The 55,005-nt window shown below is 66.2% G+C and carries 56 protein-coding genes and 3 pseudogenes (2 of these 59 running past the window's edge); 20 read left to right on the top strand and 39 right to left on the bottom strand.

Annotated features, from left to right (window positions below):
• On the bottom strand, positions 1–34 hold the start of the coding sequence (locus J7J50_RS07345) for a hypothetical protein (protein ID WP_215058028.1). It extends 602 nt beyond the left edge of the window; the window shows 34 of its 636 coding nt (coding positions 1–34); it begins with the start codon at positions 32–34; the stop codon falls past the left edge of the window.
• A complete protein-coding gene (locus J7J50_RS07340) occupies positions 15–398 on the bottom strand; it encodes a hypothetical protein (protein WP_215058027.1) in 384 nt (127 codons plus the stop codon). The genes J7J50_RS07345 and J7J50_RS07340 overlap by 20 nt, the downstream gene beginning before the upstream one ends.
• Before the next feature lie 449 nt (positions 399–847).
• Between J7J50_RS07340 and J7J50_RS07335 the strand changes: the two genes are divergently transcribed.
• Positions 848–1,348, top strand: a complete 501-nt coding sequence (locus J7J50_RS07335) for a hypothetical protein (RefSeq protein WP_215058026.1) — start codon at positions 848–850, stop codon at positions 1,346–1,348.
• 82 nt (positions 1,349–1,430) lie between these two features.
• Here the strand turns inward: J7J50_RS07335 and J7J50_RS07330 are convergent, their stop codons facing one another.
• The 4 genes from J7J50_RS07330 to J7J50_RS07315 form a co-directional block, all read right to left on the bottom strand.
• The gene (locus J7J50_RS07330; protein WP_215058025.1) at positions 1,431–2,231 is read right to left on the bottom strand and encodes a heparin lyase I family protein; all 801 of its coding nucleotides are present in this window, start codon (positions 2,229–2,231) and stop codon (positions 1,431–1,433) included.
• 90 nt (positions 2,232–2,321) lie between these two features.
• Positions 2,322–3,386: a uroporphyrinogen decarboxylase gene (gene hemE / locus J7J50_RS07325; protein WP_215058060.1), complete on the bottom strand. Its 1,065-nt coding sequence runs from the start codon at positions 3,384–3,386 to the stop codon at positions 2,322–2,324.
• Positions 3,387–3,678: 292 nt separating this feature from the next.
• Positions 3,679–3,933 carry a WGR domain-containing protein gene (locus J7J50_RS07320; protein WP_057941906.1) on the bottom strand — a complete coding sequence of 85 codons (255 nt, stop codon included), beginning with the start codon at positions 3,931–3,933 and terminating at the stop codon, positions 3,679–3,681.
• A gap of 150 nt (positions 3,934–4,083) precedes the next feature.
• Entirely contained in the window at positions 4,084–5,049 is a 966-nt protein-coding gene (locus J7J50_RS07315) for a helix-turn-helix domain-containing protein (RefSeq protein WP_215058024.1), read from the bottom strand.
• Positions 5,050–5,149: 100 nt separating this feature from the next.
• Here J7J50_RS07315 and J7J50_RS07310 point away from each other — a divergent pair, with 100 nt between their 5' ends.
• On the top strand, positions 5,150–5,791 hold the full coding sequence (locus J7J50_RS07310; protein ID WP_215058023.1) for a cysteine hydrolase family protein: 642 nt from the start codon (positions 5,150–5,152) through the stop codon (positions 5,789–5,791).
• A 79-nt stretch (positions 5,792–5,870) separates the two neighbouring features.
• Here the strand turns inward: J7J50_RS07310 and J7J50_RS07305 are convergent, their stop codons facing one another.
• The gene (locus J7J50_RS07305; RefSeq protein WP_215058022.1) at positions 5,871–6,326 is read right to left on the bottom strand and encodes a hypothetical protein; all 456 of its coding nucleotides are present in this window, start codon (positions 6,324–6,326) and stop codon (positions 5,871–5,873) included.
• Positions 6,327–6,662: 336 nt separating this feature from the next.
• On the opposite strand from J7J50_RS07305, the gene J7J50_RS07300 reads away from it, so the two are divergent.
• Complete coding sequence (locus tag J7J50_RS07300; protein ID WP_215058021.1) at positions 6,663–7,334, top strand: hypothetical protein; 672 nt, start codon at positions 6,663–6,665, stop codon at positions 7,332–7,334.
• Between the two features lie 74 nt (positions 7,335–7,408).
• Here J7J50_RS07300 and aroB read toward each other — a convergent pair whose 3' ends face one another.
• On the bottom strand, positions 7,409–8,512 hold the full coding sequence (aroB, locus tag J7J50_RS07295; RefSeq protein WP_215058020.1) for a 3-dehydroquinate synthase: 1,104 nt from the start codon (positions 8,510–8,512) through the stop codon (positions 7,409–7,411).
• Positions 8,509–9,075 carry a shikimate kinase gene (locus J7J50_RS07290; RefSeq protein WP_215058019.1) on the bottom strand — a complete coding sequence of 189 codons (567 nt, stop codon included), beginning with the start codon at positions 9,073–9,075 and terminating at the stop codon, positions 8,509–8,511. The genes aroB and J7J50_RS07290 overlap by 4 nt, the downstream gene beginning before the upstream one ends.
• A 154-nt stretch (positions 9,076–9,229) precedes the next feature.
• On the opposite strand from J7J50_RS07290, the gene J7J50_RS07285 reads away from it, so the two are divergent.
• Positions 9,230–9,433, top strand: coding sequence for a dodecin family protein (locus J7J50_RS07285; RefSeq protein ID WP_215058018.1), 204 nt, complete (start codon positions 9,230–9,232; stop codon positions 9,431–9,433).
• Between the two features lie 33 nt (positions 9,434–9,466).
• Here J7J50_RS07285 and J7J50_RS07280 read toward each other — a convergent pair whose 3' ends face one another.
• On the bottom strand, positions 9,467–10,342 hold the full coding sequence (locus tag J7J50_RS07280; RefSeq protein ID WP_251044609.1) for a kinase: 876 nt from the start codon (positions 10,340–10,342) through the stop codon (positions 9,467–9,469).
• Between the two features lie 17 nt (positions 10,343–10,359).
• On the opposite strand from J7J50_RS07280, the gene pdxH reads away from it, so the two are divergent.
• Positions 10,360–10,965 (top strand): pyridoxamine 5'-phosphate oxidase, encoded by a 606-nt coding sequence (gene pdxH, locus J7J50_RS07275; protein WP_215058017.1) that lies wholly within the window; start codon positions 10,360–10,362, stop codon positions 10,963–10,965.
• Positions 10,962–11,420 (top strand): aminoglycoside 6'-N-acetyltransferase, encoded by a 459-nt coding sequence (gene aac(6') / locus J7J50_RS07270; RefSeq protein WP_343222448.1) that lies wholly within the window; start codon positions 10,962–10,964, stop codon positions 11,418–11,420. Before pdxH ends, aac(6') begins: the two co-directional genes overlap by 4 nt.
• A gap of 682 nt (positions 11,421–12,102) precedes the next feature.
• On the opposite strand, the gene J7J50_RS07265 is transcribed toward aac(6'), so the two are convergent.
• A complete protein-coding gene (locus J7J50_RS07265) occupies positions 12,103–12,915 on the bottom strand; it encodes an ABC transporter substrate-binding protein (protein ID WP_215058015.1) in 813 nt (270 codons plus the stop codon).
• Positions 12,916–13,170: 255 nt separating this feature from the next.
• Between J7J50_RS07265 and J7J50_RS07260 the strand changes: the two genes are divergently transcribed.
• Positions 13,171–14,115: a triacylglycerol lipase gene (locus tag J7J50_RS07260; RefSeq protein ID WP_215058014.1), complete on the top strand. Its 945-nt coding sequence runs from the start codon at positions 13,171–13,173 to the stop codon at positions 14,113–14,115.
• 3 nt (positions 14,116–14,118) lie between these two features.
• Positions 14,119–15,114 carry a lipase secretion chaperone gene (locus J7J50_RS07255; RefSeq protein ID WP_215058013.1) on the top strand — a complete coding sequence of 332 codons (996 nt, stop codon included), beginning with the start codon at positions 14,119–14,121 and terminating at the stop codon, positions 15,112–15,114.
• Positions 15,115–15,145: 31 nt separating this feature from the next.
• Here the strand turns inward: J7J50_RS07255 and J7J50_RS07250 are convergent, their stop codons facing one another.
• The 3 genes from J7J50_RS07250 to J7J50_RS07240 all read right to left on the bottom strand — a co-directional run bounded on the left by J7J50_RS07250 (position 15,146) and on the right by J7J50_RS07240 (position 17,405).
• Positions 15,146–15,622: a DUF4426 domain-containing protein gene (locus J7J50_RS07250; protein ID WP_215058012.1), complete on the bottom strand. Its 477-nt coding sequence runs from the start codon at positions 15,620–15,622 to the stop codon at positions 15,146–15,148.
• Positions 15,619–16,455 carry a pyrroline-5-carboxylate reductase gene (gene proC / locus J7J50_RS07245; protein WP_215058011.1) on the bottom strand — a complete coding sequence of 279 codons (837 nt, stop codon included), beginning with the start codon at positions 16,453–16,455 and terminating at the stop codon, positions 15,619–15,621. Before proC ends, J7J50_RS07250 begins: the two co-directional genes overlap by 4 nt.
• Before the next feature lie 254 nt (positions 16,456–16,709).
• Positions 16,710–17,405 (bottom strand): YggS family pyridoxal phosphate-dependent enzyme, encoded by a 696-nt coding sequence (locus J7J50_RS07240; protein ID WP_215058010.1) that lies wholly within the window; start codon positions 17,403–17,405, stop codon positions 16,710–16,712.
• A gap of 191 nt (positions 17,406–17,596) precedes the next feature.
• Between J7J50_RS07240 and J7J50_RS07235 the strand changes: the two genes are divergently transcribed.
• Together J7J50_RS07235 and J7J50_RS07230 are read left to right on the top strand one after the other, a co-directional pair.
• Entirely contained in the window at positions 17,597–18,634 is a 1,038-nt protein-coding gene (locus J7J50_RS07235) for a type IV pilus twitching motility protein PilT (RefSeq protein ID WP_057941936.1), read from the top strand.
• Positions 18,635–18,753: 119 nt separating this feature from the next.
• Positions 18,754–19,920 carry a PilT/PilU family type 4a pilus ATPase gene (locus J7J50_RS07230; RefSeq protein WP_215058009.1) on the top strand — a complete coding sequence of 389 codons (1,167 nt, stop codon included), beginning with the start codon at positions 18,754–18,756 and terminating at the stop codon, positions 19,918–19,920.
• 1,088 nt (positions 19,921–21,008) lie between these two features.
• Here J7J50_RS07230 and J7J50_RS07225 read toward each other — a convergent pair.
• Complete coding sequence (locus J7J50_RS07225) at positions 21,009–21,938, bottom strand: hypothetical protein (RefSeq protein WP_215058008.1); 930 nt, start codon at positions 21,936–21,938, stop codon at positions 21,009–21,011.
• A gap of 138 nt (positions 21,939–22,076) precedes the next feature.
• On the opposite strand from J7J50_RS07225, the pseudogene J7J50_RS07220 reads away from it, so the two are divergent.
• A pseudogene (locus J7J50_RS07220) lies at positions 22,077–22,461 on the top strand (type IV pili twitching motility protein PilT); the annotation flags it as partial.
• A gap of 271 nt (positions 22,462–22,732) precedes the next feature.
• On the opposite strand, the gene J7J50_RS07215 reads toward J7J50_RS07220, so the two are convergent.
• Positions 22,733–24,211: a hypothetical protein gene (locus J7J50_RS07215; RefSeq protein WP_215058007.1), complete on the bottom strand. Its 1,479-nt coding sequence runs from the start codon at positions 24,209–24,211 to the stop codon at positions 22,733–22,735.
• 14 nt (positions 24,212–24,225) lie between these two features.
• Entirely contained in the window at positions 24,226–26,346 is a 2,121-nt protein-coding gene (locus J7J50_RS07210) for a hypothetical protein (RefSeq protein WP_215058006.1), read from the bottom strand.
• Positions 26,347–26,666: 320 nt separating this feature from the next.
• On the opposite strand from J7J50_RS07210, the gene J7J50_RS07205 reads away from it, so the two are divergent.
• The 3 genes from J7J50_RS07205 (at position 26,667) to J7J50_RS07195 (ending at position 30,020) form a co-directional block, all read left to right on the top strand.
• A complete protein-coding gene (locus J7J50_RS07205; protein ID WP_215058005.1) occupies positions 26,667–27,824 on the top strand; it encodes an ATP-grasp domain-containing protein in 1,158 nt (385 codons plus the stop codon).
• On the top strand, positions 27,821–28,933 hold the full coding sequence (locus tag J7J50_RS07200; RefSeq protein WP_215058004.1) for a GNAT family N-acetyltransferase: 1,113 nt from the start codon (positions 27,821–27,823) through the stop codon (positions 28,931–28,933). The genes J7J50_RS07205 and J7J50_RS07200 overlap by 4 nt, the downstream gene beginning before the upstream one ends.
• A gap of 73 nt (positions 28,934–29,006) precedes the next feature.
• On the top strand, positions 29,007–30,020 hold the full coding sequence (locus tag J7J50_RS07195; protein WP_215058003.1) for an aromatic ring-hydroxylating dioxygenase subunit alpha: 1,014 nt from the start codon (positions 29,007–29,009) through the stop codon (positions 30,018–30,020).
• A gap of 66 nt (positions 30,021–30,086) precedes the next feature.
• Here J7J50_RS07195 and J7J50_RS07190 read toward each other — a convergent pair whose 3' ends face one another.
• Both J7J50_RS07190 and J7J50_RS07185 read right to left on the bottom strand, forming a co-directional pair.
• Positions 30,087–31,892: a DUF4153 domain-containing protein gene (locus J7J50_RS07190; protein WP_215058002.1), complete on the bottom strand. Its 1,806-nt coding sequence runs from the start codon at positions 31,890–31,892 to the stop codon at positions 30,087–30,089.
• A gap of 320 nt (positions 31,893–32,212) precedes the next feature.
• Positions 32,213–32,761, bottom strand: a pseudogene (locus J7J50_RS07185) (DNA-3-methyladenine glycosylase I); the annotation flags it as partial.
• Between the two features lie 435 nt (positions 32,762–33,196).
• Here J7J50_RS07185 and J7J50_RS07180 point away from each other — a divergent pair.
• The 4 genes and pseudogenes from J7J50_RS07180 to J7J50_RS07165 all read left to right on the top strand — a co-directional run.
• Positions 33,197–33,763, top strand: coding sequence for a YqgE/AlgH family protein (locus J7J50_RS07180; RefSeq protein WP_215058000.1), 567 nt, complete (start codon positions 33,197–33,199; stop codon positions 33,761–33,763).
• Positions 33,760–34,248: a Holliday junction resolvase RuvX gene (gene ruvX / locus J7J50_RS07175; RefSeq protein WP_215057999.1), complete on the top strand. Its 489-nt coding sequence runs from the start codon at positions 33,760–33,762 to the stop codon at positions 34,246–34,248. Before J7J50_RS07180 ends, ruvX begins: the two co-directional genes overlap by 4 nt.
• A gap of 13 nt (positions 34,249–34,261) precedes the next feature.
• Complete coding sequence (locus tag J7J50_RS07170; RefSeq protein ID WP_215057998.1) at positions 34,262–35,197, top strand: aspartate carbamoyltransferase catalytic subunit; 936 nt, start codon at positions 34,262–34,264, stop codon at positions 35,195–35,197.
• Between the two features lie 72 nt (positions 35,198–35,269).
• Positions 35,270–35,485: pseudogene (locus J7J50_RS07165) on the top strand (alkylphosphonate utilization protein); the annotation flags it as partial.
• A 193-nt stretch (positions 35,486–35,678) separates the two neighbouring features.
• Here J7J50_RS07165 and J7J50_RS07160 read toward each other — a convergent pair.
• The 17 genes from J7J50_RS07160 to J7J50_RS07080 form a co-directional block, all read right to left on the bottom strand.
• Positions 35,679–36,542, bottom strand: coding sequence for a prolyl oligopeptidase family serine peptidase (locus J7J50_RS07160; RefSeq protein ID WP_215057997.1), 864 nt, complete (start codon positions 36,540–36,542; stop codon positions 35,679–35,681).
• Between the two features lie 205 nt (positions 36,543–36,747).
• Complete coding sequence (gene mgtE / locus J7J50_RS07155; protein WP_215057996.1) at positions 36,748–38,109, bottom strand: magnesium transporter; 1,362 nt, start codon at positions 38,107–38,109, stop codon at positions 36,748–36,750.
• A gap of 296 nt (positions 38,110–38,405) precedes the next feature.
• On the bottom strand, positions 38,406–40,115 hold the full coding sequence (ptsP, locus tag J7J50_RS07150) for a phosphoenolpyruvate--protein phosphotransferase (RefSeq protein WP_215057995.1): 1,710 nt from the start codon (positions 40,113–40,115) through the stop codon (positions 38,406–38,408).
• Between the two features lie 13 nt (positions 40,116–40,128).
• Complete coding sequence (locus J7J50_RS07145) at positions 40,129–40,398, bottom strand: HPr family phosphocarrier protein (protein ID WP_215057994.1); 270 nt, start codon at positions 40,396–40,398, stop codon at positions 40,129–40,131.
• A 139-nt stretch (positions 40,399–40,537) separates the two neighbouring features.
• Entirely contained in the window at positions 40,538–40,930 is a 393-nt protein-coding gene (locus J7J50_RS07140) for a PTS fructose IIA subunit family protein (RefSeq protein ID WP_215057993.1), read from the bottom strand.
• 324 nt (positions 40,931–41,254) lie between these two features.
• Entirely contained in the window at positions 41,255–41,557 is a 303-nt protein-coding gene (locus J7J50_RS07135) for a hypothetical protein (protein ID WP_215057992.1), read from the bottom strand.
• Positions 41,558–41,659: 102 nt separating this feature from the next.
• On the bottom strand, positions 41,660–42,043 hold the full coding sequence (locus J7J50_RS07130; RefSeq protein ID WP_215057991.1) for a hypothetical protein: 384 nt from the start codon (positions 42,041–42,043) through the stop codon (positions 41,660–41,662).
• Positions 42,044–42,291: 248 nt separating this feature from the next.
• Entirely contained in the window at positions 42,292–43,158 is an 867-nt protein-coding gene (gene rapZ, locus J7J50_RS07125) for an RNase adapter RapZ (protein WP_057945302.1), read from the bottom strand.
• Between the two features lie 77 nt (positions 43,159–43,235).
• Positions 43,236–44,186: an HPr(Ser) kinase/phosphatase gene (gene hprK / locus J7J50_RS07120; protein WP_215057990.1), complete on the bottom strand. Its 951-nt coding sequence runs from the start codon at positions 44,184–44,186 to the stop codon at positions 43,236–43,238.
• A gap of 500 nt (positions 44,187–44,686) precedes the next feature.
• Positions 44,687–45,151 (bottom strand): PTS sugar transporter subunit IIA, encoded by a 465-nt coding sequence (locus J7J50_RS07115; protein ID WP_215057989.1) that lies wholly within the window; start codon positions 45,149–45,151, stop codon positions 44,687–44,689.
• A gap of 56 nt (positions 45,152–45,207) precedes the next feature.
• Complete coding sequence (raiA, locus tag J7J50_RS07110) at positions 45,208–45,534, bottom strand: ribosome-associated translation inhibitor RaiA (RefSeq protein ID WP_057941955.1); 327 nt, start codon at positions 45,532–45,534, stop codon at positions 45,208–45,210.
• A gap of 444 nt (positions 45,535–45,978) precedes the next feature.
• A complete protein-coding gene (locus J7J50_RS07105) occupies positions 45,979–47,433 on the bottom strand; it encodes an RNA polymerase factor sigma-54 (RefSeq protein WP_215057988.1) in 1,455 nt (484 codons plus the stop codon).
• A 96-nt stretch (positions 47,434–47,529) separates the two neighbouring features.
• The gene (gene lptB, locus J7J50_RS07100; RefSeq protein WP_057941957.1) at positions 47,530–48,249 is read right to left on the bottom strand and encodes an LPS export ABC transporter ATP-binding protein; all 720 of its coding nucleotides are present in this window, start codon (positions 48,247–48,249) and stop codon (positions 47,530–47,532) included.
• Positions 48,249–48,848 (bottom strand): lipopolysaccharide transport periplasmic protein LptA, encoded by a 600-nt coding sequence (lptA, locus tag J7J50_RS07095; RefSeq protein WP_215057987.1) that lies wholly within the window; start codon positions 48,846–48,848, stop codon positions 48,249–48,251. Before lptA ends, lptB begins: the two co-directional genes overlap by 1 nt.
• Positions 48,829–49,395 carry an LPS export ABC transporter periplasmic protein LptC gene (gene lptC, locus J7J50_RS07090; RefSeq protein WP_215057986.1) on the bottom strand — a complete coding sequence of 189 codons (567 nt, stop codon included), beginning with the start codon at positions 49,393–49,395 and terminating at the stop codon, positions 48,829–48,831. The genes lptA and lptC overlap by 20 nt, the downstream gene beginning before the upstream one ends.
• Positions 49,392–49,940, bottom strand: coding sequence for an HAD hydrolase family protein (locus J7J50_RS07085; protein WP_215057985.1), 549 nt, complete (start codon positions 49,938–49,940; stop codon positions 49,392–49,394). The genes lptC and J7J50_RS07085 overlap by 4 nt, the downstream gene beginning before the upstream one ends.
• 104 nt (positions 49,941–50,044) lie before the next feature.
• Positions 50,045–51,067, bottom strand: coding sequence for a KpsF/GutQ family sugar-phosphate isomerase (locus tag J7J50_RS07080; protein ID WP_215057984.1), 1,023 nt, complete (start codon positions 51,065–51,067; stop codon positions 50,045–50,047).
• 244 nt (positions 51,068–51,311) lie between these two features.
• Here J7J50_RS07080 and J7J50_RS07075 point away from each other — a divergent pair, with 244 nt between their 5' ends.
• Together J7J50_RS07075 and murA are read left to right on the top strand one after the other, a co-directional pair.
• Positions 51,312–51,551 (top strand): BolA/IbaG family iron-sulfur metabolism protein, encoded by a 240-nt coding sequence (locus J7J50_RS07075; RefSeq protein ID WP_215057983.1) that lies wholly within the window; start codon positions 51,312–51,314, stop codon positions 51,549–51,551.
• 117 nt (positions 51,552–51,668) lie between these two features.
• Positions 51,669–52,925, top strand: a complete 1,257-nt coding sequence (gene murA / locus J7J50_RS07070; protein WP_215057982.1) for a UDP-N-acetylglucosamine 1-carboxyvinyltransferase — start codon at positions 51,669–51,671, stop codon at positions 52,923–52,925.
• 286 nt (positions 52,926–53,211) lie between these two features.
• Here murA and J7J50_RS07065 read toward each other — a convergent pair whose 3' ends face one another.
• The 3 genes from J7J50_RS07065 to purN form a co-directional block, all read right to left on the bottom strand.
• Positions 53,212–53,901, bottom strand: a complete 690-nt coding sequence (locus J7J50_RS07065; protein WP_215057981.1) for a DUF3108 domain-containing protein — start codon at positions 53,899–53,901, stop codon at positions 53,212–53,214.
• Complete coding sequence (locus J7J50_RS07060) at positions 53,898–54,617, bottom strand: DUF3108 domain-containing protein (protein WP_215057980.1); 720 nt, start codon at positions 54,615–54,617, stop codon at positions 53,898–53,900. Before J7J50_RS07060 ends, J7J50_RS07065 begins: the two co-directional genes overlap by 4 nt.
• Before the next feature lie 80 nt (positions 54,618–54,697).
• Positions 54,698–55,005, bottom strand: the end of a protein-coding gene (gene purN, locus J7J50_RS07055; RefSeq protein WP_215057979.1) for a phosphoribosylglycinamide formyltransferase. 376 nt of this gene lie beyond the right edge of the window; 308 of the gene's 684 nt are visible here — the last part of the coding sequence; its start codon lies off the right edge, out of view — the gene reads right to left on this strand; it ends in the stop codon at positions 54,698–54,700.

Below are 55,005 nucleotides of genomic sequence, written 5' to 3'. Positions count from 1 at the left end.
CTGCGCGTAACGCTTCAGCGTAGGTCGACGACATAACCCTTCCGATCCGATGTGCCCTTGAAAATATTTATCGATTGCATTTCGCCGTTCTTGAAAAATGCTCTAACCGTTGCGTCATGACCATTCATTTGCGTTATCACGGTATTCATTCCGTCCCGCAGGCGGCCAGCGCCATCCGCCGACATCAGCGCATCGCGACCCTGCATCATTATCGCCTCTTTCGAACTGCCCAAATCCATAATGCCGGTTTTTAAGTGATCCGCCGAGAAGATGTGCTCCATCTTCGCGGCATCCATCTTAGACGTCCGCCAAATCCCTTCCGCACCATTTCCGGCGCCACGGAAGCCGGCGGCGACCACATCATCGATCTTGCTATACCCACCGCCGGGGAACACCATGCCCGCCGCAAAGAGCCCAACCGCCGCCGCTTTGCCGCTCTACTAGCGGAAGCCAGTGTTACCGGCGAGATCCCGTGGAGGGTTAAGAATTACGAGCCTGCGCACTTTTTTTCACAGTCGTGTATCGCAGTCGGGGTGACGTCAGACAGGCCGCCACATGAGGGGCGAACGCCTCGGCCAGACGGCGCGAACCGGGTGTGCTTGCGCAAATGCACATCGGATGCATGCGGATTCTGAGCAGTCGCAGCGATCGCGTAGATGCCGCGCGTGATTTTCATCACGCAAGGCCAATCGCCTGTGTGCCAGAGCTCCCGTTTCCGCGAGTTCGCCATGCATGCGCACTTGCGCATCGCATCGGCGCGACTAGCGTGGCCTCGACATCGAAGCATTGGAGTCCGATGTCCGTGCGCGGTCAGCGCACGTCACCCATCACATCAGGAAGGTGAACTATGGAACGGACCAAATCCGCGCTCGTCGCGTTGCTCGCTGTAGTCGCTGCATCCACCGCGTTATCGGCCGGCGCCGCCGGCGGCAAGGGCCTGACCTGGCGCAAGGTCACGCATCTGAACATCGGCGTCGACCATATCGGCTGCGGCTACAGCAACGGCGCGAACGAATGCGATCCCTACGTCGGCGACACCGTGTGCTCGACCCGCTTGCCGGTGCTGTGCGTGAAAGAAGACGGCTCGCCGGTGCCGGCCGGCGTCACCACCGATTTTTATAATTCGTGGGGACGCGGCAACATCGCTCTGACCCGCGCGGTGCGCGGCGATTCGCTGACCAGTCTGGCCGACGCCAACGCGGTATGCCGCGCCGAACTCGGGCCGGGCTACAAGATCGCCGGCCACGGCCATTTCAGTTGGTACGGCTACGCCTACGGCAATATCGACAGCACTACTCGTTTCTGGGCCTACATCGACAGCCAGCAGGGCAATTGCTGGAATCCCTGAGCCGGGTTGATTCTTTGTAACCACCCTTCTCCCGTTGCCGGGAGAAGGGTGCCGGCGACAGCGCCGGCGTGGCGCGCATCGCTCAGGGCAATTGGGTCACGGTGATGTCGTCGTGATAGACCATCCGCGTCAGCGCCGCGGCCGGGAATTGTTCCGAATCGGGCCGGTACAAACCCCATTGAATGGTTCCGGCGGTGCCGGTGTAGGCGGGATTGAAGGTCGCGAACGCGGTTTCTTCCGCCTTGCGCACGTAGTCGGCCTGATCGTCCAGGCGCACCTCGGCGGTGAAGCGGCCGGCGGCGTCCTTGGCCCAGACGATGTCGAATCTGAAGTCGATCCAGCGATTGTTGTGCAGGCGCACGTCGTCGACCAGCACCACTTGCTTATCCGCGTAGCGCAGCAGCATCTGGTTGCGCCTGACTCCGATCATCAGGTCGGGGCCGCCGCTGAAATGCTTGAACTGCCAGAGGATGTCCAGCGGCGCCGAGCCCGAGGTGGCCAGCCACGGCTCCCAATCCTTGAGCATCAGGCTGAAGGTGTACAGGCGATGCTGGCCGGGCGCGTACTGACCGGGCCGGGTTGCGCCGGCGGCGACCTGTCCGGCCGTGCTTTCGCTGCGCGGCGCGCCGAACGAAACGTAATCCGGGTTGCGCAGCGTGACCTTGTGCGCGATGGCGAAGCGGCCGGAGCGCGGCTGGTCGCTCGCGATCGTCGCGGCATCGGCGGCGGGGGCTTCGGTGCCGATCAATCCAGGGATGCCCGAATCCAGCGTGCCGGTTTCGTAGTCGATATGCAGCAGCGTGGTCTGCGCCGAAACCGCGGGCGCGGCGAGGAGGGCGGCCAGCGCGGCGGCGCCGAGGGCGAGGCTTCGGATCGATGACATGAGGCGGTCCCGGTCGGGTTGACGGCCGCATGGTACGAGAAAAAAAACCGGTGAGAGCACCGGTTTTTTTCAAAGACATAATGGATGTGATCAGCGCGCGCTTAATGTGTGCACTGCATCCACCAACACGGCGACATGCTCGGGCGACATGTCCGGCGACATGCCGTGACCGAGGTTGAACACGTGGCCTTCGCGCGAGCCGCCGTTGCCGTCGCGGTAATCGTCGAGCGCGCGTCCGACTTCGGTGCGGATCGCTTCGGGCGACGCGTACAGCGTGACCGGATCGAGATTGCCCTGCAGCGCCACGTGCGAACCGATTCGGCGCGCGGCTTCGCCCAGGCCGATGGTCCAGTCCACGCCGACCGCTTCCGCGCCGCTGCCGGCGAGTTCTTCCAGGTAGGGATCGTTGCCCTTGCCGAACAGGATCAACGGCGCGCGCGCCTCGCCTTCGCCGCGCGAAAGCTCCGCGGCGATGCGCTGCAGATAGCGCAGCGAGAATTCGCGGTACATGCTCGGCGAGAGCACGCCGCCCCAGGTGTCGAACACCTGCAGCGCTTGCGCGCCGGCGGCGTGCTGGGCCTTGAGGTAGGCGATCACCGCATCGGTGATCACGCTCAGCAGGCGGTGCATCGCCGCCGGGTCGTTGAGCGCGAGCGCCTTGACCTTGGAGTAGTTGTCGCTGCCGCCGCCTTCGACCATGTAACAGGCCAGCGTCCACGGGCTGCCGGAGAAACCGATCAGCGGCACCGAGCCGTTCAACTCGCGGCGGATGGTGCGCACCGCGTCCATCACGTAGCGCAGCTCGGTTTCCATGTCGGGCACGGCCAGCTTGGCGATGTCGGCGGCGCTGCGGATCGGGCGTTCGAACTTGGGGCCTTCGCCGTCGGCGAAATACAGGCCCAGGCCCATCGCATCGGGCACGGTGAGGATGTCCGAGAACAGGATCGCCGCGTCCAGCGGAAAGCGGCGCAGCGGCTGCAGGGTGACTTCGCAGGCCAGTTCGGGATTCTTCGCCAGGTTGAGGAAGCTGCCGGCCTGGGCGCGGGTGGCGCGGTACTCGGGCAGATAGCGGCCGGCCTGGCGCATCAGCCACACGGGGGTGCGGTCGACGGGCTGGCGGCGCAGGGCGCGCAGGAAACGATCGTTGGTCAGGATTGGGCTGGACATGGATAACCGTGGCGGGTGGGCGCCATCAATGGGGAAGGGGATCGGTGTGGGGTGGGCCCGGGGATGCCGGCGAAGAGCGAAGAGCGAATCCCCCCTGGCCCCCCTTTTTCAAAGGGGGGAACCCGGTAGGTGGGTTCGGTGTGGTTTGTGGTTGCGCGGTTCGGACGAAGCGACGTGTTTGCCGTAGTCATGTCTCGACATGACGCGTTCCCCCCTTTGAAAAAGGGGGGCCAGGGGGGATTCGCTCTTCCCGCCCAAACCGGGCGCCCCAGCCGACGCTTCATCGCGGCGCTTCGGCGCCCTGACTGAACATCAGCTGGAACCCGCGCTTGAGCTGCTGGTCGCGCGCATGTTCCAGCGCGGCCAGGGCGCTGTCGTGGTCCATGAACTGCTCGCGCCGGACCGTGCTGCGGCCGCCGATCTGACCGGTCTCGCGCACCAGGGCCCAGCCGCCGAGCAAGTCGGGCTGCAGCATCAGTTGCACGAAGCGCGGGGCTTCGCGGCCGTCGGGCCGTTGTTGGAGAAGTAGGCGCACCGGGCGATTGTAGCGGCTGCCGGGGCGCGGCCGGGTGGGCGCGATGTCGCGGTCCGCACGCCGCTGCGTTGCAGCCACGGGGCTGGCCGCGGCCGGTTCGAACCGATTCGCGGGTTTGCCCGCCAGGCGAGCGGCCCGGCGGCGGCGCCCTCAAGCGCCGCGAAAGCCGCGCCGATACGCCGAAGGCGAGGTGCCCAGCCGCGCCGAAAAGTGCTGGCGCAGCGAGGCCGCGGTGCCGAAGCCGGTGTCGGCCGCGATCGCGTCCAGGCCGTGATCGCTGGTTTCCAGCAGCCGTTGCGCGCGCGCCAGACGCTGCCCGGCCAGCCATTCGCCGACCGTGGTGCCGGTGCTGTCGCGAAAGCGGCGGGTGAAGGTGCGCCGGCTCATCAGGGCGCGCTCGGCCAGCGCGTCCAGGCTGTGCGGCTCATCCAGGTGCGCCAGCGCCCAGGCCAGCACCGCGGCCAGGCGGTCGTCCTGCGCCGAGGCCGGCAGCGGTTGTTCGATGTACTGCGCCTGCCCGCCCTGACGGTGCGGCGCCACCACCAGCCGGCGCGCGACGCGATTGGCGATCTCCGCGCCGTGACGGCGCCGCAACAGGTGCAGGCAGCAGTCCAGCGCCGCGGCGGTGCCGGCCGAGGTGGTGATGCGGCCGTCGTCGACGTACAGCACATCGCGCTGCAGTTGCACCTGCGGATAGCGTGCGGCGAAGTGTTCGCTCCAGCTCCAGTGGGTGGTGGCGCGGCGGCCGTCGAGCAGTCCGGCCTGCGCCAGGACATACGCGCCCAGACACAAGCCGACGATCTGCGCGCCGCGTTCGTGCGCGCGGCGCAGCGCCCTGAGCAAGGGCTCGGGCGCGCGCTCGTCGGCATCGCGCCACGACGGCACGATCACCGTGTCGGCCCAGCTCAGCGTCTTCAGCCCGTGCGCGGCGCCGATGCTGAAACCGGCGCGGGTACGGATCGGCCCGGGCTCGGTCGCGCATACGCGCAGCTCGAACGGCGGCAGGTCGAGCTCGCCGCGGTCCTCGAACACCAGGCAGGGCACGGACAGGTGGAAGGGGCTGATGCGGTCGAAAGCGACCACCGCCAGGCGGGCCAGAGGGGTGTCGGTGCTCATGGCCCGATTCTATCGAATATTGTCGTTCGGGTCACTGTCGCCGGAACCGGGCGAGGCCAACAATGGCCCCACTTTCCAACCCACCGCTACGGAGTCCGCCATGAGCCACATCACCCGCAAACGCGCCCTGGTCGTCATCGACGTGCAGAACGATTACTTCGCCGACGGCCTGCCGATCGAGTACCCGCCGGTCAGCCGCACCCTGCCCAACGTCGGCCGCGCGATGGACGCCGCGCGCGCCGCCGGCATCCCGGTGGTGGTGGTGCAGAACACCGCGCCGGCGGGCACCCCGGTGTTCGACAAGGGCCGCCCGGGTTGGGAACTCAACGAAGTCGTCGCCTCGCGGCCGCGCGATCACTACATCGAGAAGAACCTGCCCAGCGTCTTCGCCGGCACCGACTTCAACGACTGGCTGCAGCGCAACGGCATCGACACGATCAGCGTGATCGGCTACATGACCCACAACTGCGACGCCTCGACCGTGTTCGAGGCCGCGCATCTGGGCTATCACGTCGAATTCCTCAACGATGCCACCGGCTCGCTGTCGTACGAGAACAGCGCCGGCCACGTCAGCGCGGAAGAAATCCATCGCGTCTTCGCCGTGGTGTTCCAAAGCCGCTTCGCCGCGGTCGCCAGCACCGAGGAATGGATCGCCGCGGTGCGCGAAGGCGCCACGCTGCAGATCGACAATCCCTACGCGTCGAACCAGCGCGCGCGGGCGCGGGCTAAGGCCGCGGCCTGAGCCATCGGGCGATCGCCGTCTGCATCGGGCCGATGCGGACGGCTCGCACTGCCGGCGATCATCGCGCCGGCCGCTGCGATCAGAAACTCGCGGAGTTCTTCAGCTTGATCTCCTGGACCCAGGTGCCGAAGCCGGTGTCCAGATGCACTACGTCGCCCAGCAACTGCCCGCCGATCGCTTCGGCTTTGACGAAGATCGAGCCGTTGTTGTACTCGTCGATCTGATACTCCGAACGCCCGCGCACCACGGTGCGCGTGGCGTTCACGAACTGCAGTCCGGTCAGGACGATGTTCCACTGATTGCGATCCATGTCCAAGGTGGCGTAGGCCGAATTGCCGTAGACGCCGCCGTTGACGTAGTTCAGCACCGCGTGCTTGATCGAATCGGTCAGCACGGTCCAGCCGATGCCGAAGATCACCGTGCTGACGCGCGCGTTGGGGTAGTTGCCGAAGCGCTCGTACGCGGTCTGCGCGGCGACCTCGGGAATGTCGGTGGGATCGAAGTGCTTGTCGAGGAATTCGAATTGATTGGCCACGATCGGTTCCTTGCTGGTTGGGGTGGAAGCGGCTGAAGCGGCGGTCGTCGAGGCGGGCGCGGCCGGCGCGCCGGACCCGCGTGCCTGCCGGGTCGCCGCGCCTTGCAAAAGCAGCAGATGAAGCGGGTTCAAGGCCATGCGTCGCGAGTCCCCCGGTGTGGTCGGTGCATGGCGGAAGAACGAGACGGTGCGGCTTGTGTGAAGCGCGTTGTAGTTACGGCCCTCGCCACCGATCGATCGTGGCCGCGCTGGATTCACAGGCACCGTCGGGCCACGTTGGATGCAGTGACGCGCAGGTATCGCTTGCGCCGACTTTCCATCCCAGGAGCCCGACCCATGCCGGTACTGACCAACGCGCAGTTGCGAGGACTCGCCGCAGAAGAACTCGATGCCGGCACTGAAATCGATCAGGACTGGCCCGATCCGTATCCGGAGTCGCCGTGCTGGGGCTTCGCCCTGTTCGGCGGTCCCGGCGGTTTCGCCGCCAACACGCCGCCGACGATCTTCGAGCAGGCCGTCACCCTCAACGACGGCGGCATCATGACCGGCATGAATCCCGGCTTCGTGGCGTGGGTGCACGACACCTTCGACGACGCCGGCGCCGATGCCCAGGCGCAGGTGTTCGCGGATAACTTCCAGGAAGCGTTCATCGATCTCGACGACGCGGCGCAGGAAGCCTGCACCGGCGCGTTGGCGCGCTTGAGCATGATTCTCGCCGGGTTGACGTTGTCAGACCAAAACGGCACCGCGCCCACGCGCTATGCGATCGTGATGGCGTCCGAACATTGGTACACCTGGGAGCATTGGGCCTTGAGCATCGCCGACAACGTCGGCCAGCCGGATTACCCGCAGGTGCAGTACGCCCAGCGCGATGCCGGCGTCAATCCGGTCAATACGCGTTGCGGCCTGGTGTGGGGCGATCATCCGATCCTGACCACGGTGTACATCACCGAGTTGCAGGACGGGCATATCGAGTATCTGCGGCACGCGGCCGGCTGGCCGGGCTGAAACCGGCGCGCGTCGCGCGTCGCGGGGCGGCGATGCGGCGAGCGGTAGTGCGCGCTCGCCGCATCGGTGGCGCCTCAGGCGGCGAGCACCGCCAGCACATCGTCATCCGCCACGCCCGACACAATCCGCGCCGCGCCCGCGCGGTCCCACAGCACGAAGCGCAGGCCGGCGGCGTCGGCCTTCTTGTCCAGGCGCATGCGCGCGAGCAGCGCCTGCGGCGGCAGTCCGGGCGGAATCGCGGTCGGCAGGCCCAGGCGTTGCAGCAGGCGCTGCAGGCGCTCGGCATCGGCGAGGCTCGCGCGGCCCAGCGCGGCGGACAACCGCGCGGCCAGCACCATGCCGACCGCGACCGCTTCGCCGTGGTTGAGGCCGTCGCCGCTGGTGCCGGCGTAGCCTTGTTCGGTTTCGATTGCGTGGCCGAAGGTGTGGCCGAAGTTGAGCATGGCGCGATCGCCGCGTTCGAACGGATCGCGCGCCACCACTTCGGCCTTGTACGCGCAACTGCGCGCGATCGCCTCGGCCAGGGCCTCGTCGTCGCGGGCGAGCAGGGCGTCGGCGTGCGCTTCCAGCCAATCCAGGAACGTGGCGTCGAAGATCGCGCCGTACTTGACCACTTCGGCCAGTCCCGCGCGCAGTTCGCGCTCGGGCAGGCTGCGCAGCGCGGCGGTGTCGGCGATTACCGCGCGCGGCGGATGGAAGGCGCCGACCAGATTCTTGCCGCTCGGCAGGTCGACCGCCGTCTTGCCGCCGACCGAGGAATCGACCATCGCCAGCAACGTGGTCGGCAACTGCACGCAATCGATCCCGCGCATCCAGCAGGCCGCGGCGAAGCCGGCGAGATCGCCGATCACCCCGCCGCCCAGGGCGACCACGGTCGCGTCGCGGGTCGCGCCGAGCGCGGCCAGCGCGTGCAGGCATTCGCCGAAACGGGCCAGGGTTTTTTCGTGCTCGCCCGGCGGCATCACGAACCGCGCCAGGGTCAGGCCCGGCCTGGCCGCGCGCAGCGTCGCCTCGACGCCGTCCAGATACAGCGGCGCGACATTGCCGTCGCTGACGATCAAGGCATGGCGTCCGCGCAGGGGCTTGCTCAGGCGTGCGCCGTCTTCGAGCAGGCCGGGGCCGATCTCGATGCTGTAGCCGTTCTCGCCGGCGACCTCGACCTTACGTACCGCGCTCATGCATTGACTCCGGACACTGAAGAAGACGGCGGCGGCGGACGCCGCCAGTGAAGATCGAGTTCGAGCGCCAGCTTGAGCGCGGCGTCGGCGGCGCTCATGGCGCCGGTGTCGAAGCGCAGATCGGCGACCTGCGCGTACAGCGGCGCGCGCGTAAGCGCCAGTTGCTGCAGCACCTGTTCGCGATCGCCGCGGGCCAGCAGCGGACGGCTGCGATCCAGCGCCAGGCGTTCGAGCTGCTGCTCCACGCTGACCAGCAGTTGCACGACGTAGCCGCGCTCGCGCAGCAGGCGCCGGTTGTCCTCGGCCAGCACCGCGCCGCCGCCGGTCGCCAGCAGCAGGCCGTCGCCGGCCAGCAGTTCGGCCAGCACCGCGCTTTCGCGGGCGCGGAAACCGGCTTCGCCTTCGTGCTCGAAGATCGCCGCGACGCTGGCGCCGGTGCGTTGCTCGATTTCGCGGTCGGCATCGAGCAGGCGCAGGCCGAAGCGTTCGGCCAGGCGCTTGCCGATGCAGGTTTTGCCGGCCCCCATCGGGCCGACCAGGATCAGATTGCTGGCCGGATTCATGCGCCGATTGTAGGGCACGCGGCGCCCGCGCTTGCGTGGCCTTAACGCGGCCGCGCCTAGGCTCGGGGCCACGTCGCCGCGCGTTCGGCGCCGGACCTGCGCGCCGCCGCGACGGCGGCGCCTCACTTATGCCCGTTCCCCAAGGAGAAAGCCCATGTCGGTCGCCAAGGTCATCGAGCTCACCACCTCTTCCAGCACCGGCGTCGAGGACGCGGTCAAGTCCGGCCTGGCCAAGTGCGCCGAGTCGGTCAAGAACATCCAGGGCGCCTGGGTCAACGAGATCAAGGTCGTCACCGACGAGAACGGCAACATCCGCGAATGGCGGGTCAACCTGAAGGTCACCTTCGTGGTGAAGTGAGGGCGGGAGCGCTTATGCCGGACGGGCCGGGCGTTAGACGGCCCGGCCTGCATCAGGCCGCGATGCAAGCACCCGCCGCTGCCGGTCCAGATCCACCGTCCAGTCGGCGATGTCCGGCAGCCGCGCCAAGGCCTGCCGGCTGACCCGCTCGAACACGCGCACGAAGCGCTCGACCTGCGCGCGGCGCATCGCCTGTGCCCGCGGCCGGCGCGCCTGCAGCGCTTGTTCCTGTTGCCAGCGCCATTCCAGCACGATGTCGAAGCCGGGCGGGCGCAGGAACAGCATGCGCTGCAGACGCGACCACAAGGCGGGGTAATCCTGGGCGAGGGCGCGATTGCAGTAGCCGCGCCAGATGCCGTCCGGGTCCTGCTCGCGCTCCAGCGCGTTGACCGGTGCGCGCAGCTCAGCCTCGTCCTGGGCCGGGGTGCCGAGGAACCAGCCTTCGAACACGGTCAGATCGACCGCCTGCGCGAGCGCCCAACGCGCCGGCGGCAAACGCGTGTCGCGCAGCTTGTCGAAGCGCGGCAGGCGCACGGCGTGGCCGTCGCGCAGGCGGTCGAGCACGTCGCAGGCCAGGGCGACCTCGTGGGTGCCGGGCGGGCCGCGTGTGGCCAGCAGCGGATGCACGCGCCGGCCCAGTCGCAGGCGTTCGCGCCGGCCGAGGTAGAAATCGTCGATCGACAGCACCGCCGTGCGCAGCCCGCGTGCGTGCGCCGCCGCGGCGAGCTGCGCGGCCAGCGTCGATTTGCCGCTGCCCTGCAGGCCGCAGATCGCGTAGACGCGGGCCTTGGAGGCGAGCGCGTTGTCGAGCACGCGGGCGACGAAATCCGCATTGAAGCCGCTTGCGCGCGCCGGCTCGGGCGCGGCGGATTTGCCGATTGCGGCGGACGGATGCGGACGCGGCGACATGGGATCACAATAGCGCAATGAACCCGACCGCCCCCCTCCTCGACGAAGCCCTTGCCACCTTCGACGCGCTGTTCGAACAAGCGCGCGCCGCCGGCGAGCCCGATCCGACCGCGATGAGCGTCGCCACCGCCTCGCTCGATGCGCGGCCGTCGCTGCGCACGGTGCTGCTGAAGGCGCACGACGCGCGCGGTTTCGTCTTCTACACCCATCTGGACGGCCGCAAGGGCCGCGAGCTGCAGGCCAATCCGCATGCGGCGCTGCTGTTCCACTGGCCGCGCGTGCGCCACGGCGTGCAGGTGCGCATCGAAGGCGCGGTGGAAATCGTCGGCGACGGCGAGGCCGATGCCTACTTCGCCACCCGCGCGCGCGGCAGCCAGTTGGGCGCGTGGGCGTCGAAGCAGTCGGAGACCTTGCCCGATCACGCCAGCTTCGAGCAGCGTCTGGCCGAAGTCGAAGCGAAATTCGAAGGCCGCGAAGTGCCCCGCCCGCCGCGCTGGACCGGGTTGCGCGTGCGCGCGGACAAGATCGAGTTCTGGTACGGCGCCGACTTCCGCCTGCACGAGCGCTGGTTGTACGAATGCGACCGCGCCGGCGAATGGTCCAAGCGGATGCTGTATCCGTGAGCGAAGCTTGGGTCGTGCGCGCGGCGGCGCGGGCCGATCTGCACGCGTGGGCGCAATTGCGCCAAGCCTTATGGCCGAATGCAGATCCGTCGGTGCACGCCGACGATATCGAAGGCATGCTGGCGCGCGGCGAACGCTTCGCCGCGTTCGTGGCGGTCGATGAGGGCGGCGGGTTGTTCGGTTTCGCCGAAGCCAGCCTGCGCACGGATTATGTCAACGGCACCGACAGTTCGCCGGTGGCGTTTCTTGAAGGCTGGTATGTGCGGCCGCAGCGGCGGCATCGCGGCGTCGGCCGCGCCTTGATCGATGCGGTCGCGGTTTGGGCGCGCGAGCGCGGCTGTAGCGAACTGGCTTCGGACGCCTTGCTCGACAACCCGCGGGCGCATCGGGCGCATGAGCGCTGCGGATTCGAGGAGACCGAACGGGTGGTGTATTTCCGCCGCACGTTGGTCTGAGACGATGCGTTCCAGGTTCGAGGCGAGCTTCTTTTGTGGGAGGGGCTTCAGCCCGATGCTTTTCGATCCGCCGCGGTGATCTGGCCGAAGAGCATCGGGGCTGAAGCCCCTCCTACAAAAGACTTCGTGGCGGCGCTTGGCAGCGGATCGCCAGTGCGCTGGATGCCTGAGCCGTGCGCGGTCGCTTGTCGAATGCTGGAAGTTTGTTGTGGAGGGGCTTCAGCCCCGATGCTTTTCGATCCGTCGCGGTGATCTGGCCGAAGAGCATCGGGGCTGAAGCCCCTCCTACAAAAGACCTCGTGGCAGCGCTTGGCGCGAGTGATCGGTTAGCCGGATGAGGTCATCGCGCGCGGTCGCTTGCCGAATGCTGGAAGTTTGTTGTGGGAGGGGCTTCAGCCCCGATGCTTTTCGATCCGCCGCGGTGATCTGGCCGAAGAGCATCGGGGCTGAAGCCCCTCCTACAAAAGACTTCGTGGCGGCGCTTGGCAGCGGATCGCCAGTGCGCTGGATGCCTGAGCCGTGCGCAGTCGCTCGCCGAATGCTGGAAGTTTGTTGTGGGAGGGGCTTCAGCCCCGATGCCTTTCGATCCGCCGCGACGATCCGGCCGAACAGCATCGGAGTTGAAGCCCCCAAAAAGACCTCGCGGCAACGCCCGCGAGCGGCATGCCAGCCGGATGACGAACTAACGCGCCGCGTTGTCCCCGCGCCGCCGCGCCGCCCAGCCCTGAATCACATCGCCCAACGCATCCAGCCCCGCGGTCAACGCCGCCGGTCCCGGCTGCAGGATGATCGGCGACTTGATCTCATGCAGTTCGCCGTCGCGCACCGCCGGCACGGCGTCCCAGCCCGGACGCGCGAGGACCTGTTCGGGACGGAATTTCTTCCCGCACCAACTGCCCAGGATCAGATCCGGCGCGCGCCGCACGACTTCCAGCGGATCGGCCAGGATGCGGTCGCGCGCCAGCGACATCGCCGCGTGTTCGGGAAATACGTCGTCGCCGCCGGCGATCCCGACCAGCTCCGACACCCAGCGGATGCCGGTGATCTGCGGCGTGTCCCATTCTTCGAAATACACCCGCGGCCGCCGCGGCAGCGTGGCGGCGCGTTCGCGCGCGGCGGCGATGCGGCGTTCCAGACCGGCGGCCAGTTCCGCCGCGCGATCGCCGGCGCCGACCAGCGCGCCGAGCCGGCGCACGTAATCGACGATGCCCTCGACGCTGCGGTGATTGCTGATCCACACCTCGACGCCGTGCTTGATCAGCTCGCTGGCGATCTCAGCCTGGATGTCGGAAAAACCGACGACGAAGTCGGGCCGCAGCTTGAGGATTTCGCCGATCTTGGCGCTGGTGAAGGCGCTGACCTTGGGCTTTTCCTTGCGCGCGATCGCCGGGCGCACGGTGAAGCCGCTGATGCCGACGATCCGGTGCTGCTCGCCGAGCAGGTACAAGGTCTCGGTGGGTTCCTCGGTGAGGCAGACGATGCGTTGCGGGCCCATGAATCCAACGGCTGATGGCGGGAGGGGAATTGTCGGTCACCCAGCGGATCAGCGCGAGGCAGGCGCGGACGCCCGGAGCGCGCAATTTCGCCGCAGCGCAGCAATTTGTGTGCCGAATTCCGCTTCGCCAAGACCTATTCATATCCCGAAGTCACAATTCACGCGGCTATGGTGCAGCGCGGCGTGTGTGTTCCATACCCATTCGTACAGTCGAGCCGTCGGGTTGCCGACGTCCATGCACGATCGGGAGGGATCATGTCGCGACTCCATCTGGGCCGCCTGCTCGGCGCGCCGTTGCTGCTGGCGGTACTGCTGTGCGCCAGCGCGTTCCCCGCGTCGGCCGACGACTACACCAAGACCCGCTACCCGGTGGTGCTGGTGCACGGCCTGTTCGGCTTCGACGCCATCGGCGGCGTCTACGACTACTGGTTCGGTATCCCGCAAGCCTTGCGCTCCGGCGGCGCTGCGGTCTACGTGGCCCAAGTCACCGCGGCCGACTCGAATGAAGTGCGCGGCGAAGAACTGATCGATCAGCTCGAAACCCTGCAGGCCCTGCACGGCTACACCAAGTTCAATCTGATCGGCCACAGCCAGGGCGGCCCGACCGCGCGCTATGTCGCCTCGGTGCGTCCGGATCTGGTCGCGTCGATGACCTCGGTCGGCTCGCCGCACGCCGGCAGCAAGGTCGCCGATTTCGTCGGCACCGCGCTGCCCGAAGGCTCGCCGCTGCGGCCGTTGGTGGCGTCGTTCGTCAACGCCTTCGCCGATCTGATCGGATTGCTTTCGGGCAGCAACAACAGCCAGGATTCGCTGGCGGCGCTCAAGGCGCTCGACAGCGCCGGCGCGGCGCGCTTCAACGCGCGCTATCCGCAAGGCAAGCCGGTGACGGCCTGCGGCGCGGGCGCGGCGAAGGTCAACGCGATCGCCTACTACTCCTTCGGCGGCACTTCGAACTCGACGAACTTCTTCGACGGCTCCGACCTCGCGATGATCGCCGGCGGCCTGTTGTTCGGCGGCGAAGCCAACGACGGCCTGGTCGGTCGCTGTTCCTCGCATTGGGGCCAGGTGATCCGCGACGACTACGACTGGAATCATCTCGACGAGGTCAACCAGATCGCCGGCCTGCGCGGCGTTTTCAGCTCGAACCCGACCAGCGTCTACCGCACGCAGGTCAACCGGCTCAAGAACGCGGGCCTGTAAGCCATGCGCTCGGCCGCATCGATCATCGCGATGGCTTGCGCCGCGGTGCTGGCGATCGCGGGAATCTTCACGGTCGGGTATTGGTTCGAAACGCCGCGGCTGTGGGCGGCGCCGGTGGTCAGCAGCGGGCCGGCGGGACGCATTTCCGATCCCGACCTGAGCGGCGAGCGCAGCCCCAGCGCCGATCCGGTCGTCGTCGCCGCAGGCGACTCGCTGCGCGATACCGACGTGGACGGCGCGGTGCGTCTGGACGCGCAAGGCCAGCCGATTCCGGATCGCGAACTGCGCCGTTTGTTCGATTATTTCCTGAGCCGCAGCGGCGAGCAGTCGCCCGAAGCGATCCGCTCGGCCTTGCTCGAACATCTGCAATCGCGATTGGCGCCGCCGGCGTTGGCGACGGTGCTGGCGTGGTTCGATGCGTATCTGCTGCTGGAACACGATTCGGTGACGCTGGCGCAGGCCGGCGACGACCGCGAGCGCACCTTCGCGCGAGTGCGCTCGCTGCGTCGCGAACGCCTGGGCGAGGCCCTCGCCGATGCCTGGTACGCGGAAGAAGAGCGCGCCTTCGAACTGGCCGACGCGCGCAGCAAACTGTTGGCCGAGCGCGGCTTGAGCGAGGCCGAACGCAACCGGCGCCTGGCCGAGCTCAACGCCATGTCGGGCGATGCGACGCCGCAGGCGGCGCAGTTGGACGCGGCGCTGCGGCAGAACCGCGAATTCGAACTCGCCGGCGTCGATGCCGCCACCCGTTATGCCGAGCGCGAAGCGCAATTCGGCGCGCAGGCCGCGCAGCGCCTGAGCGAACTGGATCAGCGCCGCGCGCAATGGCAACTGCGGCTGCGCAGTTATGCCGCGCAGCGCCAGAGCGTGCTCGCCGACAACGCGCTCAACCAGAGGCAGCGTCAGCAGCGGCTGGACGCGCTGCTCGCGCGCTTCGACGCCAACGAACAACGGCGGGTGGATGCGTTGACGCGTAACGGAAAGCTGCCGGGGGAGTGAGCCCGGGGCGGCGTCGCGTTGCGAACGGCCCTTAGAAGAAATCCCGGTTGAACTGCGCCGGATAGATGCCGTGGCTGTTCGATGCCTTGACCTGGAAACGCAGGGTATCCGGCGGCGATACCGTGGCCGTGCCGACGTAATCGATCGAGTCGCCGTCGCGCACTTCGCGCATCGCGATCTCCTGCTTACGGCCGAGCAGATCGGTGACGACCACCTGCACCTTGTCCAGGGGCACCGACGTGGCGGCGGCATCCTCGCCGAAACGCGTGGCGACGACGATCAGCACGGTGCGCGCGTTACGCTCGGCGCCGTAGCGTTGCACGATCTGCGCCGGCAGTTTGTCGGTCTGGATCGCGCTGATGTTCATGACCACATCGCCGACGCGCACCGCTTCGTTGCTGGCGGTGTGGCCGCCCTGTGGCGACGGCGTCGAGGCTTCGCGTCCGCAGCCGCTCAGCAGCGCGCCTGCGCACAGCATCGATGCCAGCAGGCGGCGGTGCGTCGTCATTCGTTCGCCGCCGACAATTGCCGGCCGCGCTCGGTCGCCGCGGCGATCGCGCGATCGACCAGGGCACGGAAGCCGCCGGCTTCGAAGGTTTCGATCGCGGCCTGGGTGGTGCCGCCGGGCGAAGTCACGCGCGCGCGCAGCACCTCGGCCGGTTCTTCGCTGCGGGTGAGCATGGTCGCCGCGCCGAACAGCGTCTGCTGGACCAACGCGCGCGCCGCTTCCGCGCTCAGGCCCTGCGCCACGCCGGCCTGCTGCATGGCTTCGGCGAGCAGGAACACATAGGCCGGGCCGCTGCCGGACACCGCCGTGACCGCGTCCATCTGCGCCTCATCGTCGATGCGCACGGTCGGGCCGACCGCGGCGAGCAGGCCGGCGGCCTGTTCGAATCGCGACTTTGCGGCGGCGTTGGCGTACAGACCGGTGATGCCGGCGCCGAGCAGCGCCGGCGTATTGGGCATCGCCCGCACCACCGCGACCTCGCCGCCGAGCCAGCGGTCGAGTTGTCCGGCGGTGATGCCGGCGGCGATGGAAATCGCCAGCGGCCGCTGCGCGCGCGCCTGCGCGGCCAGGGCAGCGCAGACCTCGCGCATCACCTGCGGCTTGACCGCCAGCAGCCACAGCGCCGCGCCCTCGGCCGCCGCTTGCGCGTTGTCGAAGCAGGCCACGCCGAAATCGCGCTGCAGGTCAGTGCGCAAGGCCTCGACCGGCTCGGCCACGCGGATCTTGGCGGGCGCGAAACCGCGCGCGACCAGGCCGCCGATCAGGCTGCGCGCCATGTTGCCGCCGCCGATGAAGGCGACCGGGCCGGAAGGAAGTGCGGTGGATTCGGACATGTGCGACCTGGCGGGTTGAAACTCACGCAGGATAACAATCGCTGCGCTGACGTGCGCTTCGACGGGTGGCGGCAATGTGCCTCGCTAGTTCCAGCTCTCGTGGCTGTTCCCCCCTTTGAAAAAGGGGGGTAGGGGGGATTTGCTCTTAGCTTGAGAAGAAGCAAATCCCCCGGCGCAGCCACCACGCAGAGCACCACCCGCCGCAGCCGCCAGCCCCCTTTTTCAAAGGGAGCGAATTCTAAAAGGGGCGAACGTCAGCCCCCAGCCGCTTTACCCCGCGCCCCGAACAACGCCGTCCCGATCCGCACCATCGTCGCCCCCTCGCTAACAGCCACCGGATAGTCGTCGCTCATCCCCATCGACAAGGTATCCACCCCAACCCCGTACCGCGCCGCCAGCGCATCGAACAGCGCCTTGGCATCGCGGAACGCAGGACGCCGCAGCTCCGGGTCGGCATGCGGCGTCGGGATCACCATCACCCCGCGCAGCCGCAACGAAGCCTCGGCCGCGATCGCCGCCGCCAGCGCCGGCACCTCGGCGGGGGCGCAGCCGTGCTTGCTGGCCTCATCGTCGATATTGACCTGGATCAGCACGTTCAACGGCGCCAGCGCCGGCCGCGCCGCGCGATGCCGCGCCAGCGCTGCCGCCAGCTTGGGCCGGTCCACGGTCTGCACCCAGTCGAACAGCGCCGCCGCGTCGGCGGCCTTGTTGGATTGCAGATGACCGATCAGATGCCACTCCAGTGCCCGCCCGGCCGCCGCCGTGGACGCCATCGCCGCGTGCTTGGCCACCGCCTCCTGGACGTAGTTCTCGCCGAACGCCGTCTGACCCTGTAAAGCCAGATTCGCGACCGAGGTCTCATCTTGGGTCTTACTGACCGCAAGCAATCGAGGAACCGGCCTGCCGGCGTCATGCGCCGCGCGCTGCAACTGATGCAAGATGTCGTGCAAGACGTGCTCGTGCACGTGGGGGAATCCTGTGATGAGGGGGCTGGATCGGGCGTGCCGTCCGGGGGCTATACTGCCTCTTGGGGGTGGTTTGGTTCCAGCTTAGAGTTGCATCTGACCACAAAGCGGCTGGGCCCTAGTGGCTGGCTTTTCACGGACCCGGATTACGGGTCCCTGCAGTGCGGGGAGCACGCATGGACATCGCCGAACTTTTGGCGTTCTCGGTTAAGAACAAAGCATCCGACTTGCATCTTTCGGCGGGCCTGCCGCCGATGATCCGCGTCGATGGCGACGTGCGCCGGATCAACATCCCGGCCCTGGACCACAAGCAGGTCCACGCGCTGGTCTACGACATCATGTCGGACAAGCAGCGGCGCGACTTCGAAGAATTCCTCGAGGTCGACTTCTCATTCGAGATCCCCGGCCTGGCGCGTTTCCGCGTCAACGCCTTCAACCAGAACCGCGGCGCCGGCGCCGTGTTCCGTACCATTCCGTCCGAAGTGCTGTCGCTGGAAGACCTGGGCTGCCCGCCGATCTTCCGCCAGCTCATCGAACAGCCGCAGGGCCTGATCCTGGTGACCGGCCCGACCGGCTCGGGCAAATCGACCACGCTCGCGGCGATGATCGATCACATCAACAAGAACGAGTACGCGCACATTCTCTCGGTCGAAGACCCGATCGAATTCGTGCACACCTCGCAGAAGTGCCTGATCAACCAACGCGAAGTGCATCGCGACACGCACGGCTTCAACGAGGCCCTGCGCTCGGCCCTGCGCGAAGACCCCGACTACATCCTGGTCGGCGAGTTGCGCGACCTGGAAACCATCCGCCTGGCGCTGACCGCGGCGGAAACCGGCCACCTGGTGTTCGGCACCCTGCACACCTCCTCGGCGGCCAAGACCGTGGACCGAATCATCGATGTGTTCCCCTCCGGCGAAAAGCCGATGGTGCGCTCGATGCTGTCGGAGTCGTTGCGCGCGGTGATCTCGCAGGCGCTGCTGAAGAAGGTCGGCGGCGGCCGTACCGCGGCCTGGGAAATCATGGTCGGCATCCCGGCCATCCGTAACCTGATCCGCGAAGACAAGGTCGCGCAGATGTATTCGTCGATCCAGACCGGTCAGGCCCACGGCATGATGACCCTGGACCAGCATCTGCAGGACCTGGTCAAGCGCGGCATGATCCTGCGTCCGCAGGCGCGCGAATACGCCAAGGACAAGCGACTGTTCGAATGACCGACCGCCGGCGGCGCGACTGTCCGCGCCGCTGGTCCGTTCCCGCCGCAGCAACGCGTTTGCGCACCACATCCCCCGGCTACTACATCGCCGCTTTAAACCTCCCGAGGAGGTAGCCCATGAACAACCCGGCCCCGACCAACCCGACCACCGCCTCCGGTGCGATCGACTTCACTTCCTTCCTCAAGCTGATGGCGCACCAGCGCGCCTCGGACTTGTTCATCACCTCGGGCATGCCCCCGTCGATGAAGGTCCACGGCAAGATCAGCCCGATCACGCAGAACCCGCTGACGCCGCAACAAAGTCGCGATCTCGTGCTCAACGTGATGAACCCGCAGCAGCGCGAAGAGTTCGAAAAGACCCACGAATGCAACTTCGCCATCGGCGTGACCGGCATCGGCCGCTTCCGCGTGAGCTGCTTCTACCAGCGCAATCAGGTCGGCATGGTGCTGCGCCGGATCGAGACCAAGATCCCGACCGTCGAAGAGCTGAACCTGCCGCCGATCATCAAGACGCTGGCGATGACCAAGCGCGGCATCATCCTGTTCGTCGGCGCCACGGGCACCGGTAAATCGACCTCGCTGGCGGCGATGATCGGCTACCGCAACCTGAATTCGACCGGCCACATCATCACCATCGAAGACCCGATCGAATTCGTCCATCGCCACGAGGGCTGCATCATCACCCAGCGCGAAGTCGGCATCGACACCGACAGCTGGGAAGCCGCGCTCAAGAACACCCTGCGCCAGGCGCCGGACGTGATCATGATCGGCGAAATCCGCACCCGCGAAGGCATGGACCACGCCATCGCCTTCGCCGAAACCGGCCACCTGGTGCTATGCACCCTGCATGCCAACAACGCCAACCAGGCGATGGACCGCATGATCAACTTCTTCCCCGAAGAGCGCCGCAACCAGTTGCTGATGGACTTGTCGCTGAACCTCAAGGGCGTGGTCGCCCAGCAGCTGATCCCGACCCCCGACGGCAAGGGCCGTCGCGTGGCGATGGAAATCCTGCTCGGCACCCCGCTGGCGCAGGACTACATCCGCGACGGCGAGATCCACAAGCTCAAGGAACTGATGAAGGACTCCGTGCAGCTCGGCATGAAGACCTTCGACCAGGCCCTGTTCGAGCTGTACCAGGCCGGCGAGATCAGCTACGAAGACGCGCTGCGATATGCCGACTCGCAGAACGAAGTGCGCTTGCGCATCAAGCTCGCGCAGGGCGGCGATGCGCGGACCTTGTCGCAAGGGTTGGATGGGGTTGAGGTGGCTGAGGTGCGGTAAATCTTCAGCGCGTTCAGACAGAAAAAGCCCGGCATGTCCGGGCTTTTTTGTTGGTGTGGTTTGCGGTGGGGCATTAATGTGGCCAGTCGTCGCCAACGCGCCCATCTGCCGTGTCCGGTAACCCGGCACTAATGTGGTTTTCGCTGTGATTCAGCCTAATCTGCCTGCACACGGAGCTGATTACTATCTGAAGGGATGGAAATGCGATACGTGTGGATTGTAGCGATACCGCTCTCTGTAGCCTCCTTGGCTTGTTGCAATCGGTCGCCGGATTCAATGCTGGAGTCGGCCCGTGCTCTGCCGAATTGCAGGTTGGCGAGTAATGCAGCAGAGAAGATGGCGGCTAAAACTGCCGAGTCCTACTTCATGAAAACGGTAGAGAGTGAGATCGACTCAATAACGGTCGGTACTGTATCCGTATGTCAGGAGAGGATGGTTGTTCCGATCGAGGCAACGACAGCGCGTTCAGAGATGCCCAGACTTTGGTTTGTGGAGATTGACAGAGATCATCTCAATAAAATGCACTTGGTTCGGCCGGAATAAGTCCGCGTGGCACTGCCTTTGCCCGCTAAGTTGAAATCGGTGCGAAGAGTGTCCGAAGTTAAAGTGCTGTTTGTAATGGAACATGTCCCAAGGATTCCCGGCTATGAGTAAACGTAGGCGATGGTGCTATGTATGCGCGTTGCTGCTGCTTGGGGGTGCCACTGGCTGCTCATCGGCAAAGATTGAGTGCGGCGGACAAATCTCTCCACCTGGGTCAGAGCGCGATGCTTTAGCCATTGTTAAGAAGGCAGCGGCTGATTCCAAAACGTTCTGCGCGGGATCTCCAGTGGGGTGTGATTACGTCGTGGCTAAGACTCAGAATGGATGGTCGGTAGCTGCAACGCGGGTTTTCATAGTCGACAAAGGCTGCGCAAGCAGGATGGGAGACGAAAAATTCTATAGCTATGACGAATCGGGCAATCTGAATCGAGTCATCGATGGGTTTTAATAAGCCCTCTGATCAGTGTTTATGGCCATCGCTTACGAAAAAGCCGACGATCCGTCGGCTTTTTCGTGGGGCTTCAGCGGAAATTCGATTCACCGGTTCAGAACTTGATTCCCAGCCGTCCTCCGACATAACCGGTCGTATCCCCGGTTCGCGTGTCGACGCTGCCGCGCCCGGTCAGGCTGAAGCTCGTTCCGTTCTCGTTGTAATTCAGCCCAACCTCCCCGGTCACGCTATTCACTCCTTCCCGATCAAATCCCACAGTGCCGCGCGTGTAGCCGCTGAGGTTCTCGGAGAAGTTGCGCGTCAACCCCAAGCTGACGTTGCCGTTCTGAAAACCCTGCGCGGTGTTGAAGTTCGCGGTGCCGGCGAAGTCGAAGGCGTTGAGGTTGCCGAGGTCCAGGCTGCCTTTGACCGTCGCGCCGTAGTTGGGGGCGGCGGCGGTGCCGAAGGGGCCGGCGGTGGCGCTTAGGTCCAGGGTGTCGAAGCCGTTGTTGAAGCCGATGCTTCCGCTCACGGTCACGCCCGGCGGAGAGGTCAGGCCCATGCGCGCGTTCAAGGTGGCGTTGACGTCGCCGGTGTAGCTCACGCCGAGGTTGACGCCGACATTGGCGATGTCGGTGTTGTCGATGTCGGCGGCGTTGAAGCCGTCGATGCTGAAGGTCGGCGAGAAGGCGTTGAATTCTTCGACGGCGGGCGTCGTGACCGGCGTCGGCGGCGCGGACAGCGCGATGTCGGCGTAGGTGGCGGTCGGAACGCCGCCCAGTGTCGCCGGTAGCGAGAAGTCCAGGGCCGGCGTGCTTACGGTCATGGTGTTGAGCTGCGCGAGCGCGCTGACCGAGACGCTCAGGTCTACGGGGGCGGCTGTGACCGTATCGATCGCGGGCGTGGCGGGGGCGTTGACGGCAGTGGCGCCGGCCAACTGCGCTTCGGTGGTTTCGGCGGCGGCCTGGCTCTGCTGCGCGGAAGCGGCGGAATTCTGCGAGGAGTTCTGCGAAGAGCCCGATACGCCGGAACTTGCGTCTGCCATGAGAGTGCTCCTTGATCCTTGGATGCGGCCTTGGTTAGCGGTCCCCGGATGAAAGCGTTTTCAGCAATCGCACCGTAACAACCCGATCCGGATGAATACACCTGGGGCGGACCCTAGTGCCTCGATGGCTGCCTCGGAGAGCGCCGCAACCCGTTGCTGATGGACTTGTCGCTGGACGGCTAGGGCGTGGTCGCTCAGCAGCTGATCCCGACCTCCGACGGCAAGGGCCGCCGCGTGGCGATGGAGATCCTGCTCGGCACCCCGCTGGCGCAGGACTACATCCGCGACGGCGAGATCCACAAGCTCAAGGAACTGATGAAGGATTCCGTGCAGCTCGGCATGAAGACCTTCGACCAGGCCATGTTCGAGCCGTATCGGGCCGGCGAGATCAGCTACGAAGGACGCGCTAACGTTATGCCACTCGCAGAACGAGGCGCGGTTGCGCATCAAGCTGGCGCAGGACGGCGATGCGCGGACCTTGTCGCAGGGGTTGGATGGGGTTGAGGTGGCTGAGGTTCGGTAAGTCTTCAGTCCGTTCAGACAGAAAAAGCCCGGCATGTCCGGGCTTTTTTGTTGGTGTGTGCGGTGCCGCATTAATTTGACCGGGGCGATCGTGAGAAGGGGATCACTCACCGGGCGCTTTTCGTCGGGACGCGAGGCACGGTCCGCCCGCATCGGCGGTCCCGGTAGCCGCAGCAGCGGCGGAGGATGGGGAAACATCCGATGGCGCCTGCGGGGAAAGAGGAAGCGCCTCTTTCTCCCGCTCTGGCTTGCGTTGGAAGGCGGCCGCAGACCTACCCGAACATGACACTTCCGGGAGCGATCTTGCGGAATAGCTCGGCGATCTGTTGAGGGTGGGTCGCCTCCAGGCTTTCCCACTGCGCCCGGGATAGGGGGAGTAGGCCGAGAGTGTCGCTGCCATTGCTGGCGATCGCCCAGCGCAACTCGTAGTCGGGCTTGATGATCTCGTTGAGCGTGACGATCGTGGTGTCGCGGTCGGCGAAATCGTTGGGGTAGGGCACTGCTGTGATCTTGCCGCGGTACTCGATGTTCAGGCCTGGTTCCGACGTCCAGTCGGCCGAGAGGGTTTTCTCATCAAGGCCCAGATGTTCCGCGGCGGTCAGTACGATATCGGCATCGTCCTCGCGATGATCGACCCACATCAAAGTCGCGCTGTTCTGCAAGGTGTCGTAGAAGTAGTCCACGCCGCCGTCGTCCAGGTAAGCGCGAATGGCCGCGAGCTTCATTTCCGGATCGGGAGCAGCATGGGGCTGCGCAACGGACATCGCCGGCGTCGGCGCGATGGCACGCGCGCGTGCAGCCGCCAAGTCCGGGACGAAACCCGGCATCACCTGCTGGAGTTTCTTTTCGAGCGCGGCGGCGAGAGGGTGTTCGACGAAGGGAAGGTCGCGGACGATCGGCCACACGGAATCGACCAAGGGGTGGCCGGTCGCGAAGCCCGGGAGTCTGTCGCGGCGACGCAGCGACTGGATCGCGAGCAATTCGATCGGAAACACCTGATCGAAATCATCCTCAAACTCGTAGGACTTCTTGTCTGTACCGTACTTGCTTCGGCTTACATGAAACTCCGCGGCGGCAAACATTGCTTGGCGAAAGGCAGGCTCGTCCCTTGTGTTACGGACCATGAGTAATTGCCTGTATTCGGAAATCAGCGGTTCTACTGGACGGAAGGTAGTCGGCAATTGAAATGCTTCTGAAAACAGTGCAGCGAATAAAGCATCAGTCGTGCCGTTACTAATATGGCGTGCGGAGTGGCTGTTGACTCTGGCGTCATGCTCGATGGCCTGGATAAAGAAGTATGCGCCTTGTTCGGCCATCTTCCATTGCGACAAAACAATCGGCCCGGCAGCGCAAATGCCTTCAAAGAACTCCCTGACTAAGATGCTCTGCGTCGGTCGAGACAGAAAATCGGGTCCGTGGACCCGGCACCATAGGCTACGGAACGTTATACCCCAACTGAAATAATCCGCAAGTTGCGAGATGTCTCCGCGCGCGAGAGCATCACAGGCTGCAGCCGAATAGTGCACGGCTACATTTCTTATCCGGATGAGTGGGTTTGTTGTCGTGGAAATGGCGTCCGAATTGATGTAATTGGTCAATATGTCGATGGAGCTACTAATGTACTCTTCCGCCGAAGATCGTGAGAGCCACTCGTGCGTCTCTTTGAACATCTTCTTCTGCTTTGCATGAAACTTAGGCGGCTTCATCATTGATTGCCCTGGAAATGCACTGTGTTCGAATGACGAACCCATGGCGGAGATTGCTTCTATATTCGAGGACCGCGACCCGGATCATCCGGGGGCGTTTGCGCCGCTATCGCAGCTAGTTTCTGCTCGCGCGATTCATTGATAGCGGCTAGATTCTGCCTCGTTTCAGAGGCCGCAGGAACCCCGTCCGACGTCGAGATCGTAGCCCAATAGCCTGGCGTCGTTCCTTCGATCCATAGTTTGTCTCCGACGACTGCCGTTCTTCCGATCTGATCCACGCGTTCGATGCCGTTGCGTTTGGACTCCTGCACGCCATGCCAAGCGGCGTCTTCGGAGAGTTGGGGCACGGCTTGGCGCAGTTTGTCGAACATTGCCTGATCATTAGCGGATACGCGAACATCGGCCCGCAAGTCTGGTGGCTGGCGATCTCCCTCGCTCGCTTCCAAAGACGCATGCCGCGTGGACTGGGGCGCGCCGAGATCGCCTTTCTGCTGCACCGGTTTAACCCAAGGCTGGATATCCGGATCGCTGACCTTCAATTTTCCGGATGCATCGCGCTCAATGCTTACGCGAGCCCATTGCCCATCTATGTCGAGCTTTCTGCCATTTTTTCCAGCCGCCTCATCCAGAATGCGTCGAGCGACGTCTTGCATGCCGGGGTCCCAGACATTTTGCTCCTTCCAGTGGCTCTTTGCGTCAACCGCTTTTTGCAATCGCCCGAGCGCCAGACCTTCCGGATCTCCCGTTTGCGTCGCCGGCTTGCCGACCTGCGATCCCTTGACCTCGATATGCTCCCATTTCCCTGTGTCCTTGTTGAAACCAACGAGATCATTGCCATGCCCGGATTTATTCTGGATCGGCATGAGGCTGCCGTAGTCGCCGGTCTTCGCCACCTTGTAGGCGACAGCGGCCTCGGCGATATCACCGACATCCTTATTCGTTATCTCCTTGCCCTGACGTTTCGACCAAGCCTCCAGGGCCCTGTTGAATCCTTCGTCGCCGCCGAACATCTGGTGATCCTGCCGGGCCAGATAATTCAGTTCCTTGGGTGTCAGCGCGCCGCTGTCGAGCAGGGCGCCGATATGCCCGTCCCTTTTGGCTGCGGTGACGAGAGCCTCGAGGTTTCCTTGCGAGCGAGCCTGATTGACGTGCGCGTTGAAGAGATCGTCGGCTGTTTTTTGGAACTTCCCGCGGTCCGCGGCAAGCTCTCTGACGGTTTCGCCGAATTCGTCTGCAAGCTCTCTCGAAGCTTTTTGGGCAGCGGGGCCGCCTGGCACCGCGTCAGCGACGGCATCGGTCAGCTTGCCTATCTTGGCGACCTTTGCGAGCGCGGCGGGCGGAATCAGAGCGGTCGCAATCTCGAAGCCGATCTGGCCCTCGGCCTTACCTAGGTATTCGCGCTCTTTTCCTTCGGCTTTCGCTTTCTCAAGGCCCGCGTTCCAATCATCCCAGGCCTTGGTGACGCCCTTCTTGACGTCTTCGGTCAGGCGGCTGGGGTCATCGACGACTTTTGCCGTGTAATGCGCGGCTGTCGCGATGACGAGGTTGCGGAAGTTCTCATCGGTTCCGAACTTGATCGCGAACTTTCCGAGGTCATACGTGCCGCTGATCGCATCCATGCCGCCTTGCGCGGCGCCCTTGATGATGCCGTAGGTTTCCTGGGCGTCGCCGGCGGCGTCTTTGACGATCTCTCCGACCCATTTTGGTGCGCTGGTGTTGGCTCCGGATGCGACTTGTTGACCCCATTGCCTAGCGTCACGCAGCGCGTCGCTGGCGTACTGGTCGGCGCTCGTTGCAGCTTTTTGGGTGGCGCTATCGACATAGATGTATCCGGCGGTCGCCGGTTCGAAAACGTACTTCTCGAAGTTACGCTTGAGCCACGACTCGTTAATGTTGGCCTGATCGATGTCCTGGGCGAAGCGCACGCGTTCGGCGACCGAGAGCTGAGATTTGATGTTCTCGAGCAACGCTTCGATCTTCGGCCCGGTCGGCGTCTGTTTGTAGGCATCGGACGCCGCGATTTCGGCGACGAGCGCTTTGGTATCGACACCGCCAACGTTGGTGTTGTTGAGGATGAGGCGCCGCGCCGTGAAGCGATTGAGATCAACGCTACCATCGTCGCCGGTTGCGGAAGCGAGTGCGGCAAGATTAATGGTGCGCAGGCGTACTGTGTCGTTCATGACTAACCGTCCTTGAGATGTCCTTGTAAAGAGCCGCGCACCGGGACTTCGTCGTTTGGCGGGGCCGGGGCGGCGCAGAGACTGTCCCTCCAATCCAAGTAGAACATGAGCGAATCATTCAGGACATGTAGCGCGATGTGGAGCAGAGCGGTTTTGCACGAAATACATGAAAAATATGCGAATTAGATGTGTAATAAGATGCCGTATGCATTTGATGTGGCATCTTTCATTCTCGATCCCGGCTTTTGGGCGCGCCCAGACAACGAAACGCAAGCAAAGGGAGGGCTGACGGACGGTGAAGCGCCGGACCGCAATGACACATGGCCAAGGTACTCATACTGGGCCCCAGAGCCCCCGCCGCCTTGGAGTTGGCGCGACACTTCCATCGCGCGGCCTGGACCGCTCACGTCGCCGACAGCGTGTCTTGCCGCCTGAGCGCGTGGTCGCGTTCGGTGACGCGCGCGCATCGCTTGCCGCCGCCGCGTTCGCAACCGGCCGCGTTCGTCGCCACACTCGCGCGCATCGTCTCGGACGAGCGCATCGACCTGCTGGTGCCCACCTGCGAGGAGGTCTTCGCGCTTTCGCGTTATCGCAGCGCGTTGCCGCAGTCCTTGCGCGTGCTCGTGGACGATTTCGACAAGCTCAGGGCGCTGCACAGTAAACGGCGTTTCCTCGAGTTGGCGCAGGGCTGCGGCGCCAACGTGCCGGACAGTCTGGCGGTCGCGAATCTGCACGAAGCACGCAACTGGGCCGATGGGCGGCCGCTGGTGCTGAAGCCGGAATACTCGCGCTTCGGCGTGCATGTGCGCCTGTATCCGCACGGCATGCCGGAGGATGCGCCGCCGTTGGGGCTCGCTCAGACCTGGGTCGCGCAGCGCTTCCACGCCGGCACCGAGTTGTGTTCGTACAGCATCGCCGATCGCGGCCGGCTGCTCGCGCATTCGATGTATCGGCCGGCGTATCGGATCAATCGCAGTTCCAGTTTCTATTTCGAACCGGCGCCGAACGCGGCGATCCGCGACTTCGTTGAGCGCTTCGTGCGCAAGATCGATTTCACCGGGCAGATTTCCTTCGACTGGATCATCGGCGACGACGGCACGGCGACGGTGCTGGAATGCAATCCGCGCGCGATCAGCGGCGTGCACCTGTTCGCGCCCGGCGATGGACTGCCGGCGGCGTTGATGGGCGAAGACATGGCATGCATCGAGCCGCGTGCGCCGCGGCCGAAGATGTTGGCGGGTGTGATGCTCAGCGCCGGGCTCGCGCAGGCAGTCAAGCATGGCGGCGTGAAACAGTGGTTGCACGACTATCGGCGCGCGGACGATGTCCTGTCGTTGCCCGGCGATCGCCTGCCGCCGCTTGGCGGGCTGGTGGATATCGCCGCTTTCGCAGGAATCGCGCTCTCGCGCGGCTGCAGCCTGCGCGAAGCGGCGACGCGGGATATCGAGTGGGACGGCGAGGATCTGCCGGATCTATGAGCCCGGCGCCCGCGCACGATATCGACGACTTCAACGCGCGGGCGCTGGCGTTCCTGCAGGTGCATGCGCAAGTCGCGGTGCAGGACTTGGTGTCCAACCTGCGCACCCGGGTGGATCGCATCGGCAGCGGCGAGGCGCTGTTTCCGGTCACGATCAACGACGACGAGCCGGACAACGCCTGGATCTGCTCACCGCGAACGACCTACGGCCGCTACGCGATCGAAGAGGCCGAACGTTATGCGCCAAAGATCGCGGCGCCGCTGCTGAGCGTCGCCGGTCGCGGCGTCGATGCCGGCCTGCGCGCGGCGCGGATCGATCGCGCTGTCGCGATCAACAACTGGTGGCTATCGACCAATCTGTATCCGTCGCATTCGCTGGTGTCGGTTCCGCAATTGCTCGACGAGGCCTTGCAGCGCTGGCCGGGCCACGCGATCTGGTTGCGCTCGCTCAACGAAGTCGATCATCGCGATTGGTTGGCCGAATGTGAGCGTCTGGGCTTCGTGCTGATTCCGAGCCGTCAGGTGTATCTGTTCCGCGACGTGGCTGCGCTTGCGCGGCAGCGGCATAACCTCAAGGTCGATCTCAAGCTGGCGGCGACGCAACCGCGTCGGGCCAGCGACGCCGATATCGGCGAAGACGATTACGCGCGCATCGCGTGGTTGTACGAGCGGCTCTATATCGGCAAGTATTCGCGCTGCAATCCGCACTACACCGCCGAGTTCATGCGCCGATGGCACCGCGCCGGGTTGCTGCAGTTCGACGGCTTCCGCGACGAAGGCGGCCAGTTGATCTGCATCGCGGGGCAGTTCCGCCAGGGGCGGACGCTGACCACGCCGATCGTCGGTTACGACACGGCGCTGCCGCAGCGTATGGGCCTGTATCGGCTGTTGACCGCGATGACGTTCGAACACGCGATCCGCGATGGCTGCGACATCAACTTCAGCGCCGGCGCGGCCGGGTTCAAGCGCTTGCGCGGCGGGCAGCCCAGCATCGAGTACAGCGCGGTCTATGCGCGCCATCTGCCGGCCAGGACCCGACAGGCATTGGCGTGGCTGTCGGCGCTGACCCGCCGGCTCGGGGTGCCGCTCATGCGAAGATTCGAGCTATGACGCCGCCACTTGCCTTCCATCGAGCGCTGGACATCCCGATGCGGCCCGGCATCGCGCAAGCCGGTGGGCCGGCATGAGCGACTGGCATCCGTCGCACTACGCGCGCTGGTTCCCGGCCTTGTGCGCGAACCGGCTCAAGCGCGCGCCGGTCGCGGTGACGGTGCTCGATCGGCCGGTGGCGCTGGTCCGCGATGAAAGCGGTCACGCCTTCGCGTTGGAGGATCGCTGTCCGCATCGGCATGCGCCGTTGTCGGCCGGCGTCGCCGCCGGCGGCGGCATCACCTGTCCGTATCACGGCTGGCGCTTCGATTCGCAAGGCCGTTTGTGCGCGATTCCCGGCATGCCGCCGGAATGCGCCTTGCCGCAGGTGCGGGTGCGCGCGGTCGCGGTGCGCGAGCACGATGGCTTGATCTGGCTGCGATTGGATGGATGCGATGAAGGCGAACTGCCGGCCATGGTGCGGCGCAATCCCGCCGGGTCGCGGCGTTTCGTCTGGCAAACGCAGTGGTGTGCGCATGTGATCGATGCGATAGAGAATTTCCTCGATCCGATGCACACGCACTGGATTCACCCGGGGCTGGTGCGGCGCGGCGGGGCGCGCGAGGCCATGACGGCGCATTTCGAACCGACCGATGCCGGCTTCAGCGTGTCGTACCGCGGCCAGTCGCAACAGTCGGGCCTGCTCTACCGCCTGTTCGAATCGCCGCGCGAAAGCGAGCGGGCCTTGTTCGAGGCTCCCAGCAGCGCGCAGATCGAATACCGCTACCTCAACGGCGGCATCGTCCGCATCAGTCTGCATTTCACCCCGATCAGCGCCGAACGCACGGCGGTGTTCGCGACCTTGCATGTCGAGAACCGCTGGGCGCCGGCGTGGCTGGTGCACGCGCTGGTGTGGCCGCTGCTCAAGCGCGTCAACGATCAGGACGCGCGCATGCTGGCCTTGCAGGCCGATAATCTGCGGCGTTTTCCGCAGGTGCGGAGCGCTTCGACTCAACTCGATCTGGTGCGGCCTTGGGTCGAGACGTTCTGGACCACCGGCGCCGCGCCCGAAGACGCGCCGCGGCGAGAGGTGCGTCTGCTGCTGTAGTCGCACGAAACGCCGGCGCAGGCCGCCGGCGTTATCGCGTCTTCGCCGGCAACGACGATCGCCTCATCAGTCGCAGCGCGGACGTCCGCAATCGCTCCTGGGCGCCGGTTCGATTTCCAACTGCATCGTCGGACCCGTGTCGCCGAGCTGGAAATCCGCCCAGCGGCGAGGCACCACGCGCAGTTGATTGGCGCGCATCGCCGGCGCGACTGCGTTGGCTTCGGTGTTGAGATAGCTGCTGCTGTTGCGGCCGATCTTGCGCCACACGCCTTGCTCGCGCGCGTAGACGAAGCAGACCGGGCCCCATTGCTTGGCGTTGCACAGCAGGTAGTCGGCCTGGCCGTCGCTGTCCAGGTCCGGCGCCATCAGCACGCATTCGGAATCGGCGTTGAGGCAGTCGGGCGTCGGCAGCTTGTCGCTGACCAGCGCTTGCAGCCACAGCGGATCGGGCGCGGCGACGCCGGCGGCGGGCTTGATATGGCGCAGCGCTTCGGCAGCGGTGCGCGCCTGCTGATCGCGTTTGTCGTCCTGGCGATATTCCCAGCTGTTCTTCATCGTCAGCAGGCGCTGGATCTGCGCGCGCTCCTTGGCGTCGAACAGTTTGCTGTCGCCGGCCAGCGCCTGCAGCGCCAGATAGCCGCGGCGGCCGCTGTCGAAGCGCAGATGGCTCAGGTCGAAACGCTCGCGCTCGCTGCGGCCGTCGCGCAGGCGCGCGAGTTGATCGTTGACGCTCAAGCGGTGCGGATCGAGCAGCCACGAGTTGGCCGCGACCGTCAGCGCCAGGATCACCAGCGACACGCCGACGTTGACGCGCTTGAGATCGTGCAGCCATCCGGCGCGCGGACGCAGCGCCGCCACCGCGTAGCCCACGGCGTAGGCGCTGAGCACGACCGAGGCGAGCACGGCCCAGAAACGTTCCGCGGTCCAGCCGTATTGGCCGATGCGCAGACTCAGCGCGTACAGGCCCAGGCCGGCGTAGATCGGCAGGATCAGCAGCGCCGCATCGACCACGTGGCGCAGCCAGCGCGGGTACGGCGGCGCGTCGTCGCCGTCCTGATAGACCGCGTTGACGAACAACACCATCACCGCGATCAGGCTCATCAGGATCAGGGTCGCCGAGCGCGTGCTCCACAGCGCGTCCAGGCCGGTGAACGGCAGGCTGATCACGAACAACAGCGCGATCAGCGACACCAGCGGCAACAGTCCCTTGAAGATCGCGAACAGAATCTGCCGCGCCACCTGCACCGGCCGCTGTTGGGTGCGCCCGACCAGCACGCCCAGGCCGATCATGACGCCGGTGGCCAGATGGGCGAAGCTGCGGGTGGTGAACAGATCGCTGAAGAATTGAATGCCGATCAGTTTGAACAGCACCGCGCACAAGCCCAGCACGCCCCAGCAGATGCCGACGAACACCGCGGTGAGCAGCAAGGTCAGCGCGTTCTGCCAGCCGTGTTCGAACAAGGCGCTGTACGGCGCGCGCCAGCGGCCGAGGTCGAGCCGGCATTGCAGATAGGGCAGGGCGATGAACAAGGCGATCGCCAGCGTCGCGCCGAACGGCCACAGCACCGCGCCGGCCTTGATGTCGGGGGCGCCGGTCGCGCTCCAGCCGGCCCACAGCGCCAGCAGCAGATAGATCGCCGCCACGCCGAGCGCGTTGGTCCAGAAGCGGCGATCGTCCAGGCGCTGCACCGACAACAGCATCAGCGTCGGCACCGACAAGGCCATCACGTACCAGTAGATGTCGAAACCGGAGTCCGAGCGCGCGCCGATCCGGATCAGATACAGCGCCAATCCCTGCAGCAGCGCGATCAGGACGATGAAGGACTTGGTCGCGCGCGAGAGCGTGACGGCGGCGGTGGGCGAGGTGGACATGCGGTTCCTTTGCGATGGCCTGCGATCGTAGCGGCGCGGTGCGCGGCCGCGGGTTCGCGGGATGACGCCGCGCAAGTTAGTGGGCTTGGGTGAGGGCGGTATGAAGCGGTTGCGGCGGCGCGGCGGCTGGATCGCGGATCAGCCGCCGCGTGCGATCAACCGCGTTTGCCGCGAACGGTTTTTTTCGCCACGGCTTTGTTCTTGGCCGTGGCGGTCTTGCTCGCCGCCGTCCGCGCCGGCGCCTTGGCGGCCTTGACCGGCGCGGGCTTGGCTGCGCCGCTCGCGCCGGACGGTTTCGGCGCGCTCTTCGCCAGGGCCTGCGCGCGGCGCCAGTACGGCTTGAGTTTGTCGATGCGCTGGTACGCCGGGCAACTTTCGCGATGCGCGCCGGGCAGATAGCTCAGGCTCATCAGGAATTCGTTCGTGATCTCGCCGCCGGTGAAGCGGAAGGTCTGCTTGAACAGTTTGATCCAACCGGTCTTGTCGCGCGGCTTGCCGTCCAGCAGTTGATGCGCGTCGAGCCATTGCGCGAAGCCGCCGTGGCTGCCGCGCAGTTGCTGGATCACCTGAGCGTTGTGGATCGCCGCATCGACCTTGAGCCGGTTGCGGATGATGCCGGCGTCTTCGAGCAGGCGCAGGCGATCGGCTTCGCCATAGCCGGCGACCGTGTCGACGTCGAAGCCGCTGTAGGCGCGGCGGAAGCCTTCGCGCTTGCGCAGGATGGTTTCCCAGCTCAGGCCGGCCTGGTTGATTTCCAGGATCAGGCGTTCGAACAGATCGGATTCGTCGCGCTGCGGGAAGCCATATTCGCGGTCGTGGTATTGGCCATGGATGGGGTGGTTGGGGGCGATGTCGCAGTAACCGGACATGCGGTCCTCGTAGGGGGGGCGGTCGGGTCGATTGTGGGTGGCGTGGGGGCGGGAATCCAGGGCGCGGCGCGAATGCCGGAAGTCTTCCAATATCGCATTTGTGGGAGAGGCTTCTGTGGGAGGGGCTTCAGCCCCGATGCTTTTCGCTCCGATCGCCGCTCCCTACACAGATGCTCGCGATCTGAGCGAAAAGCATCGGGGCTGAAGCCCCTCCCACAAAAAGCCCCTCCCACAAAAAGCCCCTCCCACAAAAAGCCCCTCCCACAAAAAGCCCCTCCCACAAAAAGCCCCTCCTACAGAAGCCCTTCCCACAAGAAAACCTGGCCGGGACAGGCCCGATTCACCGTATCGCCGCGCCCCGCGCTGTCCCCGAACCTGCGGCGCCCTGCGCGTTTTCACGTCCCGCAGCCGCGCCCGGCACGCTAGAATGGCCTCATGCCCGTGATGCCCACGCCCCTCGCCAGCCAGGTCCTGATCGCGCTTCCCGCGCTGGCCGAGACCAATTTTTCCCGCAGCGTCGCGCTGATTTGCCAGCACGACGACGACGGCGCGATGGGCATCGTGGTCAATCGCCCGTCCGAGTACACCCTGGGCGAGGTCTTCGGCCAGATGGGCGTGGACGGCGGCGATGAATCTCTGCGCGCCCAGATCGTATTGGCCGGCGGCCCGGTCCATCCCGAGCGCGGCTTCGTGCTGCACGACGGCGGCACCCGCTGGGATTCCACCCTGGTGATCGGCTCGGACCTGTACCTGACCACCTCGCGCGACATTCTCGAAGCCATGGCCAAGGGCGAAGGCCCGGACAACGCGATCGTCGCGCTGGGCTGCGCCGGCTGGGGTTCGGGGCAGCTCGAACATGAGATCACCGAAAACGACTGGCTGACCGCGCCGGCCGATGCCGAACTGCTGTTCGAACTGCCGCTGGACGTGCGCTGGCAGGCCGCGGCCGGACGCATCGGGGTGGATTTCGCCCACCTGGCCGATTACGCCGGACACGCATGAGCATCGGCGCCTCCGACGCAATCCGACGCGACGGTACCGTCCTCGGATTCGATGTCGGCGCGCGCCGGATCGGCGTCGCCGTCGGCAGCGCCTTCGGCCATGGGGCCCGTGCGCTGGCGGTGATCGATGTGCACGGCGCCGGCCCGGACTGGAACGCGATCGACCGCGTCTATAAAGAATGGCGTCCGGACGGCCTGATCGTCGGCGACCCGATGACCCTGGAAGGCGGCGACCAGCCCGCGCGCCTGCGCGCGCACGCCTTCGCCCGCCAGCTGCGCGCGCGCTACAAATTACCGGTGGTGCTGGTCGATGAGCGTTCCAGCTCGATCGAAGCCGCGCATCGTTTCGCCGCCGATCGCGCCGAAGGGCGCAAACGCCGCCGCGACGCCGAGGCCCTGGACGCGGTGGCCGCGGCGGTGATCGTCGAGCGCTGGCTCGCCGCGCCCGACGACGCCACCGACATCGAACACATTTCGCATCCTTGAAGCACCGCACATCATGACTACCTACGTTTCCGCCGACGGCGGTTCGCGTCACCTGCTGAGCTTGCGCGATGCCTCGCGCGAATCGCTCGACGCCTTGCTGATCCGCGCCCAGGCTTTCGCCGAGGGCCATTACGACAGCCGCGCGCTGGCCGGCATCGCGGTGTGTACCTTGTTTTTCGAGCCGTCCACGCGCACCCGCCTGAGCTTTCAGTTGGCCGCGCAGCAGCTCGGCGCGCATGTGTTGAATTTCGACGCCTCGACTTCATCGACCAGCAAGGGCGAGACCGCGCTGGATACTCTGAAGAACATCGAAGCGATGGGCGTGCGCGGCTTCGTGATCCGCCATCGCGAAGACGGCGCGGTCGCGGCACTGGCGGCGCAGGCGCGCGCCGGCACCTGTCTGGTCAATGCCGGCGACGGCCGCAGCGCGCATCCCACGCAGGGCCTGCTCGACATGCTGACGCTGCGCCAGGCCAAGGGCACGGACTTCTCGCGTTTGCGCGTGGCGATGATCGGCGACGTCAAGCACTCGCGCGTCGCGCGCTCGGACCTGCAGGCCTTGCGCGCGCTCGGCATGGGCGAGATCCGCGTATGCGGCCCGGCCTCGCTGCTGCCCGACGACGGCACGTTGGACGGTTGCGTGGCGACGCAGGATTTCGACGCCGCGCTCGACGGCGTGGATGCGGTGATGATGCTGCGCCTGCAGCGCGAACGCATGGAAGAAGGACTGGTGGCGTCGCTGGACGATTATCACCGCGACTACGGCCTGACCGCTTCGCGGCTCAAGCGCGCCGCCGCCGACGCGGTGGTGATGCATCCCGGCCCGATGAATCGTGGCGTGGAAATCACGGACGAAGTCGCCGACGGCCCGCAATCGCTGATCCTGACCCAGGTCGCCAACGGCGTCGCCACGCGCATGGCGGTGCTGGAGATGCTGCTCAAGGGCTGATCGCGCGGCTGTATTTTTCTTCCGGCCGCGCCGTTGTGCGGCCGATCTGGTTTGGTTTATTCGGAATCACTCGACATGATCGTAAAAGACAGCAACGGCACCGTGCTCGCCGACGGCGACTCGGTTTTGCTCATCAAGGACCTGAAGGTGAAGGGCACGTCGGTGACGCTCAAGCGCGGCACGCTGTGCAAGAACATTCGCCTGACCGATGAGGAGGACGAGATCGAGTGCAATGTCGATAAGGTCAAGGGGCTGGTGTTGCGGACGGAGTTTTTGAAGAAGGCTTGAGGGGCGCTGGTAAAAGCAAATCCCCCTTGATCCCCCTTTTTCAAAGGGGGAAATCCTTCGGGACGTGCGTCGGGACTTGGCGGGCGACCTCTTCGCCTTGCCGACGCACGACCACCGCCCCGCGCCACTGTTTCCCCCTTTGAAAAAGGGGGATTAAGGGGGATTCGCTCTTAGGCCAGCCCCCAGCGCCCCATCACCGATGCTGCGCAAACAACCAAGGCCACAACTCCTTGGTCGCATAAGCCGAATCCCAGGAGTTGTGATCGGCCCGCGGAAACTCGGTATAGCGCACATCCGCCCCAGCGCGCTTCAGAGCCGCATTCATCTCGCGCGACTTCTGCGGCGGCACCGAGTCGTCCAGCGCGCCGTGGAAAATCCAGAACGGAACATGCGCCATCTTGCGCGCGGCTTCATCCAAGGTCAGCGCGCCGCCGAGCGCTTCGATCCGCTCATGATCCTTCGCCCGCGGCGGATCGTAGCCGCCGCAAATCGGCACCACCGCGGCGAAACGATCGGGCTGCATCAATGCCAACTCGTAACTCCCGTAGCCGCCCATCGACAGACCGGTCAACAGCACGCGCTTGGGATCGGCGCCGAATTCGTCCTGGCTGCGATCGAGCATCGCCAGCGCGGTATGAGTGAAGCGATACGGTTCGGCTTGACCGGCATGCATCTGCGGAAACACCACGATCGCCGGAAACTCGTCGATGCGTTCGCGAATCACCGGCCCAAGCCCCACCTCGACCTGCTTGCGATTGTCGCTGCCGCGTTCGCCCGAGCCGTGCAGGAACAGCATCAGCGGCGGATGCTCGCCGCCGGCTTTGCGCGAGGGCACGAACACCTGATAGCGATACAGCACGCCGTCGTCGAGCCGCAGCTCGCGTTCGAGGAAGCGGCCGTGCTTGCGCGAGTCGATCATGGTCGAGGCGTCGGAGGCAGCGCCTGAATCGTTGGAGTCGGCGCGAGGGGCGGGAACGCTGCGGCAGGCGGCGATCGATGCGATCACGCCCGTCAGCAACAGCGCGACGGCGAGGCGGAACGTGCGGCTACCGGGCATCGGCGTCTCCGGGGCGGGCTACCGGCATCATCGGCCGCTTGCGGTGCCCGATTCAAGCGCGCGCGCCGCGCAATCGGCTGGCGGCGGGCAGATTCGTCACGGATCGCGCCGATCGGGCCGATCAGCCCGATTCGGCAAGGCGCTGGCGCGGCAGCGCATCGATGTTGAATTGGAACTGCACCGAAGCATCGGTGCTGCGCCGTCTTCAGTGAATCAAAATCAGCGTCGCCAAACCGAGGAAGCTGAGGAACCCCATCACATCGGTCAGCGTGGTCAGGACCACGCCGCCGGCCAGGGCCGGGTCGAAGCCCAGCCGCTTGAGCGTGACCGGCACCAGCACACCGCCGGCGGCGGCGGTCAGCAGGTTGATGGTGAGCGCGGCGCCGATCACCAGCGACAGCCCGGGTTGGCGGAACCAGATCAGCACGATCACGCCCAGGCCGACGCCGAGCACGAGGCCGTTGATCAGCGCGACCGACAATTCCTTGCGCAGCAGCACGGCGACGTTGGAGGCGCCGATCTGGCCCAGGGCCAGGCCGCGGATCATCAACGCCAGCACCTGGGTGCCGGCGTTGCCGCCCATGCCGGCGACGATCGGCATCAGCGCGGCCAGCGCGACCAGTTTGGCGATGCTGTCTTCGAACTGGCCGACCACGCTGGCGGCCAGGAACGCCGTGCACAGGTTGACGCTGAGCCAGATCAGCCGGCGCCGGAACGCGCGCCGCACCGGGCTGAACAAGTCTTCGTCCTCGTCCAGGCCGGCCGCGCTCAAGGCCTGATGCTCGGCCTCTTCGCGGATGATATCGACCACGTCGTCGATGGTGATGCGGCCGAGCAGGATGTTGTTGTCGTCCACGACCGGGGCGCTGATCCAGTCGTGGTCGGAGAACTGGCGCGCGACTTCGCCGGCGGTTTCGCCGACGTCGATGGCCGGTTGTTCGTCGTCGATCAGTTTGTTGATCGCGGTGCCGGGTTCGTGCGTGAGCAGCGCGGCCAGGGCGATGCGGCCCAGGTATTGATGGCGGCGGCTGACCACGTACAGATGATCGGTGTGTTCCGGCAGCTCGCCGCGCAGGCGCAGGTAGCGCAGGACGACGTCGATGGTGGTGTCGGCGCGCACCGTCACCACGTCGGGATTCATCAACCGGCCGGCGGTGTCTTCCGGATACGACAGCACTTGCTCGAGCCGTTCGCGGTTCTCGCGATCCATCGACTTGAGCACTTCGTCGATGACGGTATCGGGCAGGTCTTCGACCAGATCGGCCAAGTCGTCGATGTCGAGGTCTTCGACCGCGGCGACGATTTCGTCCGTGTCCATGTCCGCGAGCAGGCTCTCTCGCACTTCTTCACCGACGTGGACCAGCACCTCGCCGTCGTCTTCCGGATCGACCAGGCCCCACACGATCACGCGCTTGCCCGGAGGCAAGGACTCCAGCAGGTTGCCGATCTCGGCCGGAGAGAGCGTGTTGACCAGCCGCCGCACCGGACCCAGACGGCCGCTGTCGAGCGCGTCGGAAAGCAGGCGCAGCTGACGTGCGGTCTTGTCGTGGCGGACGGCTTCGGCCAATGCGGTACTTCCTGCAGGTGACGGACGCGGCCACGAAGCCGGCGAGGGTCAGGTGTTCATCGGGGCATTATCGCCTGGGTGGCGTGTTATGCACAGCGTTGGAGTCTGCGCCGAATGCGGTGGAGGGGATGTCTGCTTTGTGGACCGCTCTTGTGGGAGGGGCTTCAGCCCCGATGCTTTCCGCTCAGATTGCGAGCATGTCCCGATCGACTTGCAAAATCCGGCGATCGGGCCGAAGCGCATCGGGGCTGACGCCCCTCCCACAAAAGCAACCCGCAAGGGCCATCGCCCGCCGATCAGGCCCGAAGCCAGGCCTCGATGCCCACGCGATCCTTCGCCCGCAGCAGCGCCGGCGCGCGTTTGCGCAAACCTTCCAGATTCAAGCCGCGGATCGCCCGGCGCAGTTCCAGCAAGGTCGCCGGGTGCAGACTGAATTCCTCCAGCCCCAGCGCCAGCAGCAGCGGCGCGAAGTTGGCGTCGCCGGCCATTTCTCCGCATACCGCGACCGGCTTGCCGCGCGACTTGGCCAGGCGGATCACGTCGCGGATCACCCGCAGCACCGCCGGATGCAGCGGCGTGTACAGGTCGCTGAGCGCTTCGTTGTTGCGATCCACCGCGAGCAGGTACTGGACCAGATCGTTGGTGCCGATGGAAAGGAAATCGATCAGGCCGATGAAGCCGGGCAGGGCGATCGCCGCGGCCGGGACTTCGATCATCGCGCCCAGCGGCACGTGCTCGGCGATCTCGTGGCCTTGCTTGCGCAGGTCCGCGGCCACTTTCCTGAGCAGCGCGCGCACCGTGCGCACTTCCTCGGTCGAGCTGACCATCGGCACCAGCACCCGCACCGGGCCGTAGCCCGACGCGCGCAGGATCGCGCGCAACTGGGTTTCCAGCAGGCCTTCGCGCGCCAGCGACAGGCGCACGCCGCGCACGCCGAGCGCGGGATTGGGCTCGTCGCGCAGCACCAGGCCGGTCTTGTCGGCCTTGTCCGCGCCCAGGTCCAGGCTGCGAATGGTGACGGTGCGGCCGGTCATGCCGAGCACGACGTCGCGGTAGACGCGGAACTGTTCGTCCTCGTCCGGCAGTTCGTTGCGCTGCAGGAACAGGAACTCGGTGCGGTACAGGCCGACGCCGGCCGCGCCCAGCGCATGCGCCTCGGCCACGTCCTCGCGCGATTCGGCGTTGGCGTAGAGCTTGATGTCGACGCCGTCGAGCGTGCGCGTGGGTTCGCGGCGCAGGCGATGCAGCTGCTTGCGTTCGCGCGCCAGCTCGCGGGTGCGGGCGCGGTGCCCGCGCAGGTCTTCGGCGTTGGGTTCGAGAATGACCGTGCCGGTGGCGCCATCGACCACCAGCGCGTCGCCGTCGTTGATCTTCAGCAGCGCCTGCGAAGCGCCGACGATCAGCGGCAGATGCAGGCTGCGCGCCAGGATCGCGCTGTGCGACAGGGCGCTGCCGGCGGCGGTGACGATCGCCATCACGCCCTGCGCCTGCAACTGCGCCAGTTCGGCCGGGGCGACGTTGTCGGTGACGAGAATCTCGCCGGCCACGCCGGAGGTGTCGTGATCGCGACGGTGCAGCGCGGCGTGGATGCGGCCGATGACTTGGTCGATATCGTCCACGCGGCTGCGGAAGTAGGCATCGTCCATCGCCTCGAACACCGAGGCGATGCGGTCGCGCTGCAGGCGCAGGGCGTAGTCGGCGGCGTAATGGCCGGTACGGATCAGTTCGTCCAGGCCTTGCAGCAGCTCCGGATCGTCCAGCAGCAAGGTGTGCAGGTCGAGGAACTCGCCGACCTCGTGCGCGAGCGCGCCGTGCAGGCGCTCGCGCAAGGCGTGCATTTCGTGGCGCACGGTGTCGATGGCCGCGTGCAGGCGCCCCAGTTCGCCTTCGACCTGCTCATGGGTGATGCGCTCTTCGGCGACTTCCAGCGCATGCGGCAGCCGCACCCGGGCGCGGCCCAGCGCACTGCCTCGTGACGCGCCGTGACCTTGGAATTCCTGCCGCATCCGCGCCTCCGGCTCAGCTGTCTTCGTCGAAACGACGATCGAACAAGGCGGTCACCGCGTCGGCGGCGTTGGCCTCGTCTTCGCCGTCCACGCGCAGTTTGACGTGGGTGCCTTGGCCGGCGGCGAGCAGCATCACGCCCATGATGCTCTTGGCGTTGACCTCGCGGCCCTTGGCGGTGAGCGTGGCGTTGCTGCGAAAACCCGACAGCACCTGCACCAGCTTGGCGGTGGCGCGGGCGTGCAGGCCCAGTCGGTTGGAGACGGTCAGGTCGCGTTCGATCATGTCGGGGTCCTCAGGCAATGGTCAAACGCATCGAACTCGATACGGTATCTGGTGATGCTGTGGCGATAGTGCCTTATTGCGGTTCGGATCATGCATTCAAGGGGCGTGCGGGGGTGGTGTCGCGCAAACGTGGCCGGGCTCACGCATCGTCGAGGATGACGCCGTTGCGGGCGCCGGCCGCGGCGACCGCGGGCAATTGCTCCAGTCCCAGCTCGGCGTAGTTCATCACCCGCATCAGCATCGGCAGATTCAACGCCGACACGCGCCGCACCGGCGTGCCCAACCGGGCCACGCGCGCGGCGAGGTTGCTGGGCGATGCGCCGTACAGATCGGTGAGCACCAGCACGCCGTCGCCATCGTCCACGCGGCGCAGGGCCGCGCTGGCGGCCGGCAGCAGCTGAGCGAGGTCCGCGTCGAACGGCACCTCCAGCGCTTCGGTGCGCAGCGGCAACGGATTCAACAAACGGCCGGCGACAGCGACCAGCGCGCTGCCGATTCCGGAATGGGTAATGAGTAGGATGCCGACGGACATAGCGACAACTTAACAGAGCACGGTGACGCGCCGAAAGCGTCCGGACGGTCGCTTCACGATTTCGGTCGCGGTGGGTGGAGCACGGGTGGCGACAGGCCGAAGACCGGCTTGCGGCGAGCGCGTCGTCTCATGGCCGGCCGCAATCCTCGCTGCGCTGCGGCAAATGTTGGGTTTGCGCTGCGTCTCGCCGCGAGCGTGCATCGCGGCCGGCGGAATTGCTGTGCATTCGCCAGCGCCGGAGGTCACTTGGCCGGCCGGAGCGGGCCGCAAAAAAGAACGGGCCGCGCGAGCGGCCCGTTCCAGTGCGAGGAGCGGCGCGCCGGCTTACTGCTTCGGCGGCGTCTCGGTCTTGCCCTTGTCCGGCGGCGTGGTGGCGCTGTCGGCCGGCATCGGGTCGGACGGCGGGGTCTCGGCGGGCGGCGTCTCGGCCGGCGGCGGCATGTCCGCCGGGGGCGTGGTGTCCGCCGGCGGCGGGGCGGGGTCGGCCGGAGCCGCGGGCGCCGGGCCGGCGCCGGCATCCGGCGGCGGTGCGTCGGCGGGTTTGTTGCAGGCGCTGAGCAGGCCGGCGGCGAACAGCGCGCTCAGCAGCAGGCCGAGGCGGCGCGGACGGGGAAGGGTGATGGTCATGTCGATCCTTTGCTGATGGGTCAGCCGGTGGGGGAGATATCGGGCCGCGGCGGGGCCGGCGATCGCGTTCGTCCGGCCGGGCCGGTGCGCGGCGGTGATGGATTACTTGTCGCCGACGCGCTTGTTCTGCCCGGCCTGATATTCCGACAGCGACAGCGAGCCGTCGCCGTCGAGGTCGTGGGTGGAGAAGTTCGCGGCCAGGCGCGAATCGAGCGCGGCCTCGTCGCGGCTGATCTTCTGATCGCCGTTGCTGTCGAGTTCGGCGAAGGTGGCCGGGCCGATCGCGTCGCTGGGCGGCGGCGTGCGCGCGTCGCGGCGCGGATCGTTGACCGGCGGTTCGGTGCGTTGCATCGGATCGGACGCCGGCATCGGATCGGCGGGACGCGACCCGGGCGGAGAGCCGTTCTGCGCGAAGGCCGCCGACGCGGACAGACCGGTCAGCAAGGCGAGCAGCATCGGACTGAGGCTGCGGATCATGGGTTTCATGGCGCTGCTCCGTGATTGCGGAAACGCCGGATCACGCTATCGGCGTAATTCGAAACCTACGGTGCGGCGTGCAAGCATTGCGGCACGGAGATGGGAAAATTTCGTAAGCAGCGGCGATTTATTCGGCGATGCGGTCACTGCCGATTCATGTCGCGCACAACGATCAAGCGAATTCGACGACGTTCCACACCCGTGCCGTTGCCGTTCCCCCCTTTGAAAAAGGGGGGCAGGGGGATTCGCTCTTTGCATCAATCCAACTCCCGATGATGCACCGCCACCTCATTCCACCCACGCAGCCGCGCATGCTCGGCGAGCCGTTCGGCCAGATACACCGACCGATGCCGCCCACCGGTGCAGCCGAAGGCGATCGTCGCGTAACTGCGCGTGCTGTCCGATTGCAGCCGCGGCAACCAGGTGTCGAGAAACTGGCTGATCTGCTCGACATACAGCTTCACATCGTCCTGCGCTTCCATGTAGTCGCGCACGCCGCCGTCGCGGCCCGACAGCGGGCGCAGCGCCGGATTCCAGTGCGGATTGGGCAGCGCGCGCGCATCGAAGACGAAATCGGCATCGGCCGGTACGCCGCGGCGATAGGCGAAGGACTCGAACAACAGCGACATCCCGGCCTCGCCGCCCAGGCCGAACTCGGTGATGACATGGCGGCGCAGCTGATGGACATTGAGCTCGCTGGTATCGACGATCGCATCGGCGATCTGGCGTAGCGGCTTGAGCACCTGGCGTTCGAGCGAAATCGCATCGGCCAGGGCCAGGCCGAACTGGCTCAGCGGATGACGCCGGCGCGTGTCGGCGTAGCGCTTGAGCAGGACCGAGTCGCTGGATTCGAAGAACACCAGCTTCGGGTCCGCGCCGAGCGCGCCGACCGCCGACAGCCATTCGGGAATATTCGCCAGATCGCTGTGGCGGTTGCGCACGTCGATGCCGACCGCGAGCTTGGTCGGCATGCCGTCCTCGGCCTTGATCACGTTCTGCACGAACTGCGGCAGCAACTCGGCCGGCAGGTTATCGACGCAGTAGAAACCCAGGTCTTCGAAGGTATTGAGCGCCACCGATTTGCCCGATCCGGACATGCCGCTGACGATGACCAGGGTGAACATGCTCGCTTCCGGCGCGGCTTCGGCGCCGGAACGCGCTTCGTTGGCCGCTTCGGGATTGGGATGGGATTCGATGCCGCTCACGATTCGCCGCGCTCCAGGAAGTTGCTGTGCCGGGCGATGAAGGCCGCGGCCGGGTCCAAGCCTTTCATGCGCAGGCTGTGCAGGCGCGTCGCCGCTTCGGTGAGCACCGCGAGGTTGCGGCCGGGCATGACCGGCAGGGTAATCATCGGCACGTCCAGGTCGAGCACGCGGCGCAGGCCGGTGTCGCCGGTCAGGCGCTCGATGCCGGCCGGCTTGGGCTCGCTCATGGGCTTGGTCAGGTGCACGATCAGGCGCAGGTATTTGTTGTTCTTGACCGCGGTGTCGCCGAACATCTGGCGGATGTTGAGCACGCCCAGGCCGCGCACTTCCAGCAGGTCCTGCAGCATGTCCGGGCAGGTTCCGTCGAGCACGTCGGGCGCGATCTGGGTGAATTCGGGCGCGTCGTCGGCGACCAACCGATGCCCGCGGGTCACCAATTCCAAAGCCAGCTCGCTCTTACCCGAGCCCGATTCGCCGGTGATCAGCACCCCGATCGAATAGATTTCCATGAACACGCCGTGCAGCGTGATCTGCGGCGCCAGCGCGCGCGCCAGATGGTATTGCAGGTGATTGAGCAACTCGTGTCCGCGCCGCGGCGACACCCACAGCGGCGTATCGGTTTCTTCCGCGGCCATGCGCAGGTCTTCCGGGCAGGGCTGGTCCTTGCTGATGACCAGGGCCAGCGGCCGGAACTGGATGATCTTTTCGATGGTTTCCCAGCGCAGCCGCGAGTCCAGGCCGTCGAGCCAGGTCAGTTCCTCGGTGCCGAGGATCTGCACTTTGTTCGGATAGATCGCGTTGAGGTACCCGGCCAGCGAGGGCCGGCGGGCGACGGTATTGACCGCCTCGACCAGCCGCCCGTCGCCGCGTTGGCCGGCCAGCCAGCGCAGCGCGAGCCGCTCGCGCTGCTGTTCGAACAGTTCGCCTGCACGGATGCTTTTGCTCATGCGGGGAAGTTTACGAGTAAAGCGATGACGGCGCCTGCGTGGGGCTGTGAAGCGGGTTCAGCGCGGGTGGTGCGAATGCGGCCGCTGCCCTTCGAAAAATTGCCCCCTTTGAAAAAGGGGGCGAGCGCCCGGCGCAGGTGCGTTTCAGGTCAACGATCGCAGCGCGGGGGATTTGCTTTTGCTTGTGGGCGGAGCAAAAGCAAAAGCGAATCCCCCCTAGCCCCCCTTTTTCAAAGGGGGGAATCGGTAGGCGGGTTTGAGTAGGTGCCCCACTCGACAGGGGTATGCGGGTTTGAATAGTTGCCCCCTTTGAAAAAGGGGGCAAGCGCCCGGCGTCGGTGCGTTTCAGGCCAACGATCGGAGCGCGGGGGATTTGCTTTTGCTTGTGGGCGGGGCAAAAGCAAAAGCGAATCCCCCCTGGCCCCCTTTTTCAAAGGGGGGAATCGGTAGGCGGGTTTCGGTAGAGCGGGGGGTGTTACGCAGTTACAACCGATGACCGCTCACGCCGCGCTGCGGCGGCAATGATCGAGCAAGCGATAACTCAACTCCGCCACATTCGGCGCCGAGCGCAATCGCTCGCGAAAACCCGCATCGGCGAAGCGTCCGGCCAGCTCGGCGAGCAACTGCAGATGCTGTTGAACGTGATGCTCGGGCACCGCCATCGCCAGTACCAGATCGACCGGCTGGCCGTCGGCGGCGCCGAAATCCACCGGCTGCGCCAGCCGCAGGAATACGCCGCGGCTGCTTTCGAACAAGGGCGAGCGGCCGTGCGGAATCGCGACCCCGTAGCCGATCGCGGTGCTGGCGAGTTTTTCGCGCTCCTGCAGGCCGGCGCCGAGCGCGGCGGCGACGAGCGGGCTGCCTTCGGACAGCATGCGCGCGGCGGTTTCGAGCACCGCGTTGCGATCGCCGGGTTCTACCAGGATCGCAACGCGCTCCGCGCTCAACAGTTCGTAAAGCGGCATGACGGCGTTGTAGGTGGCTAGCGGTACGTGGCTGGCGCGGAGTTTACGCTATGGACTCAGGTGAGTTCGCCGTTGCGGGCGAGGCTCTCGCCGCGGTGGTGGTCCACTTGCTTGCTCTTGTGCTTCATCAGCAACCGGTCGAGCTTGTCCGCGAGCAGGTCGATGGCGGCGTACATGTCGATCGCGGCGGCATCGCAGTGCAGGGTGCGGCCGGCGATGAGAATGGTGGCTTCGGCTCGATGGTCGGGCTTGTCGAGGCTGAGCTGGGTTCGCACGTCGAAGGGATGGTCGTAGTGTCGTTGCAGACGGGCCAGCTTGGTTTCAACGTAGTCGCGCAAGGCTGCGGTGACTTCGAGTTGCTGGCCGTGGGTTTCGATACGCATCGGGGACCTCCTTCACGTCGCGGGTGAATGCAGAAACGTGTTCCGCCCGGTCTTGCCGGACCGAAACGGAACCGGGTGACGCCCTGGCCGGAGCCAGGAAGTCCAGCATCTCACGCTGAGTCTGCGGCGCAAGGGGCCGACTTGGTCCTTTGGTAGTAGCCGCGCCGGAAGACCTTGATCCGGCTGAGTTTTTTTCGCGATGTAAAAGTTTTGCAATGTGATTCGCGGCAAAAGGCATAAGCCACGGGGTTGGCGGAAACGGGGCACGCCGGGCGTGGAAAAGTCCGTGCGAGCGCCTGTTGCGCCGGTGAGAAAAAGGGGAGCGATGGCGCGGCGGCTCGGTGCGGCGCGGGCCCTCATCCGCCCCTTCGGGGCACCTTCTCCCGCAGGCGGGAGAAGGGAACGCCGGAGGGGAAAGGGGATCGGGGCCAGGGCAACAAGCCGTCAAGCCATGCGCACGCGGTCCTGAGACGAGGGGATGCTCATCGCCTCGCGATACTTGGCCACGGTGCGGCGCGCGACCGGCACGCCGGTGGCTTTCAAGGTCTCGGCCAGGCGCGCGTCGGACAGGGGCTTGCGCGGGTTTTCCGCTTCGATCAGGCGCCGGATCATGGCCTGGATCGCGGTGCTGGACGCTTCGCCGCCCGAGCCGGTGTCGATGCCCGAGGCGAAGAACGCCCGCAGCGGCACGGTGCCGCGCGGGGTGCGCGCGTACTTGCGCGCGATCGCGCGCGAGACGGTGGATTCGTGCAGGCCGACTTCGTTCGCGACTTCGCGCAAGGTCAGCGGGCGCAGGGCGCTGTCGCCGAATTCCAGGAACGCGGCCTGCTGCTTGAGCAGGCAGCGCGCCACTTTCAGCAAGGTATCGCCGCGCGCTTCCAGGCTCTTGAGCAACCAGCGCGCTTCCTGCAGATGGCCGCGCAGATAGCTGGCGTCGGAGGCGCTGGCGTGGCGGATCATGCCTTCGTAGCCGCGATGGATGGAAATGCGCGGCCGCATCGTTTCCGACAAGGCCACGCGCCACAGGCCGCGCTGGCGCCAGATCACGACATCGGGGGTGACGTAGGTGTCGGTGGAGATCGCGCCCATCTGCGCGCCCGGACGCGGGTCGAGCGAGCGCAGCAACTGCACCGCGACTTCGACCTCGGCGACCTCCAGCTTGAGTTCGGAGGCGAGCCCGGCCGCGCCCACGCGCGGCAGGCGTTCCAGCGGGCCGGCGCAGATCTGCAGCGCCAGCGCCTTGCCCGGCGTGTCGTCGGGCAGGGTGCTCAATTGCAGGCTCAGACATTCGCCGAGCGAGCGCGCGCCGGTGCCGACCGGGTCGAAGCGCTGGACCTGATGCAGCACCGTCAGCACTTCGTCTTCGCCGACGGTGAGTTCCGGGGCGAGCGAATCGGCGATGGCCTGCAGCGGTTCGCGCAGGTAGCCGTCGTCGTCGATGGCTTCGATCAGGGCCACGCCGATGCTGCGGTCGCGCAGCGACAGCGGGCTCAGGTGCAGCTGCCACAGCAGGTGATCGAGCAGGGTTTCGGCGTCGGCGACCTGTTCGGCCGCGGGCGAGTCTTCGTCGTTGTCGGACGGGCCGACCCGCTCGTACCAGGTCTCGCCGTCGTCCATCGTCCATTCCGGCTCGGGCGTGGGCGCGTCGCTGCCGGGACCGGGGCCTTCGCCGTGGTCGGCCTCTTCGCTAGCCGAGGCCGAGGTCGGCGGCGGACGGACTTCGTCCTCGCTGCCGGGCGCGGACGGCTCGGTCCAGTCCAGCAGCGGGTTGCTCTCTACCGCGCTCGCCAGTTCAGCTTCCAGTTCCACAGCCGACAGCTGCAGCAGGCGGATCGCCTGCCGCAATTGCGGCGTCATTACGAGCTGTTGTCCGAGAGAGGCTTGGAGGCGGGGCTTCATGTTCGATGGCTGACGCGACCTGAAAGGCAACGACCTGGAATGTCAGTCGGCCGAGTCGTGCATCGAGGGCGTCTTTCACGCCCGGCAACCGGAAGGTTACAGACGGAAGGTTTCGCCCAGGTAGACGCGACGGACATCGGGATTGGCCAGCAGCGCGTCCGGAGCCCCCTGCGCGAGCACGCCGCCGTCGTTCAGGATATACGCCCGATCGCAAATGCCCAAGGTTTCACGAACGTTATGGTCCGTGATGAGGACGCCGATCCCGCGATTCTTGAGATGGCGCACGATTCGCTGGATCTCGCCGACCGAAATGGGGTCGACACCGGCGAAAGGCTCGTCCAGCAGCATCAGGCGCGGGCGGGCGGCCAGGGCGCGCGCGATTTCCACGCGGCGGCGCTCGCCGCCGGACAGGCTGGCGCCGAGCTGGTCGGCGACGTGGGTCACCTGCAACTCGTCCATCAGGCTGGCCAGTTCGCGCTCGATGCCGCGGCGGTCGAGGTCGTCGCGCAGTTCCAGCACCAGGCGCAGGTTGTCGGCCACGCTGAGCTTGCGGAACACCGACGGTTCCTGCGGCAGATAGCCGACGCCGTACTTGGCGCGCGCGTACATCGGCTCGGCGGTGATGTCCTTGCCGTCGAGCACGATGGTGCCGGCGTCGGCCGGGACCAGGCCGACGATCATGTAGAAGCAGGTGGTCTTGCCGGCGCCGTTGGGGCCGAGCAGGCCGACCACTTCGCCCGCGTCCAGGGTCAGGCCGAAGTCGCGCACGACCTCGCGCTGGCGATAGGCCTTGCGCAGGCCTTGGGCGACCAGCATCAGCCGCCTCCCTTGGCGGGGGTCTTGGCCGCCGGCTTGGCCGGGGCGGTCTTGGCGGGCGCGGGCTTGGCCGCGGCCGGCGCGGGCGCGGAGGCGTCCTTGTTCTTGGGCTGCAGGCGCATGTTGACGCGACCGCCGACGCCGCCGCTGTCCACCTGGCCGCTCTTCATGTTGTAGACGATGCGTTCGCTGGTGATGGTGTCGCCGGCGTTGTCCACGAAAGCGTTGCCGGTGAGGATCACGGTGTCCTTGGGCATGTCGTAATCGACTTTGTTCGCGCGGCCGTTGAACGGTTTGCCGTCGTCGAGTTCCTGCTTCAAGGTGACCTGCGAGCCGGTCAGCACCACGTAGCTGATGTCGCCGTTGCTGCGCTTGATGTCGGCCTTGGCGGCGTTGATCACCAAGGTGCCCTGGACGATCTTGACGTTGCCGGTGAGCACGCACGGACCGGTGTCGCTGGCGACCGAGCAGTTGCTCTGGTCGGCGCCGACGTCCATCGGCTGATTGCGGTCGGAGGTGCGGGCCTGGGCGCCGAGCGCCGTCAGCAGCAACAATGCGGCCAGGCACAGGGCCGGCGGATTAGCGGGCTTTCGCTTCATAGCGCGCCTTGACGTTGGATTTGAGGATCACGTTCTTGGTCTCGAGGTCGGCCTCAAGGCCCAGACCGCTCAGTATAGTGCCCGGTTGGACCATGTTGACCGCGACGGCCGAGGTGGCCTTGTTCGCGTCCGGGAACACGTTCAGCTCTTCGGTGGCGATCTTGATCGGCTTGCCTTCGGCGTTGGTGCTGTCGGCCTTGACCTGTCCGCGCAGCCGCACTTCATCGGCCTCGGCGCTGACCCAGCCGCGCTGCGAGCGCACTTCCCAGGCGCCGCCCTGGCTGCCGGGCTTGGGCGGGATCAGGAACAAGGGCGTGGTGATGTCCATGGTCTTGATGTTGGGATCGCGGGTCAGCGTGGGCGCGCGCAGGGTGAACGATTCCTTGCCGGTCTTGTCGAGCACGACCACTTCGAAATCGTTGAGCACGTAGTCCGGCTGCACATTGGCCTTGCCGGCCAGCGGCTTGTCGCGCTGCGACCACAGCGCCCAGCCGCTAAGCGCGGCGGCGGTGAGCAGGATCAGGGTGAACCATCCGCGCCAGCTCATCCCAGCGCTCCGTTCAAGATGTCGTCGGCATGGCCTTGCGCGCCCAGCAACAGATCGCACAGCTCGCGCGCCGCGCCTTCGCCGCCGCGCGCATGGGTGCGCCAGTGCACGCGCTCGCGCACCCAGGCGTGCGCGTTGGCCGGCGCGACCGCCAGGCCGACGTGCGGCAGGATGCGCAGATCGGCGAGGTCGTCGCCCATGAACGCCACTTGCTCCAGGGTCAGGCCCAGGCCTTCCGCGATCAGCTTGACGCAGACCAGTTTGTCTTTGACATCGCCGTGCGAGGTCGCGCCCAGCTCGGCGGCGCGATGCGCGGCGATGGCGCCGCCGCGCGCGGTGACGAAATGCACGGCGATTCCGGCCTTGCGCAACAGCGACAGGCCCTGGCCGTCCTGGACGTGGAAGCTTTTGTACTCGCGCCCGTTGCTGTCGAAGGTCAGACGGCCATCGGTCAGCGTGCCGTCCACGTCGAAGCAGGCCAGCCTGATGCGGGCGGCGCGTTCGCGGATGTCGGCGGGGTAGTCGTTGAGGTGGCTATAAGGCACGGGAATCGGGAATGGGGAATGGGGAATCGGATGCGCGGCAAATGGGGAAGACCTTTCGGAAAGCGCTTGGCGATTCCCGATTCACGATTCCCCATTCCCGGCCGTTAAACCACTCGGGCCCGCAACAAGTCGTGAATGTTGAGCGCGCCAACCACGCGTCGTTCAGTATCCACGACCAGCAAGCCGCTGATCTTGTGAGTTTCCATGAGCTGCGCGGCTTCCACCGCGAGCGCGTCGGCGCCGATGGTCTTCGGCGAACGCGTCATCACTTCCTTGATCCGGGTCGAACGCAGGTCCACGCCGGGATCGTCGAGGGTGCGGCGCAAGTCGCCGTCGGTGTACAGACCGATCAGGCGCTGATCGTCGTCGACCACCGCGGTCATGCCCAGGCGCTTGTGGCTCATCTCCACCAGCGCTTCGCTGACGGTGGCCTGCGCGGACACGCGCGGCACTTCTTCGCCGGCGTGCATGATGTCGGTGATGTGCAGCAGCAGCCGGCGGCCGAGCGCGCCGGCCGGATGCGAGCGGGCGAAATCGTCGGCGGTGAAGCCGCGCGCTTCCAGCAGCGCGACCGCGAGCGCATCGCCCATCGCCAGCGAGGCGGTGGTGCTGGAGGTCGGCGCCAGCGCCAGCGGGCAGGCCTCGGCCGGGACGCTGACGTCCAGGTGCGCGTCCGATTCGCGGGCCAGGGTGGATTGCGGGCGCCCGGTCATGGCGATCACCGCGTTGCCCTGGCGCTTGAGCACCGGCAGCAGCATCAGCACTTCGTCGCTTTCGCCCGAATAGGACAGGGCCAGGACCACGTCGGCGTCGGTGATCATGCCCAGGTCGCCGTGGCCGGCCTCGCCCGGATGGACATAGAACGAGGGCGTGCCGGTGGAGGCCAGGGTCGCCGCGATCTTGCGCGCGATGTGCCCGGACTTGCCCATTCCGGTGCAAACCACGCGGCCATGGGCACCCAGGATCAGCTTGCAGGCCGCGGTGAAGTCGCCGTCGATGCGCTCGGCGACCGCGGCCAGCGCCTGGGCCTCGATCTCGAACACGCGCCGGCCGCTCTCGGCCAGCCCGGTTTCGGCGCGGCCGACGAGCAAGGCATTGGGGTCGCTGGCGGGGGCGGGTCGGGTCATGGGGAGGCCGGTCATAGAAGTGCCGTGTCGAAGGTCGCCATTTCGGACCGAAGGGCTTTCCGCTAGGCTAATCCGCCAATTCTAAGCGGTTCGTCCGCCCAGCGCCGTTCCGGCCGGCACATCCGCGCCGTATGGCCATCCGCATTCAGCCGGCCTCGGGCCCGCGCAGCCAGGCTGCGCCGACCCGGTCGCCGCTTTTTCCCCTTCGGCCCGCCCCCGGGCCGTACCGTCCAGAGGCTTTGAGTTGAACGCCGAAACCATCCGCACCCTGATCGAACAAGGCCTGCCCGGCGCGCAAGCGCAGGTGCGAGGCGACGACGGCGTCCATTTCGAGGCCACCGTCGTGGCCGAGGCGTTCCGCGGCAAGTTGCCGCTGGCCCGCCACCGCCTGGTCTATGCGACCTTGGGCGAGCGCATGGGCGGCGAGATCCATGCCCTGGCGCTGAAGACGATGACGCCGGAAGAGGCCGGAAATCGGAAATAGGGAATCGGGAGTCGGAAAGCGGATTCGTCGCTGTCCGACTTCACGCAGACCTCATTCACCGCGATCCGTCCGCTTTTACTATTCCCGATTCTCGATTCCCCATTCCCGGCTCCCAAAATGCAAAAAATCGTGGTCGAAGGCGGCCAGCCGCTCAACGGCGAAGTCAAGATTTCCGGCGCCAAGAACGCTGTCCTGCCGATCCTGTGCGCGACCTTGCTGGCCGACGCGCCGGTGACGATCCGCAACGTGCCGCGCCTGCACGACGTGCTGACCACCGCCAAGCTGCTCGGCGAGCTGGGCGCCGGCGTGAGCAGCGAAGGGGCGACGATCACGGTCGATCCGACCACGGTCAACAGCCACGTCGCGCCCTACGAACTGGTCAAGACCATGCGCGCCTCGGTGCTGGTGCTGGGGCCGCTGCTGGCCAAGTACGGCCAGGCCGAGGTCTCGCTGCCGGGCGGTTGCGCGATCGGTTCGCGTCCGGTCGATCAGCACATCAAGGGCCTGCAGGCGCTGGGCGCGCAGATCACGGTCGAGAACGGCTACATCAAGGCGCAGCGCAGCGGCCGCCTTAAGGGCGCGCGCTTCGTCTTCGACGTGGTGACGGTGACCGGCACCGAGAACGTGCTGATGGCCGCGGTCCTGGCCGAAGGCACCAGCGTGCTGGAAAACGCGGCGATGGAGCCGGAAGTCGTCGATCTGGCCGATTGCCTCAACGCCCTGGGCGCCAACATCGAGCACGCCGGCAGCGGCCGGATCGTGGTCCACGGCGTGGAGAAACTGCACGGCGGCAGCCACGACGTCCTGCCCGACCGCATCGAGACCGGCACCTTCCTGGTCGCCGCGGCGATGACCGGCGGCCGCGTGACGGTCACCGGCAGCCGCGCCGACACCCTGGATTCGGTGCTCGACAAGCTGCGCGACGCGGGCGCGAAGATCGAGGTCGATGGCGACCGCATCACCCTGGACATGGGCGGCCGCCGCGCCCGCGCGGTCGATCTGGTGACCGCGCCGTACCCGGCGTTTCCGACCGACATGCAGGCGCAGTTCATGGCGCTCAACTGCATCGCCGAAGGCGCGGGCGTGATCAACGAGACCATCTTCGAAAACCGCTTCATGCACGTCAACGAACTGCTGCGCCTGGGCGCGGACATCCGCGTGGACGGCCACACCGCGGTGGTGCGCGGCGTCGCCAAGCTCAGCGGCGCGCCGGTGATGGCGACGGATCTGCGCGCTTCGGCGTCGTTGATCCTGGCCGGTCTGGTGGCGCAGGGCGAGACCACGATCGATCGCATTTATCACCTCGACCGCGGTTACGAGAACATCGAGGAGAAGCTGTCGAAGCTTGGGGCGAAGATTCGTCGGGTAGGCTGATTGCTACGAAACTATTCCCTCTCCCGCTTGCGGGAGAGGGTTAGGGTGAGGGCGCTTTTGCTTCTCGCTTTTGTTGTCGAAGGCGCCAAGCAAAAGCATTCGCGCCTGCGGCGCTCATTCCCCTCACCCCAGCCCTCTCCCGCAAGCGGGAGAGGGGGACGAGCGAAGCGTTCCTAGTGTTGTCGCTGCAACCTTTGGTCGCCGCAAAGAAAAAGCCCCGCATCCGCGGGGCTTTTTTCGTCTGGCCGGTACTGCGATCGAACCAGATGGCTACGCCATCACCGCCTCAACGCACCGCCTGCACCCGCAGATCGATCGCATCGTTGCCGTTCTCGCGCTGCAGAATCCGCGCCGGTACCGGCATGCCCGGCACCACCCAGGCGATGGTTTCCTTGTCGCCGTTCTTGCTCGACACCTTGGTCGCCTGCTGCGACTTGCCGCCGATGGTGATCGCTTCCTTGCCCACCACGGTATAGGTCAGCTGCTTGGTGCGGCCGTCTTCGACCATGCGGTAGCTCATCGGCTTGCCGGCGTTGGCGTCGCGCACCAGCGCCAGGTTGACCAGAAGCGCGTCCAGGTCGCCGGACTGCAGCTTGATCGGGCCGGCGCGGTCGGGCTTGACGTCGCCGGTCCAGGTCGCGACGCCGCGCGACCAGTCGTAACTGGCGTTCTTGGTCTTCTTCTTGGTCAGCACCTTGCTCGAATCGCTGCCGCTGAGCGGACGCAATTGGCCGGCGTTCTCGTCGAAGGTGGTGCTCTGCTGCAGTTCCGCCAGCGGGCTGGAGATCGACAGGTTGTACTTCCAGCGGTTGCCGTCGGCCTGGGCCAGGCTCATGCGGCCGGCGCCCTGGATGCCCATGTAGCTGGCCTGATAGTCGGCGCTGAACGGCTTGACCGCCGCGGCCGGGGCGCTGACCGCGGCCAGGGCGAAGGCCAGGGCGGCGAAACGAATCTTGGTGGACAGGTGGGTCGTCATTGTTCGTTGACTCCTTTGTATTCGACCAGACGTAAATCGTAGGTGTCCTGGCCATCTTCGCGCTGCAGGATGCGCACGGGGGTGGGAACGCCATCGACCACCCAGATCGAGGTTTCCTCGTTGCCGCTCTGCACGCGGTTGACGCGCATCGCGTTGAAGCTCATGTCGTCTACCTTGACGCCTTCCAGCTCCTGGGCCACCAGGTATTGATGGGGGCGCAAGCGCCCGGAATCCACGAAGCGGTAGTTCAAGGTCTTGCCGGGCTGGGCGTCGCGGACCACCGCCAGGTTGATCAGCAGGCCGCTCATGTCGCCGTCCTCCAGCGCGATCGGCTTGCGCCGGTGTTCCTTGATGTCGCCGCTCCACTGCGCGGCGTGCTTGCTCCAGTCGTAAGTGCCGGTGATGGTGCGCTTGGAGAACAGCAGCTTGCGCACCATCGTCTGGCTCAACGGCCGGTAAGTGTCGCCGACCAGGTCGAACAGCGTGCTCTGCTGCGCGGCCGCGCCGGTGAGGCCCATCATGCCGTGCTCGGCGCGGATGTCGAGGTCGATGCGCCAATGGCCGGCTTCGGGCTTGACCTGCATGGTCGCATCGCCCAACGCCTTGCCGCCGTTGAATACCTGGTAGTTGGCCACGAACGGTTCCAGCGCGAGCGCGCTGCCGGGGGCGGCCACGCCGGCGAGGGCGGCCAGGAGCAGGGGCAGGAGGGACTTCATGACGCGGGCGAGTCCTGGGGCGTGCAGCGCGAGGGGAGAGTGCGTGCCCGGGCCGCGCGTTGCCGCCGCGGAGGCGGCATTCACACCGCGCTGCCGTTGCCCGGGTCGGTCAATCGGCCGGCGAAATCTAAACGCAGCGGCGTAAATAGCGGATGACCGTCCAGGCTCACGGTTGCGCCGTGTTCAGCCAGCCGGCCGAGGGTCGCCAGTCTCATTACCGCCAGCAATAAGGGGTGCTCCACGCTGAGGACACGTTCGGCAAGCAAGTCGGCTGTATCGCCGGTGTGGACCGGCACCACGGCCTGCGCTATCACCGCGCCCGCGTCGAGTTCCGGGATCACGAAATGCACGCTGGCGCCGTGTTCTTGCTCGCCTTCCTCGATGGCCC

This window comes from Lysobacter sp. ISL-50 (genome assembly GCF_018612875.1).
Taxonomy (GTDB): Bacteria; Pseudomonadota; Gammaproteobacteria; order Xanthomonadales; family Xanthomonadaceae; genus Lysobacter.
This window is presented reverse-complemented; position numbering and strand designations above follow the sequence as displayed.

Coding starts and splice junctions, on each gene's coding strand:
- J7J50_RS07260 (WP_215058014.1), top strand. CDS start 13,171: ATGTCGCGACTCCATCTGGGCCGCCTGCTCGGCGCGCCGTTGCTGCTG.
- J7J50_RS07160 (WP_215057997.1), bottom strand. CDS start 36,542: ATGCCCGGTAGCCGCACGTTCCGCCTCGCCGTCGCGCTGTTGCTGACG.
- J7J50_RS07250 (WP_215058012.1), bottom strand. CDS start 15,622: ATGACGACGCACCGCCGCCTGCTGGCATCGATGCTGTGCGCAGGCGCG.
- J7J50_RS07215 (WP_215058007.1), bottom strand. CDS start 24,211: ATGGGTTCGTCATTCGAACACAGTGCATTTCCAGGGCAATCAATGATG.
- J7J50_RS07200 (WP_215058004.1), top strand. CDS start 27,821: ATGAGCCCGGCGCCCGCGCACGATATCGACGACTTCAACGCGCGGGCG.
- J7J50_RS07340 (WP_215058027.1), bottom strand. CDS start 398: ATGGTGTTCCCCGGCGGTGGGTATAGCAAGATCGATGATGTGGTCGCC.
- lptA (WP_215057987.1), bottom strand. CDS start 48,848: ATGAAGCGAAAGCCCGCTAATCCGCCGGCCCTGTGCCTGGCCGCATTG.
- lptB (WP_057941957.1), bottom strand. CDS start 48,249: ATGCTGGTCGCCCAAGGCCTGCGCAAGGCCTATCGCCAGCGCGAGGTC.
- hprK (WP_215057990.1), bottom strand. CDS start 44,186: ATGAGCAAAAGCATCCGTGCAGGCGAACTGTTCGAACAGCAGCGCGAG.
- J7J50_RS07315 (WP_215058024.1), bottom strand. CDS start 5,049: ATGAGCACCGACACCCCTCTGGCCCGCCTGGCGGTGGTCGCTTTCGAC.
- J7J50_RS07285 (WP_215058018.1), top strand. CDS start 9,230: ATGTCGGTCGCCAAGGTCATCGAGCTCACCACCTCTTCCAGCACCGGC.
- proC (WP_215058011.1), bottom strand. CDS start 16,455: ATGTCCGAATCCACCGCACTTCCTTCCGGCCCGGTCGCCTTCATCGGC.
- J7J50_RS07190 (WP_215058002.1), bottom strand. CDS start 31,892: ATGTCCACCTCGCCCACCGCCGCCGTCACGCTCTCGCGCGCGACCAAG.
- ruvX (WP_215057999.1), top strand. CDS start 33,760: ATGAGCATCGGCGCCTCCGACGCAATCCGACGCGACGGTACCGTCCTC.
- murA (WP_215057982.1), top strand. CDS start 51,669: ATGCAAAAAATCGTGGTCGAAGGCGGCCAGCCGCTCAACGGCGAAGTC.
- lptC (WP_215057986.1), bottom strand. CDS start 49,395: ATGAGCTGGCGCGGATGGTTCACCCTGATCCTGCTCACCGCCGCCGCG.
- J7J50_RS07330 (WP_215058025.1), bottom strand. CDS start 2,231: ATGTCATCGATCCGAAGCCTCGCCCTCGGCGCCGCCGCGCTGGCCGCC.
- pdxH (WP_215058017.1), top strand. CDS start 10,360: ATGAACCCGACCGCCCCCCTCCTCGACGAAGCCCTTGCCACCTTCGAC.
- J7J50_RS07105 (WP_215057988.1), bottom strand. CDS start 47,433: ATGAAGCCCCGCCTCCAAGCCTCTCTCGGACAACAGCTCGTAATGACG.
- J7J50_RS07115 (WP_215057989.1), bottom strand. CDS start 45,151: ATGCCGCTTTACGAACTGTTGAGCGCGGAGCGCGTTGCGATCCTGGTA.
- J7J50_RS07265 (WP_215058015.1), bottom strand. CDS start 12,915: ATGGGCCCGCAACGCATCGTCTGCCTCACCGAGGAACCCACCGAGACC.
- J7J50_RS07135 (WP_215057992.1), bottom strand. CDS start 41,557: ATGACCATCACCCTTCCCCGTCCGCGCCGCCTCGGCCTGCTGCTGAGC.
- J7J50_RS07145 (WP_215057994.1), bottom strand. CDS start 40,398: ATGATCGAACGCGACCTGACCGTCTCCAACCGACTGGGCCTGCACGCC.
- J7J50_RS07130 (WP_215057991.1), bottom strand. CDS start 42,043: ATGAAACCCATGATCCGCAGCCTCAGTCCGATGCTGCTCGCCTTGCTG.
- J7J50_RS07140 (WP_215057993.1), bottom strand. CDS start 40,930: ATGTCCGTCGGCATCCTACTCATTACCCATTCCGGAATCGGCAGCGCG.
- J7J50_RS07280 (WP_251044609.1), bottom strand. CDS start 10,342: ATGTCGCCGCGTCCGCATCCGTCCGCCGCAATCGGCAAATCCGCCGCG.
- J7J50_RS07235 (WP_057941936.1), top strand. CDS start 17,597: ATGGACATCGCCGAACTTTTGGCGTTCTCGGTTAAGAACAAAGCATCC.
- J7J50_RS07195 (WP_215058003.1), top strand. CDS start 29,007: ATGAGCGACTGGCATCCGTCGCACTACGCGCGCTGGTTCCCGGCCTTG.
- ptsP (WP_215057995.1), bottom strand. CDS start 40,115: ATGCGGCAGGAATTCCAAGGTCACGGCGCGTCACGAGGCAGTGCGCTG.
- J7J50_RS07335 (WP_215058026.1), top strand. CDS start 848: ATGGAACGGACCAAATCCGCGCTCGTCGCGTTGCTCGCTGTAGTCGCT.
- J7J50_RS07080 (WP_215057984.1), bottom strand. CDS start 51,067: ATGACCCGACCCGCCCCCGCCAGCGACCCCAATGCCTTGCTCGTCGGC.
- J7J50_RS07180 (WP_215058000.1), top strand. CDS start 33,197: ATGCCCGTGATGCCCACGCCCCTCGCCAGCCAGGTCCTGATCGCGCTT.
- J7J50_RS07065 (WP_215057981.1), bottom strand. CDS start 53,901: ATGACGACCCACCTGTCCACCAAGATTCGTTTCGCCGCCCTGGCCTTC.
- J7J50_RS07225 (WP_215058008.1), bottom strand. CDS start 21,938: ATGGCAGACGCAAGTTCCGGCGTATCGGGCTCTTCGCAGAACTCCTCG.
- J7J50_RS07255 (WP_215058013.1), top strand. CDS start 14,119: ATGCGCTCGGCCGCATCGATCATCGCGATGGCTTGCGCCGCGGTGCTG.
- J7J50_RS07290 (WP_215058019.1), bottom strand. CDS start 9,075: ATGAATCCGGCCAGCAATCTGATCCTGGTCGGCCCGATGGGGGCCGGC.
- J7J50_RS07310 (WP_215058023.1), top strand. CDS start 5,150: ATGAGCCACATCACCCGCAAACGCGCCCTGGTCGTCATCGACGTGCAG.
- J7J50_RS07230 (WP_215058009.1), top strand. CDS start 18,754: ATGAACAACCCGGCCCCGACCAACCCGACCACCGCCTCCGGTGCGATC.
- rapZ (WP_057945302.1), bottom strand. CDS start 43,158: ATGTTCACCCTGGTCATCGTCAGCGGCATGTCCGGATCGGGCAAATCG.
- J7J50_RS07300 (WP_215058021.1), top strand. CDS start 6,663: ATGCCGGTACTGACCAACGCGCAGTTGCGAGGACTCGCCGCAGAAGAA.
- J7J50_RS07170 (WP_215057998.1), top strand. CDS start 34,262: ATGACTACCTACGTTTCCGCCGACGGCGGTTCGCGTCACCTGCTGAGC.
- raiA (WP_057941955.1), bottom strand. CDS start 45,534: ATGCGTATCGAAACCCACGGCCAGCAACTCGAAGTCACCGCAGCCTTG.
- aroB (WP_215058020.1), bottom strand. CDS start 8,512: ATGAGCGCGGTACGTAAGGTCGAGGTCGCCGGCGAGAACGGCTACAGC.
- J7J50_RS07060 (WP_215057980.1), bottom strand. CDS start 54,617: ATGAAGTCCCTCCTGCCCCTGCTCCTGGCCGCCCTCGCCGGCGTGGCC.
- J7J50_RS07205 (WP_215058005.1), top strand. CDS start 26,667: ATGGCCAAGGTACTCATACTGGGCCCCAGAGCCCCCGCCGCCTTGGAG.
- J7J50_RS07210 (WP_215058006.1), bottom strand. CDS start 26,346: ATGAACGACACAGTACGCCTGCGCACCATTAATCTTGCCGCACTCGCT.